Annotated in this window: 56 protein-coding genes and 1 pseudogene (2 of these 57 only partly in view); 43 read left to right on the plus strand and 14 right to left on the minus strand. The window is 70.5% G+C overall.

Annotated features, from left to right (window positions below; all coding sequences use genetic code 11):
* From ACZ7CF_RS15460 to ACZ7CF_RS15480, 5 genes are all read left to right on the plus strand, one after another.
* Positions 1–357 carry the 3' end of an adenylosuccinate synthase gene (locus ACZ7CF_RS15460; RefSeq protein ID WP_360394269.1) on the plus strand. It extends 933 nt beyond the left edge of the window, so only the last 357 of its 1,290 coding nucleotides appear in the window; its start codon lies beyond the left edge, outside the window; it ends in the stop codon at positions 355–357.
* Between the two features lie 83 nt (positions 358–440).
* On the plus strand, positions 441–1,208 hold the full coding sequence (locus ACZ7CF_RS15465; protein ID WP_470369825.1) for an ABC transporter permease: 768 nt from the start codon (positions 441–443) through the stop codon (positions 1,206–1,208).
* Positions 1,193–1,894 carry an ABC transporter ATP-binding protein gene (locus ACZ7CF_RS15470; protein WP_360394273.1) on the plus strand — a complete coding sequence of 234 codons (702 nt, stop codon included), beginning with the start codon at positions 1,193–1,195 and terminating at the stop codon, positions 1,892–1,894. The genes ACZ7CF_RS15465 and ACZ7CF_RS15470 overlap by 16 nt, the downstream gene beginning before the upstream one ends.
* Positions 1,878–2,843 carry an ABC transporter substrate-binding protein gene (locus ACZ7CF_RS15475; RefSeq protein WP_470369826.1) on the plus strand — a complete coding sequence of 322 codons (966 nt, stop codon included), beginning with the start codon at positions 1,878–1,880 and terminating at the stop codon, positions 2,841–2,843. The genes ACZ7CF_RS15470 and ACZ7CF_RS15475 overlap by 17 nt, the downstream gene beginning before the upstream one ends.
* Positions 2,840–3,964, plus strand: coding sequence for an LLM class flavin-dependent oxidoreductase (locus ACZ7CF_RS15480; RefSeq protein WP_360394278.1), 1,125 nt, complete (start codon positions 2,840–2,842; stop codon positions 3,962–3,964). Before ACZ7CF_RS15475 ends, ACZ7CF_RS15480 begins: the two co-directional genes overlap by 4 nt.
* Here the strand turns inward: ACZ7CF_RS15480 and ACZ7CF_RS15485 are convergent.
* Complete coding sequence (locus tag ACZ7CF_RS15485) at positions 3,954–5,051, minus strand: glycerophosphodiester phosphodiesterase (RefSeq protein WP_360394281.1); 1,098 nt, start codon at positions 5,049–5,051, stop codon at positions 3,954–3,956. The genes ACZ7CF_RS15480 and ACZ7CF_RS15485 overlap by 11 nt on opposite strands.
* A gap of 66 nt (positions 5,052–5,117) precedes the next feature.
* On the minus strand, positions 5,118–6,665 hold the full coding sequence (locus tag ACZ7CF_RS15490) for a Na+/H+ antiporter (RefSeq protein ID WP_470369827.1): 1,548 nt from the start codon (positions 6,663–6,665) through the stop codon (positions 5,118–5,120).
* Positions 6,666–6,840: 175 nt separating this feature from the next.
* Here ACZ7CF_RS15490 and ACZ7CF_RS15495 point away from each other — a divergent pair, with 175 nt between their 5' ends.
* From ACZ7CF_RS15495 to ACZ7CF_RS15510, 4 genes are read left to right on the plus strand one after another with little or no spacing between them, the layout of a single operon-like run.
* On the plus strand, positions 6,841–8,730 hold the full coding sequence (locus tag ACZ7CF_RS15495) for a TRAP transporter permease (RefSeq protein WP_470369994.1): 1,890 nt from the start codon (positions 6,841–6,843) through the stop codon (positions 8,728–8,730).
* Positions 8,720–9,697, plus strand: coding sequence for a TAXI family TRAP transporter solute-binding subunit (locus ACZ7CF_RS15500; protein ID WP_360394287.1), 978 nt, complete (start codon positions 8,720–8,722; stop codon positions 9,695–9,697). The genes ACZ7CF_RS15495 and ACZ7CF_RS15500 overlap by 11 nt, the downstream gene beginning before the upstream one ends.
* 16 nt (positions 9,698–9,713) lie before the next feature.
* Positions 9,714–10,970 carry a phosphoribosylamine--glycine ligase gene (purD, locus tag ACZ7CF_RS15505; protein ID WP_470369828.1) on the plus strand — a complete coding sequence of 419 codons (1,257 nt, stop codon included), beginning with the start codon at positions 9,714–9,716 and terminating at the stop codon, positions 10,968–10,970.
* Entirely contained in the window at positions 10,967–11,875 is a 909-nt protein-coding gene (locus ACZ7CF_RS15510; protein ID WP_470369829.1) for an ADP-ribosylglycohydrolase family protein, read from the plus strand. The genes purD and ACZ7CF_RS15510 overlap by 4 nt, the downstream gene beginning before the upstream one ends.
* On the opposite strand, the gene ACZ7CF_RS15515 is transcribed toward ACZ7CF_RS15510, so the two are convergent.
* Positions 11,865–12,713, minus strand: a complete 849-nt coding sequence (locus ACZ7CF_RS15515) for an AraC family transcriptional regulator (protein ID WP_470369830.1) — start codon at positions 12,711–12,713, stop codon at positions 11,865–11,867. The genes ACZ7CF_RS15510 and ACZ7CF_RS15515 overlap by 11 nt on opposite strands.
* A gap of 218 nt (positions 12,714–12,931) precedes the next feature.
* On the opposite strand from ACZ7CF_RS15515, the gene ACZ7CF_RS15520 reads away from it, so the two are divergent.
* From ACZ7CF_RS15520 to ACZ7CF_RS15565, 10 genes are all read left to right on the plus strand, one after another.
* Entirely contained in the window at positions 12,932–13,387 is a 456-nt protein-coding gene (locus tag ACZ7CF_RS15520) for a hypothetical protein (protein ID WP_360394298.1), read from the plus strand.
* Positions 13,384–13,977, plus strand: coding sequence for a DUF3558 domain-containing protein (locus ACZ7CF_RS15525; RefSeq protein ID WP_360394300.1), 594 nt, complete (start codon positions 13,384–13,386; stop codon positions 13,975–13,977). Before ACZ7CF_RS15520 ends, ACZ7CF_RS15525 begins: the two co-directional genes overlap by 4 nt.
* A 10-nt stretch (positions 13,978–13,987) precedes the next feature.
* Positions 13,988–15,295 (plus strand): WXG100 family type VII secretion target, encoded by a 1,308-nt coding sequence (locus ACZ7CF_RS15530; protein ID WP_360394301.1) that lies wholly within the window; start codon positions 13,988–13,990, stop codon positions 15,293–15,295.
* Positions 15,296–15,300: 5 nt separating this feature from the next.
* A complete protein-coding gene (locus ACZ7CF_RS15535; protein WP_470369831.1) occupies positions 15,301–16,056 on the plus strand; it encodes an ESX secretion-associated protein EspG in 756 nt (251 codons plus the stop codon).
* Between the two features lie 93 nt (positions 16,057–16,149).
* The gene (locus ACZ7CF_RS15540; RefSeq protein ID WP_470369832.1) at positions 16,150–16,611 is read left to right on the plus strand and encodes an ESX secretion-associated protein EspG; all 462 of its coding nucleotides are present in this window, start codon (positions 16,150–16,152) and stop codon (positions 16,609–16,611) included.
* A gap of 21 nt (positions 16,612–16,632) precedes the next feature.
* A complete protein-coding gene (locus tag ACZ7CF_RS15545; protein WP_360394308.1) occupies positions 16,633–16,938 on the plus strand; it encodes a hypothetical protein in 306 nt (101 codons plus the stop codon).
* 1 nt (position 16,939) lies between these two features.
* Positions 16,940–18,109 carry a transglycosylase SLT domain-containing protein gene (locus ACZ7CF_RS15550; RefSeq protein ID WP_470369833.1) on the plus strand — a complete coding sequence of 390 codons (1,170 nt, stop codon included), beginning with the start codon at positions 16,940–16,942 and terminating at the stop codon, positions 18,107–18,109.
* 365 nt (positions 18,110–18,474) lie between these two features.
* Positions 18,475–19,620, plus strand: a complete 1,146-nt coding sequence (locus tag ACZ7CF_RS15555) for a pyridoxal phosphate-dependent aminotransferase (protein WP_470369834.1) — start codon at positions 18,475–18,477, stop codon at positions 19,618–19,620.
* A 29-nt stretch (positions 19,621–19,649) separates the two neighbouring features.
* Positions 19,650–19,799: a hypothetical protein gene (locus tag ACZ7CF_RS15560; RefSeq protein ID WP_360394313.1), complete on the plus strand. Its 150-nt coding sequence runs from the start codon at positions 19,650–19,652 to the stop codon at positions 19,797–19,799.
* Between the two features lie 39 nt (positions 19,800–19,838).
* Complete coding sequence (locus ACZ7CF_RS15565) at positions 19,839–20,564, plus strand: potassium channel family protein (RefSeq protein ID WP_360394316.1); 726 nt, start codon at positions 19,839–19,841, stop codon at positions 20,562–20,564.
* On the opposite strand, the gene ACZ7CF_RS15570 is transcribed toward ACZ7CF_RS15565, so the two are convergent.
* Positions 20,508–21,095, minus strand: coding sequence for an HAD family hydrolase (locus ACZ7CF_RS15570; RefSeq protein ID WP_360394319.1), 588 nt, complete (start codon positions 21,093–21,095; stop codon positions 20,508–20,510). The two genes, ACZ7CF_RS15565 and ACZ7CF_RS15570, sit on opposite strands and share 57 nt — an antisense overlap.
* 1 nt (position 21,096) lies before the next feature.
* Positions 21,097–22,038, minus strand: coding sequence for a threonine aldolase family protein (locus tag ACZ7CF_RS15575; protein ID WP_470369995.1), 942 nt, complete (start codon positions 22,036–22,038; stop codon positions 21,097–21,099).
* Between the two features lie 183 nt (positions 22,039–22,221).
* Here ACZ7CF_RS15575 and ACZ7CF_RS15580 point away from each other — a divergent pair, with 183 nt between their 5' ends.
* The 7 genes from ACZ7CF_RS15580 to ACZ7CF_RS15610 are packed head-to-tail and all read left to right on the plus strand — an operon-like array spanning position 22,222 to position 27,699.
* Positions 22,222–22,740 carry a SigE family RNA polymerase sigma factor gene (locus ACZ7CF_RS15580; protein WP_458429971.1) on the plus strand — a complete coding sequence of 173 codons (519 nt, stop codon included), beginning with the start codon at positions 22,222–22,224 and terminating at the stop codon, positions 22,738–22,740.
* A gap of 26 nt (positions 22,741–22,766) precedes the next feature.
* Positions 22,767–23,453, plus strand: a complete 687-nt coding sequence (locus ACZ7CF_RS15585; RefSeq protein ID WP_470369835.1) for a hypothetical protein — start codon at positions 22,767–22,769, stop codon at positions 23,451–23,453.
* Positions 23,454–23,491: 38 nt separating this feature from the next.
* Positions 23,492–24,076, plus strand: a complete 585-nt coding sequence (locus tag ACZ7CF_RS15590; protein ID WP_360394327.1) for a TetR/AcrR family transcriptional regulator — start codon at positions 23,492–23,494, stop codon at positions 24,074–24,076.
* Positions 24,077–24,133: 57 nt separating this feature from the next.
* Positions 24,134–24,667: an RNA polymerase sigma factor gene (locus tag ACZ7CF_RS15595; protein ID WP_360394330.1), complete on the plus strand. Its 534-nt coding sequence runs from the start codon at positions 24,134–24,136 to the stop codon at positions 24,665–24,667.
* Positions 24,664–25,428 carry a hypothetical protein gene (locus tag ACZ7CF_RS15600; RefSeq protein WP_470369836.1) on the plus strand — a complete coding sequence of 255 codons (765 nt, stop codon included), beginning with the start codon at positions 24,664–24,666 and terminating at the stop codon, positions 25,426–25,428. Before ACZ7CF_RS15595 ends, ACZ7CF_RS15600 begins: the two co-directional genes overlap by 4 nt.
* Positions 25,429–25,453: 25 nt before the next feature.
* Positions 25,454–26,872, plus strand: coding sequence for an adenylosuccinate lyase (gene purB / locus ACZ7CF_RS15605; RefSeq protein ID WP_360394335.1), 1,419 nt, complete (start codon positions 25,454–25,456; stop codon positions 26,870–26,872).
* A gap of 2 nt (positions 26,873–26,874) precedes the next feature.
* Positions 26,875–27,699 carry an MOSC domain-containing protein gene (locus ACZ7CF_RS15610; protein ID WP_470369837.1) on the plus strand — a complete coding sequence of 275 codons (825 nt, stop codon included), beginning with the start codon at positions 26,875–26,877 and terminating at the stop codon, positions 27,697–27,699.
* Here the strand turns inward: ACZ7CF_RS15610 and ACZ7CF_RS15615 are convergent.
* A complete protein-coding gene (locus ACZ7CF_RS15615) occupies positions 27,696–28,133 on the minus strand; it encodes a hypothetical protein (protein ID WP_360394340.1) in 438 nt (145 codons plus the stop codon). The genes ACZ7CF_RS15610 and ACZ7CF_RS15615 overlap by 4 nt on opposite strands.
* Positions 28,134–28,219: 86 nt before the next feature.
* Between ACZ7CF_RS15615 and ACZ7CF_RS15620 the strand changes: the two genes are divergently transcribed.
* Complete coding sequence (locus tag ACZ7CF_RS15620) at positions 28,220–29,095, plus strand: phosphoribosylaminoimidazolesuccinocarboxamide synthase (protein ID WP_470369838.1); 876 nt, start codon at positions 28,220–28,222, stop codon at positions 29,093–29,095.
* Between the two features lie 65 nt (positions 29,096–29,160).
* A complete protein-coding gene (locus tag ACZ7CF_RS15625) occupies positions 29,161–29,796 on the plus strand; it encodes a DUF2334 domain-containing protein (protein WP_470369839.1) in 636 nt (211 codons plus the stop codon).
* On the opposite strand, the gene ACZ7CF_RS15630 is transcribed toward ACZ7CF_RS15625, so the two are convergent.
* Positions 29,759–30,382 (minus strand): MBL fold metallo-hydrolase, encoded by a 624-nt coding sequence (locus ACZ7CF_RS15630; RefSeq protein ID WP_470369840.1) that lies wholly within the window; start codon positions 30,380–30,382, stop codon positions 29,759–29,761. The two genes, ACZ7CF_RS15625 and ACZ7CF_RS15630, sit on opposite strands and share 38 nt — an antisense overlap.
* Before the next feature lie 267 nt (positions 30,383–30,649).
* Between ACZ7CF_RS15630 and ACZ7CF_RS15635 the strand changes: the two genes are divergently transcribed.
* Positions 30,650–31,576, plus strand: coding sequence for a trypsin-like serine peptidase (locus tag ACZ7CF_RS15635; RefSeq protein ID WP_360394351.1), 927 nt, complete (start codon positions 30,650–30,652; stop codon positions 31,574–31,576).
* Here ACZ7CF_RS15635 and ACZ7CF_RS15640 read toward each other — a convergent pair.
* Entirely contained in the window at positions 31,560–32,540 is a 981-nt protein-coding gene (locus ACZ7CF_RS15640) for an NAD-dependent epimerase/dehydratase family protein (RefSeq protein ID WP_470369841.1), read from the minus strand. The genes ACZ7CF_RS15635 and ACZ7CF_RS15640 overlap by 17 nt on opposite strands.
* 115 nt (positions 32,541–32,655) lie before the next feature.
* Here ACZ7CF_RS15640 and ACZ7CF_RS15645 point away from each other — a divergent pair, with 115 nt between their 5' ends.
* The 4 genes from ACZ7CF_RS15645 to purL all read left to right on the plus strand — a co-directional run bounded on the left by ACZ7CF_RS15645 (position 32,656) and on the right by purL (position 36,597).
* The gene (locus ACZ7CF_RS15645; protein WP_470369842.1) at positions 32,656–33,195 is read left to right on the plus strand and encodes a hypothetical protein; all 540 of its coding nucleotides are present in this window, start codon (positions 32,656–32,658) and stop codon (positions 33,193–33,195) included.
* Positions 33,196–33,428: 233 nt separating this feature from the next.
* Positions 33,429–33,668 (plus strand): phosphoribosylformylglycinamidine synthase subunit PurS, encoded by a 240-nt coding sequence (gene purS / locus ACZ7CF_RS15650; RefSeq protein WP_053739663.1) that lies wholly within the window; start codon positions 33,429–33,431, stop codon positions 33,666–33,668.
* Entirely contained in the window at positions 33,665–34,339 is a 675-nt protein-coding gene (purQ, locus tag ACZ7CF_RS15655) for a phosphoribosylformylglycinamidine synthase subunit PurQ (protein WP_458429982.1), read from the plus strand. The genes purS and purQ overlap by 4 nt, the downstream gene beginning before the upstream one ends.
* Positions 34,336–36,597, plus strand: a complete 2,262-nt coding sequence (gene purL / locus ACZ7CF_RS15660; RefSeq protein ID WP_470369843.1) for a phosphoribosylformylglycinamidine synthase subunit PurL — start codon at positions 34,336–34,338, stop codon at positions 36,595–36,597. The genes purQ and purL overlap by 4 nt, the downstream gene beginning before the upstream one ends.
* Positions 36,598–36,667: 70 nt before the next feature.
* Here purL and ACZ7CF_RS15665 read toward each other — a convergent pair whose 3' ends face one another.
* Both ACZ7CF_RS15665 and ACZ7CF_RS15670 read right to left on the minus strand, forming a co-directional pair.
* Complete coding sequence (locus tag ACZ7CF_RS15665) at positions 36,668–37,456, minus strand: lysozyme (protein ID WP_470369844.1); 789 nt, start codon at positions 37,454–37,456, stop codon at positions 36,668–36,670.
* A 42-nt stretch (positions 37,457–37,498) separates the two neighbouring features.
* Entirely contained in the window at positions 37,499–38,338 is an 840-nt protein-coding gene (locus tag ACZ7CF_RS15670) for an aldo/keto reductase (RefSeq protein WP_360394368.1), read from the minus strand.
* Between the two features lie 78 nt (positions 38,339–38,416).
* On the opposite strand from ACZ7CF_RS15670, the gene ACZ7CF_RS15675 reads away from it, so the two are divergent.
* Positions 38,417–39,310 carry a LysR family transcriptional regulator gene (locus ACZ7CF_RS15675; protein ID WP_360394371.1) on the plus strand — a complete coding sequence of 298 codons (894 nt, stop codon included), beginning with the start codon at positions 38,417–38,419 and terminating at the stop codon, positions 39,308–39,310.
* A 150-nt stretch (positions 39,311–39,460) separates the two neighbouring features.
* On the opposite strand, the pseudogene ACZ7CF_RS15680 reads toward ACZ7CF_RS15675, so the two are convergent.
* Positions 39,461–39,910: pseudogene (locus tag ACZ7CF_RS15680) on the minus strand (hypothetical protein); the annotation flags it as partial.
* A gap of 430 nt (positions 39,911–40,340) precedes the next feature.
* Between ACZ7CF_RS15680 and ACZ7CF_RS15685 the strand changes: the two are divergent.
* From ACZ7CF_RS15685 to ACZ7CF_RS15695, 3 genes are read left to right on the plus strand one after another with little or no spacing between them, the layout of a single operon-like run.
* The gene (locus ACZ7CF_RS15685) at positions 40,341–41,189 is read left to right on the plus strand and encodes an SAM-dependent methyltransferase (protein ID WP_470369845.1); all 849 of its coding nucleotides are present in this window, start codon (positions 40,341–40,343) and stop codon (positions 41,187–41,189) included.
* A 60-nt stretch (positions 41,190–41,249) separates the two neighbouring features.
* The gene (locus ACZ7CF_RS15690; RefSeq protein ID WP_360394376.1) at positions 41,250–43,415 is read left to right on the plus strand and encodes a putative bifunctional diguanylate cyclase/phosphodiesterase; all 2,166 of its coding nucleotides are present in this window, start codon (positions 41,250–41,252) and stop codon (positions 43,413–43,415) included.
* 20 nt (positions 43,416–43,435) lie between these two features.
* On the plus strand, positions 43,436–45,229 hold the full coding sequence (locus ACZ7CF_RS15695) for a glycoside hydrolase family 15 protein (RefSeq protein ID WP_470369846.1): 1,794 nt from the start codon (positions 43,436–43,438) through the stop codon (positions 45,227–45,229).
* Here ACZ7CF_RS15695 and ACZ7CF_RS15700 read toward each other — a convergent pair.
* A complete protein-coding gene (locus tag ACZ7CF_RS15700) occupies positions 45,222–47,864 on the minus strand; it encodes a glycoside hydrolase family 2 protein (RefSeq protein ID WP_470369847.1) in 2,643 nt (880 codons plus the stop codon). The genes ACZ7CF_RS15695 and ACZ7CF_RS15700 overlap by 8 nt on opposite strands.
* Before the next feature lie 151 nt (positions 47,865–48,015).
* Between ACZ7CF_RS15700 and ACZ7CF_RS15705 the strand changes: the two genes are divergently transcribed.
* The 5 genes from ACZ7CF_RS15705 to ACZ7CF_RS15725 all read left to right on the plus strand — a co-directional run bounded on the left by ACZ7CF_RS15705 (position 48,016) and on the right by ACZ7CF_RS15725 (position 52,882).
* The gene (locus ACZ7CF_RS15705; protein WP_470369848.1) at positions 48,016–48,609 is read left to right on the plus strand and encodes a DUF3558 domain-containing protein; all 594 of its coding nucleotides are present in this window, start codon (positions 48,016–48,018) and stop codon (positions 48,607–48,609) included.
* 178 nt (positions 48,610–48,787) lie between these two features.
* A complete protein-coding gene (locus ACZ7CF_RS15710; protein WP_360394387.1) occupies positions 48,788–49,087 on the plus strand; it encodes a transcriptional regulator in 300 nt (99 codons plus the stop codon).
* 17 nt (positions 49,088–49,104) lie between these two features.
* The gene (locus tag ACZ7CF_RS15715) at positions 49,105–50,379 is read left to right on the plus strand and encodes a PPE domain-containing protein (RefSeq protein WP_470369849.1); all 1,275 of its coding nucleotides are present in this window, start codon (positions 49,105–49,107) and stop codon (positions 50,377–50,379) included.
* Positions 50,376–51,182, plus strand: coding sequence for an ESX secretion-associated protein EspG (locus tag ACZ7CF_RS15720; protein WP_458429996.1), 807 nt, complete (start codon positions 50,376–50,378; stop codon positions 51,180–51,182). The genes ACZ7CF_RS15715 and ACZ7CF_RS15720 overlap by 4 nt, the downstream gene beginning before the upstream one ends.
* 56 nt (positions 51,183–51,238) lie before the next feature.
* Positions 51,239–52,882, plus strand: a complete 1,644-nt coding sequence (locus ACZ7CF_RS15725) for a glycosyl hydrolase family 28-related protein (RefSeq protein WP_470369850.1) — start codon at positions 51,239–51,241, stop codon at positions 52,880–52,882.
* Positions 52,883–53,027: 145 nt separating this feature from the next.
* On the opposite strand, the gene ACZ7CF_RS15730 is transcribed toward ACZ7CF_RS15725, so the two are convergent.
* Positions 53,028–54,581 (minus strand): hypothetical protein, encoded by a 1,554-nt coding sequence (locus ACZ7CF_RS15730; RefSeq protein ID WP_360394402.1) that lies wholly within the window; start codon positions 54,579–54,581, stop codon positions 53,028–53,030.
* A gap of 88 nt (positions 54,582–54,669) precedes the next feature.
* Between ACZ7CF_RS15730 and ACZ7CF_RS15735 the strand changes: the two genes are divergently transcribed.
* Positions 54,670–55,029, plus strand: coding sequence for a sterol carrier family protein (locus tag ACZ7CF_RS15735; RefSeq protein ID WP_458434289.1), 360 nt, complete (start codon positions 54,670–54,672; stop codon positions 55,027–55,029).
* Here the strand turns inward: ACZ7CF_RS15735 and ACZ7CF_RS15740 are convergent.
* Positions 55,026–56,058: the 3' portion of an alpha/beta hydrolase gene (locus tag ACZ7CF_RS15740; RefSeq protein ID WP_470369851.1), read on the minus strand. 953 nt of this gene lie beyond the right edge of the window; only the last 1,033 of its 1,986 coding nucleotides appear in the window; its start codon lies off the right edge, out of view — the gene reads right to left on this strand; the stop codon is at positions 55,026–55,028. The two genes, ACZ7CF_RS15735 and ACZ7CF_RS15740, sit on opposite strands and share 4 nt — an antisense overlap.

The raw sequence follows: 56,058 nt of genomic DNA on the forward strand, positions 1-56,058 counted from the left end.
GCCGTGATCGCCCGCTACGCCTCGCGCGTCAACGGCATCACCGACTACTTCCTCACCAAGCTGGACGTGTTGTCCGGCCTGGAGAAGGTGCCCGTCTGCGTGGCGTACGAAGTGGACGGTCGCCGGGTCGACGAGATGCCGATGACGCAGACCGACGTGCACCACGCCGTGCCGGTCTACGAGGAGCTGCCGGGCTGGTTCGAGGACATCTCGCACTGCCGCACGTTCGACGAGCTGCCGGCCAACGCCAAGGCGTACGTCGAGCACCTGGAGAGCATCATCGGCGCCCGCGTCTCTGCGATCGGCGTCGGTCCGGGCCGCGACCAGACGATCGTCCGCCACGACGTTCTCGGCTGACACCGACTATCTCGAAGTACGACGCGTTTTCACGATTTGGGCGTCGTTGACGAAGGGCCACGGCTCGCCTGTAATTCAGCGCCGTGGCCCTTTCCGTTGTTCGAAAACCGACGCTGCCGCTGCGCTGGATCAGCCCGGCGGCGCTGGTTCTGCTGTGGCAACTGGCCAGCTCAACGGGTGTGCTCTCGCCTGAGAAACTGGCGTCGCCGCTGACGGTGGCGGAGTCGGCCGGTGAGCTCATCGCCGACGGCCAATTGGTCGACGCATTTCTCGTTTCGCTGGGCCGCGTTTTCTTCGGATTTCTCATCGGCGGCGTGGTCGGTGTCGCGCTGGGGCTCGCGGCGGGTCTTTCCCGGTGGGGCGAGACGCTGGTGGACCCGCCCGTCCAGATGCTGCGAACGCTCCCGCACCTGGGCCTGATCCCGCTCTTCATCCTCTGGTTCGGCATCGGCGAGGAACCCAAGCTCGCGCTGGTCGCGGCCGGTGTCGCGTTCCCGCTGTACCTGAACCTGCACTCCGGCATCCGGCAGACCGACCCCGGTCTCGTCGAGGCCGCCCGCGTCCTGGGCTACACCCGGTTCGAACGCGTCGTGCACGTCGTCCTGCCCTCGGCCGTGCCGCAGACGCTGGTGGGGCTGCGGATCTCGCTCGGCACCGCCTGGCTGTCGCTGATCGTCGGCGAGCAGGTCAACGCCGACGCCGGCCTCGGCCACCTGATCAACAACGCCCGTGAGTTCCTCCGCACCGACGTCGTCGTGGTCGGCCTCGTGGTCTACGCGCTGCTCGGCCTGTCCACCGACGCCCTGGTGCGGTTGCTGGAGAGGAGAGTGCTGCTATGGCGAGCGCGGTGACGGTGCGCGGTCTGCGCAAGGCCTTCGGGCAGCGGACGGTGCTGGACGGGATCGACCTGGAGATCGCGCCGGGTGAGCTGGTGGCGCTGCTGGGCCGCAGCGGCTGCGGCAAGTCCACGCTGCTGCGCATCCTGGCCGGCCTGGACGACGACTTCTCCGGCACGGCCCAGGTGCCCGGCACGGTGTCGGTCGCCTTCCAGCAGCCGCGGCTGCTGCCGTGGCGCAAGGTCTGGCGCAACATCGCGCTCGGCCTGCACCGGCCGGATGGCCGCCCGGTGGCGCTGAAGGCGCTGGAGGAGGTGCGGCTGCCCGACCACGCCGACGCGTGGCCGTTGACGCTCTCCGGTGGTGAGGCGCAACGGGTGTCGCTCGCGCGGGCGCTGGTCCGCGAACCCGACGTGCTGCTGCTGGACGAACCGTTCGGCGCGCTGGACGCGTTGACCCGCCTGGCCATGCACCACCTGGTGGAGGACCTGTGGGCCCGCCACCGCCCCGCCGTGCTGCTCGTGACGCACGACGTCGACGAGGCGTTGCTGCTCGCCGACCGGGTCCTCGTGCTCGACGAGGGCCGGATCGTCGCCGAGCACCGCGTCACCGAGTCCCGCCCGCGCCGCCGGGCCTCCGTTGTGGAGCAACGCACCCGCGTGCTCGCCGACCTGGGAGTGGATGTTGAGACAGCTGCCTAGGAAGTTGCTCGGGCTGCTCGCCGCGATCCTGCTGACGACCGGGTGCGCCGCGACCGCGCAGGACACCCCGGCCGGTGAGGTCGTGCTGAAGGTCGGCGACCAGAAGGGCGGGGCGAAGGCGCTGCTGACGGCCGCCGGTCTGCTGAAGGACTTCCCGCACGAGCTGGAGTGGTCGACGTTCACGTCCGGTCCGCCGCTGCTCGAAGCCGCGTCGGCCGGTGCGATCGACATCGGCGGTGTCGGCAACACCCCGCCGATCTTCGCCGCCGCCGCGAACGCCAAGATCGCCGCCATCGGCGCGTCGAAGGGGCAGGTCGAGGCCGACGCCATCCTCGTGCCGGAGAGCTCGCCGCTGCGCAGCGTCAGCGAGCTGAAGGGCAGGAACATCGCGGTCGCCAAGGGCAGCTCCGCCCACGGCCAGGTGCTGCTCACGTTGCGCGCCAACGGGTTGACGACCAAGGACGTGACGCTGAACTTCCTGCAGCCCTCCGACGCCTACAGCGCGTTCACCCAGGGCAAGGTCGACGCGTGGGCGGTCTGGGACCCCTACACCGCGCAGGCGCAGCAGGAGGCCAAGGCCCGCGTGCTCATCACCGGTGAGGGCAGGTCCAACGGGTACGGGTTCCAGGTCGCGGGCCGGAAAGCCCTGGACGACAAGGGGAAGGCCCCGGCGCTCAAGGAGTACCTGATCCGCTACTACAAGGCCCAGAAGTGGGCCGACACGCACCGCGAGGAGTGGGCGAAGGCGTGGGCCGCGGAGACCGGGCTCAAGCACGAGGTCGCGCTCGCCGCGGTCAACCGCAACGGCGACCTGCCGGTGAAGATCGACGACACGCTCATCAGGTCGGAGCAGGAGCTCGCCGACGCGTTCACCGAGGACGGGACGCTGCCCGGCAAGGTCGACTTCGCGAAGTTCGTCGACACGAGGTTCCAGGGAGATCTCACATGAGCATCACGCTGCACTGGTTCCTGCCGACATCGGGCGACGGCCGCACCGTCGTGGAGCACTTCCACGCGCAGCGCGCCCCCGCCGCCGGCGCCCGCCGTGAACCGGACATCGACTACCTGGCGCAGATCGCGCGGACGGCCGAGCAGGTCGGGTTCACCGGGGTGCTCACGCCCACCGGCACGTGGTGCGAGGACGCGTGGCTGACCACGGCCGCGTTGATCAGCCAGACCTCGACGCTCAAGTTCCTGGTGGCGTTCCGGCCGGGCGTGCTGTCGCCGACGCTGGCCGCGCAGATGGCCGCGACCTACCAGCGGATCTCCCGCGGCCGGTTGCTGCTCAACGTCGTCACCGGCGGCGACTCCGTCGAGCAGCAGCGGTTCGGCGACTGGCTCGACCACGACGAGCGCTACTCGCGCACCGACGAGTTCCTGGAGGTCGTGCGCGGCGTGTGGAGCGGGCAGCCCTACTCGTTCCACGGCAGGCACTACCAGGTCGAGGGCGCGACCGTGCTGCGCGCACCGGACCCGGTGCCGCCGATCTACTTCGGCGGCTCCTCCGACGCCGCGCTGCCGGTGGCCGCCGCCAGGGCCGACGTGTACCTGACCTGGGGCGAGCCGCCCGCCGACGTCGCGGCGAAGATCGCACGGGTGCGGGCGCTGACGGACCGGCCGATCCGGTTCGGCATCCGGCTGCACACGATCAGCCGCGACACCTCGGCCGAGGCGTGGGCGGCCGCGGCGCGGTTGCTCGACGCGCTGGACCCGGCTGCCGTCGCACAGGCGCAGGCGCAGCTGGGCAAGTCGGAGTCCGTTGGCCAGCAACGGATGGTGGCCCTGCACGGCGGCGACCTCAGCCGCGGTGTGCGGGGTCTGGAGATCCACCCGAACCTGTGGGCCGGGGTCGGACTGGTGCGCGGCGGCGCAGGGACGGCGCTGGTGGGCTCGCACGCGGAGGTAGCGGATCTCGTGGAGGAGTACCACTCCATCGGGATCAGCGAGTTCATCCTCTCCGGCTACCCGCACCTGGAAGAGGCCTACTGGTTCGGGGAGGGCGTGCGGCCCCTGTTGGAGCAACGCGGGTTGCTCGACGGGGACCGCACGCTCTCACTCGCTAGCGCTTGACCTTGGCCTCGACGGCCGTGTCGGGGTTGTCCGCGAACACGCCGTCGATGCCCTGCTTGAAGAACAGGTCGTACTCCTCGAAGGCCCGGCCGTACGCGGCCGGGTCGGTCGAGGACCGGAAGTCCGCCGGCAGGAACGAGTTCTCGTTGCGGAACGTCCACGAGTGCACGGCCAGCCCGAGCCTGTGCGCGTCCTTGACGACGGTCGTCGGCGCCTTGAGGAACCCGTTGGCGTCCCTGGGGATGATGATGTCCTTGGTCAGGCCCACGCCGTCGGCGTACGAGCGGACCTCGCGCAGACCGGCCGGCGTGACCAGGTCGGCGTAGGTGCGCTTGTCCCCGGCCACGACGAAGTCGTACGGCGCGCCGGAACCGTTGACCAGCTGCACGATCGGCACGCGCAGCGACCGGTTGAGCTCCTTGAGGTTCGCCACCTCGAACGACTGGACGAACACCTTGGCGCCGCGGCGGTTGAGGCCGTTGCGGTTGAGCACGTCGACGAGCTTCGGCTCCAGCGCGAGCCCGATCGACTGGAAGTACGTCGGGTGCTTGGTCTCGGGGTAGATGCCGATCTCGCGGTGCAGCTCCCGGGACAGGCGCTGGGAGAGGTCGATGACCTCCTGCAGCGTCGGCACCTCGAAGCGGCCGTCGTAGAGCGTGTTGCGCGGGCGGATCGCGGGGATGCGTTCCTTGGCGCGCAACGTCTTCAGCTCGGCGAGCGTGAAGTCCTCGGTGAACCAGCCGGTGACCGCGACGCCGTCGATCGTCTTGGTCTTCCTGCGGTCGGCGAACTGCGGCTTGGCGGAGACGTCGGTGGTGCCGCCGATCTCGTTCTCGTGCCGCGCGACCAGCTTGCCGTCCTTGGTGGGCACCAGGTCCGGCTCGATGTAGTCGGCTCCCATGCGCGCGGCGAGCTCGTACGCCGCGAGCGTGTGCTCCGGCCGGTACGCCGACGCACCGCGGTGCCCGATGACGATCGGCCCCTTGTCGTCGTGTGCGGACGCGGAGGGCAGTGACGCCACCACCGCACCCGCGAACACGAGGACCACGGCGGCCAGGCCACGGCCGCGACCCCTCTTGGGATCCATCGTTCGACCTCCCATTTCGTGTTGAGAGCGCACTCAAGCATCGCAACACGAAAAGCAGGTGAACGGTTACTCACGGGACAGTGCCGCCTCCTCCAGGTCGAGCTCGCGCAGCACCCGGAACAGCACCTCGTCGTCGATCTCGCCGGAGTCCCTGGCCTTGATGAACTCGTCGCGCTCGGCCTTCAGCATCACCCGGCGCAACCGCCGGTACGCCGCGGCCGGGCTCTCCTCGTCCTGGCGCCCCAGGCGTTCCCACGCGGCGTTGCCCCGGTGCTCGGCGAGCGACCGCAGCTGGTCGCGCACGTGGTCGGGCACCTCGTCGACCTCCTGGTCCAGCCGGTCGACCGCGGCCCGCGCCGCCCGGTGCTGCACCTGGGCCTCCGCCAGCGCGTCCTGCCGCGCGTCGTCGCCCTCGAAGCCGATCTTGCCGATCAGCCACGGCAACGTCGTGCCCTGCAGCAGCAGCGTGGCGACCGTCACGACGAACGCGCAGAACACGATGATGTCGCGGCCCGGCACGTCCGGCGGGATCGCGGCCGCCGCGGCGAGCGTGACCACGCCGCGCATGCCGGCCCACGAGATCACCGTGAGCTGACCGGTGTGCGGCGGCCGTTCCCGTTCCCGCAGCTTCTTCGACAGCCGGTACGGGATCCACGCGGCCGGGTACATCCAGGCGAACCGGGCCAGCACCGTCGCCAGCAGCACCGCAGCGGCACCCAGCAGCAGGCTCGCGTTGAGGTCGGCGGCACCGATGATCGAGGACAGCTGCAGGCCGATCAGCGCGAAGACGAACGACTCCAGCAGCACGTCCAGGGCCCGCCACACCGCCGCGTCCTGCAACCGGGTGGTGTAGGTGCCGCGCGGCGAGTGGTGACCGACGTACAGGCCGGCCACGACGACCGCGAGCACACCGGAGACGTGCGCGACCTCCTCCGCGAGCAGGTAGGCGCCGAACGGCACCAGCAGGCCCAGCGCGCTCTCCAGCACACCCTCGCAGAGCCGCTTGCGCAGGAACCTGACCACCACGCCCACGGCCAGGCCGACCGCGATGCCGCCCGCCGTGACCAGCAGGAACAACCCGACGCCCTCGACCGGGTGCATGGCGGCGCCGGCCGCGGCGGCCACCGCCACCTTGAACGCGGTCAGCGCAGTGGCGTCGTTGATCAGGCTCTCGCCGACCAGCAACGTCATCGCGCGGCGCTGGAGGCCCAGCTTGCGCCCGATGGCGACCGCGGCGACGGCGTCCGGCGGTGCCACGACGGCACCGAGGACCAGCGCGGCGGCGAACGGCAGGTCGGGGAACACCAGCTTCGCCGTCACCCCCACCACGAGCGTCGTGAACAGCACCAGGCCGATCGCGAGCAGCCCGATCGGCCGCAGGTTCGCGCGGATGTTGAGGTAGGAGCTGTCCAGCGCGGCGCTGTAGAGCAGCGGCGGCAGCACGACCAGCAGGATCAGGTGCGGGTCGATCTCGAACTCCGGCACACCGGGTATGAACGACACCACGAGCCCGACGGCGACCAGCACCAGCGGTGCCGACCAGTTGAGCCGACGGGCGATGGACGTGACGACCAACGCCCCGAGCAGCAGCAGCAAGACTTCAGGCCCGACCATGCGCTCATTCTGCGCAATGGCGGGAGCGCTGTCCTGCGCGTGCCGTGTGGACGGTCGCGGTGACTCTTTGCAGTTCCTTTGGATTGATCCCCTGGGGCTGTGATCGGCCCCACAGTACGGTCGGTCCGTGGCCAACCCCGACCTCGCCCGCATCGTCGCGGAGCACGACGAGGAGATGCCGTCGCGCTCGCTCTCACCCCGGTGGGAGCGGGCGCTGTGGATCGCCGGCCTGCTGATCGCACTGCTGGTGCTCAAGCAGGTGTTCTTCCCGTTCGCCAAGGGAAGCCAGTACTACCTGATCATCTTCCTCGCGGTGACGCTGCCGCTGGTGTTCCTGTCCTACGGCCGCGGGCACCAGCCGCCGTGGTGGGACTGGGTGCTGGCGGCCCTGGCGTTCGTCGTCGGCGCCTACCCGCTGTTCGGGGGCTTCGACGCGTTCCTCGACCGGCAGGGGCAGCTCACCGCGCTCGACGTCGCCGCGGGCGCCGTGCTGCTCGTGCTGGTCCTGGAGGCCTGCCGGCGCACGACCGGCTGGGTGCTCCCCGTGGTGTGCCTGGCGTTCATCGCCTACGCCTACTACGGCGGGTTCCTGCCGCCGTCGTGGTCGATCGCGCACTCCGGCGTCGACTTCTCCCAGATCATCAACGGTTTCTTCAACGACGCCAGCGGGTTCTACGGCACACCGCTCGACGTCGCCGCGACCTACATCGTGCTGTTCACGATCTACGGCGCGGTGCTGAACGCGTCCGGCGCCGGCAGGTTCTTCGTCGACATCAGCTTCGCCGCGTTCCGCAAGTCCCGCACGGCACCGGGCCGCACCGCCGCGACCGCCGGGTTCCTGCTCGGAACGGTGTCCGGCTCGGGCACCGCGACGACGGTGTCGCTGGGCGCCGTCACGTGGCCGATGCTGCAGAAGGCCGGGTACCCCAGGGAGAACGCGGGCGGGCTGCTCGCGGCGTCCGGCATCGGCGCGATCCTGTCGCCGCCGACGCTGGGGGCGGCGGCGTTCATCATCGCCGAGTACCTCCAGGTGTCGTACCTGTCGGTGCTGATCTGGGCGATCATCCCGACCCTGCTGTACTACCTGGGCATCGCGCTGGCCGTCGAGGCCGACGCCCGCCGGTTCGGCGCGCGGCCGGTCGACGTGGACGCGCCGCGGTTCCTCGACGTGCTGAAGCTCGGCTGGTACCACTTCCTGTCGCTCGGGATCATCATCGTGTTCCTGGCGCTGGACATCCCCGTTTACAAGGCGGTCGTGTACGCGACGGGCGTGGCCGCGCTGTTCGCGCTGGTCAACCACCGGCGTGACTGGCTGAAGCTGATCGCCGACTCGCTGTCGGCCGGCGTGCGCTCGGCGTTCCCGGTGATCGCGGTCTGCGCCGCGGCCGGTGTGATCACCTCGACGATCACCAAGACCGGCCTGGGGCAAGCGCTTGCGGGCTCGCTGGTGGACCTGGCGTCGGCGCTGACCTCGGAACCCGCGGTCGTGCTGATGCTCACCGCGGTGCTCGCGGCCGTCGCCGTGTCCGTGCTCGGGCTCGCGGTGCCGGTCACGGCGTCGTTCATCATCTCGTGGGTCGTCATCGGGCCGGCGCTGATCACGCTGGGCGTGGAACCGGCCGAGACCGCGATGTTCATCTTCTACTACGCGGTGCTGTCGGAGGTGACGCCGCCGACCGCGCTCGCCGCCGTCGCCGCGGCCGCGCTGACCGGCGGTGACGTCATGAAGACGATGTGGCAGACGTGGAAGTACACGCTGCCCGCGTTCCTGGTGCCGCTCGCGTTCGTGCTGACCGACGAGGGCGCCGGGCTGCTGCTGCGCGGCTCGTTGCTGGACTCGGTGTGGACGTTCGCCGCGTCCGCGCTGGGGGTCGCCGCCCTCGCCGTGCTGACGGGCGGCTGGCTGTTCGGCCCGGCGCGCTGGCCGGAGCGCCTGCTGTGCGTGCCGGCCGCGTTGTTCCTGCTCTACCTGCAACCGCTGACGATCGCCATCGGGGCCGGGTTCCTCGTGGTGGCCGTGGCGGTCCACCTGGTCACTCGTAGGAGGGTTCCTGATGCTGCGTAGGTACGCGATCGGTGCGATCGCACTGGCGCTCGTGGTTTCCGGGTGCGGCGGCAAGCGCACGCCCACCACACCGGACGCGGGCAGCGGCTCGCAGGCGTCGTGTGAGGCGTCGGACGGGCGGATCACGATCGCGACCGGCAACTCCGGCGGCGTCTACTTCGTCGTCGGCGGCGGTCTCGCGAAGCTGATCAGCGACAACTCGAAGCTCAAGGCGTCGGCGGCCGAGACCGGCGCGTCCGTGCAGAACGTCCAGCAGCTCGTCGGCGGCACGTACGACATCGCGTTCTCGCTCGCCGACACCGCCGCGGACGCCGTCAACGGCACCGGCGCGTTCACGACCAAGCAGAAGGTCTCCGCGCTGGCCCGGATCTACCCGAACTACACGCAGGTGCTCGTCAGGGCCGACTCCGGGATCAACTCGATCGCGGACATGAAGGGCAAGCGGATCTCCACCGGCTCGCCCAAGTCGGGCACCGAGGTGATCGCGGGCCGGCTGCTGAAGTCCGCCGGGCTCAACATCGACTCCGACGTCTCCGCCCAGCGCCTCGACCTGACCAAGACCGCGGACGGGATGAAGGACGGCAGCATCGACGGCTTGATCTGGTCCGGCGGCCTGCCGACGCCGCAGATCACCGACATCACCACCTCCATGAAGGACCGGGTGAAGTTCATCGACATCACCCCGCTGCTGCCGGAGATGAAGAAGATCAGCCCCGTGTACGACACGGCCAAGATCCCCGCCGCGACCTACGGCGTGGCCGAGGTGTCCACGATCGTGGTGCCGAACCTGCTCCTCGTCCGGGACGACTTCGCCGCCAACAACGCGTGCGCCGTGACCAAGCTGATCTTCGACAAGAAGGCCGACCTGGAGAAGGTGCACCCGGCCGTGAAGGACGTCGACAGGGCCAAGGCGTCGGCGTCCGACCCGGTCCCGCTGCACCCTGGAGCGAAGCAGGCCCTCGGCTGAACTACGCTCAGGCACCGTGCGCGTCCTGGTCATCGGGTCTGGAGCCCGTGAGCATGCCCTTGTCCTCGCGTTGTCGCGCGACCCGCAGCTGACTGCCCTGGCGTGCGCGCCGGGCAACGCAGGCATCGCGGGACACGCCGAGATCTACGGCGTGGACGTCGCAGATGCCTCGGCGGTCGCCGGCCTCGCCCGTGAGTGGAAGGCCGACCTCGTCGTCATCGGCCCCGAACAACCGCTGGTCGCCGGGGCCGCCGACGCGGTCCGCGAGCTCGGCATCCCGTGCTTCGGGCCCTCGAAGGCGGCGGCCTGCATCGAAGGCTCGAAGGCGTTCGCCAAGGACGTCATGAACGCCGCGGGCGTGCCGACGGCCCACAGCGAGGTCGTGGACAACCCCGCCCGCCTCGACGCCGCCCTCGGGCGCTTCGGGCCGACGTGGGTCGTGAAGGACGACGGTCTCGCGGCCGGCAAGGGCGTGGTCGTCACGTCCGACCTGGCCGCGGCCCGCGCGCACGCGATGACGTTGCTCGACGGCGGCCACCCGGTGCTGCTGGAGTCCTTCCTGGACGGTCCGGAGGTGTCGCTGTTCTGCGTCACCGACGGCGTCTCGGTGGTGCCGCTGATCCCGGCGCAGGACTTCAAGCGCGTCGGCGACGGCGACGCCGGCCCCAACACCGGCGGCATGGGCGCCTACGCGCCGCTGCCGTGGGCCCCGGAGGGCCTGGTCGACGAGATCGTCGCCCGGTGCGTGCAGCCGGTGGTCGACGAGCTGCGCGCGCGGGAGACGCCGTTCGTCGGCCTGCTGTACGCGGGCCTGGCGCTGACGTCGAACGGCGTGCAGGTGATCGAGTTCAACTGCCGCTTCGGCGACCCGGAGACCCAGTCGGTGCTGGCGCTGCTGAAGTCGCCGATCTCCGCGCTGTTCCTGGCCGCGGCCACCGGCACCCTGGGGTCCCTGGAGCCGTTGGAGTGGGAGAACGGCTACGCCGTGACCGTCGTGGTCGCCGCGGAGGGCTACCCCGGCCGCCCGCGCACCGGTGACGTGATCACCGGCTCCGACGCCGACGGCGTGCTGCACGCGGGCACCCGCCGCCGCGAGGACGGCGCCGTGGTGTCCGCAGGCGGCCGCGTGCTGTCCGTCGTGGGCACCGGCAAGTCGTTGGCGAAGGCCCGTGAGCGCGCCTACAAGAGGGTGGCCGACATCCACCTGACCGGCTCGCACCACCGCACCGACATCGCGCTGAAGGCCGTCGATGACCAGATCACGGTGCCGTGAGCCTGCTCGGGTGCGTCCTGGGAGGCGCCGTCGGTGACGGCCTCGGTGCGCCGATCGAGTTCTCCTCGATCGACGTGATCCGCCGCCGGCACGGCCCGGTCGGCGTCGTCGACCTGCCGTCGCTGGAGATCACCGACGACACCCAGATGGTGCTGTTCACGCTGGAGGGCCTGCTGCTGGCCCGCCAGTACGGCGTGGACCCGCTGCTGACGGTGCGCGCCGCCTACGGCCGGTGGCTGCACACCCAGGGCGGCCCGCCGGTGGCCGACGACGGCTGGCTGATGTCCGACCGGCGCCTGCACTCACGCCGCGCACCCGGTCACACGTGCATCACCGCGTTGAAGCACGGCGAGAAGAACGACTCGAAGGGCTGCGGCGGCGTCATGCGCGCCGCCCCCGTCGCCGTGTGGTCCCCGGACGTGCGCGAGGTGTTCACCCTGGCGGTGGGGACGGCGCGGATGACCCACCACCACCCGAGCGGCTACCTGTCCGCGGGCGTGCTGGCGGCGGTCGTGCGTTCCCTGCTGGACGGCGCCGACCTCCTGTCGGCCGTGGCCGTGGCCCGCGCGGAACTGGTCCGCTGGGACGGCCACGAGGAGCAGACCACGTTGCTGGACAAGGTGGTCGGCCTCGGCCCCCTGACACCGGAGCAGGTCGAGTCCGAGCTCGGCGGCGGCTGGGTCGGCGAGGAGGCCTTCGCCATCGGCCTGCACGCGGCCCTCGTGGCCCCCGACTTCGCCACGGCCGTGCGCCTGGCCGTGAACCACTCCGGCGACAGCGACTCGACCGGTTCCATCTGCGGCAACCTCCTCGGCGCCCGCGACGGCGCCGAGGTGGTGCCCGACCAGTGGCTCGCCGTCCTGGAACTGCGGGACGTCATCGAACGCCTCTGCCTCAGCTGGTGACCGGAACCCACAGCTCGGCCTTCGCCGTGTCCCCGTGGATCTCGGTCCGCAGCATCGTCGGCCCCTCGGCGCTCTCGTAGCTGTTCGACGGGAACCACTGCGTGTAGACGTCCCGCCACATGTACTGGATGCTCTCCGGGTACGGCCCCTCGGTCGTGAACACCGCCCACGTGCCCTTCGGCACCGTGACGGTCTCCATGTCCTCCGGTGCCTCCGCGGTCGTCACCACACCGTGGAAGTAGTCGAGGTGGTCACCCTCCTCGTTGCCCTCCTGGTTGCTGGTCAACGCCACGAGCCCACGCGGTTCGCTGTCGCTGAGCTCCTTCATCCGCTCCAGCACCGGCATCCCGATGCCCTTGACGAACTCCACGATCGCCGGGTTCATCCCCAGGTGCACCAACGGCACCCGCGTCCCCCGCCCGACCACCCGGAACCCGTCCCTCTCGACAACCCGGTACTCCATGCTCGCACTCCCCTCCACGATCAACTTGAACGTCAGCACCTGCTGCGACTGCAACGGCTTCCTGGTGCTGCGCGCCTCCTGCGGCCCAACCCCGTGCATGGCCCTGAACGCCCGCGCAAAAGCCTCGTTGGACCCGTAACCCCACCTGACGGCCACGTCCAGCAACGAGCTCTGTCCACTGAGGACCTCACTCGCCGCCCTGGTGAGCCGCCTGCGCCTGATGTACTCGCTCAGCGGAATCCCGGCGAGCGCCGAGAACATCCGCCGGAAGTGGTACTCCGAACTGCCCGCGATCCGCGCGAGCTGCTTCACGTCCACCTCGCGGTCGAGGCTGTCCTCGATGTGGGCCATGGCCTGGTTGAGTCGTTCCAGCACGCGACCAACGCTATGGGCTCCCCCGCCGGCGCACCCGACTTCCTGTGCCCGGTTCGGTCGCCCCGGTTCTTGGCACGTTCTGCCAGCGCAAACGAACGCTGAGTGACGTGGAACCAACTGGGGGTGGTCTTCGTCGAACTACAGGTGCGTCTTACGCGGGCGTTGGTAGCCTGCGAAGCGAGACCGAACCGTCACCAACCGTACGGGGGTAGGACGTCGTGACACAGGAGAACGCGGGGGCGGATGCCGTTCTCGGTGCCGCTGCGGCAATGGGTGGCGCGATCGGGGCCGCGGTGGGCGCCTTCCAGGTCGCCTCTGCTGCGTTGGACAAGATGTCCGCAGGTCCCGCGACACAGCACTTCAAGGTCAACGAGAAGAACGTCCTGAAGGCCGGCGCGCTCATCCACGACCAGGCCAAGGTGCTCGAGACCAAGCTCGGGCTCGTGCAGAGCGATCTCAAGATCCCCGCCGACGCGGGCACCGGCGGGCGAGTGGGCGCTGACATCGCCAAGGCGTGGAACAGCCGGCTGGTCGGAGGCTCCGACACCTATGCGGGACGGGTCGAAGCATATGTGAAGAGCTTGAAAGCTCTGTCGGACCAGCTGCGAGACGCGGCCACGCAGTACAACATCAGCGAGGAAGACATCACCGCGACGTTCGGACCGAAGGCGTGAGCAAGAAGTACATCGGACCAGTCGTCGCGGCCCTGCTGCTGGTGACGGCTTCGGCGTGCACCGGCACCGGGGAAGCGGGCAAGCCCAACCCGGAGCCGCCCACGACGACGGCGACTTCGCAGGCGACGAAGAAGCTCCCCGCACGCCCCGCTGACCTCAAGGTGACCGGCGTCGAGCCCTGCAAGCTCCTGACCGCTGATCAGATGAAGCAGGTCAAGATCGCGGAGGGCTCCTCCCAGCAGTCGAAGATGGTCGACAGCACGCCCATGCCCGCCTGCTTCTTCAGCAACAACCTCACCTACTCGTACCTCGCCGTCCTCGCCACCAACAAGGGCGTCGACTACTGGCTGACCGAAGGTGGGAACGTGACCGCCGACGTGATCGACGTCGCCGGGTACGGCGCTGCTGAGATCAAGCTCGTCGGTGTCGACGCCGTGGACTGCGCGGTCGCCGTGGACGTGGCCGAGGGGCAGCAGCTCATCGTGGACTACAAGCCGGACAGCGCTGTCAAGGAGACCCAGCAGCAGCTGTGTGACAAGGCGAAGAAGGCCGCCGGCCTCGCGCTGGACACGCTCAAGACGCTGAAGTGAGGGGGAGGCAATGTCTGGATATCACGATCTGACCGACTGGAACTTCGACGGCTGGTCGAACGGTGAGCTGGCCGCAGAGGTCAACCGCCTCAACAACGGTGATCTCGGCCGGAAGTTCTCGACGGCCTCCGATGCGCTTCGCGACCTGGCCGGCACGCTGAAGTCGGTCGACGACGAGCTGCAGCTGCAGCTCAAGGAGCTCGGCATCAACTGGGACGGCGCGGCCGGCCAGCACGCCCAGGACAAGACCCAGGCCTCCACCAAGGTCGTCGCCGAGGCAGGTGAGGCGACGACGCAGAACTCCGACGCGATGGCGCGGCAGCAGGAGAGCACGAGCCAGGCCCGCTACCGGTCGCCGGAGGAGGAGAAGCTGCACGGTGACACCGAGCGGAACCTCGGCGACAAGCTCGGCGGTCTCGTCGGCTATGAAACCGACCACGCCGCCGAGGTGGCAGCGACCAACAAGGCGCGCCAGCAGGCCATCGACGCGCTGAACGGGTACGTCGGCGGCAGCCAGGGCTCCCTGAACGACTTCCGGCCGCCGCCTCAGGCACCGGAGATCGTGGTGAGCAGCGCCCCGTCCTCCACCTCCGTCGGCCACGCGGTCGGCATGCCCCACTCCACCCCGCCCGGCGTCACCGGCGGTCCCGGCTTCACCGGCACCCCCGGCTCACCGGGCTCCCCCGGCGTCCCCGTCGGCCCCACCCCGAACATCCCCGGCAGCACCACCGGCATCCTCCCCGGCACCTCCACGCCGGGCACGATCGCCGCAGGCCCCGGCCTCCCCAAGCCCTTCGGCTCCCCGCTCCCGGTCGCGGCCACCGCCGCCACCGCAGCGGCCGCCGGTCTGGCGGGTGCCGCGGGCAACGCGCGCGGGCCGCAGGTCGTCGGCGGTGGGCGCGGGCCCAGCCAGGCGCCCAAGACGCCGATCGCCTCGACCGGACCGAAGGGTGCTCCGAGCACCATCGGCGGCGGTGGCAAGGGTGGTCCCGGCGCGGGCGGCGGCCCCGGTGGCGCGGGTGCCGGCGCGAGCGGCACGGGTGCGGCCGGCAAGGGTGTGCCGGGCAGCATGACGCCGGGTGGCTCCACGGGTGTCGGCCCCGACGCGAACCGGCCCGGTGCGGCCGCCGGGAAGGGTGGCGCCGTCGCCGGCAAGGGGTCCGGCTCGCTCATGTCCCCCGCGGCCGGTGCCGCCAAGGGCGAGGGCGACGAGGACAGCGAGCACGTGCGCAAGTACGGCGTCGACTCCGACGACGTGTTCGGCGACGAGCGCATGGTGGTGCAGTCGGTGATCGGCGAAGAACCGAAGGACAAGTAGATCCCTTGAGCTCACCAGGTTCCGTGGTTCTGTCCACAGTGGAGTTCGCCGTGGTCTGGGAGGCGCAACGCCTCCCGGCCGCCCACGTCGCGCTCGACACGCGGATTCCCTCCATCACCCACACCGAGAAGGCCGAGGTGGTGAAACGGGCCTGGGAGTCGCTCGAAGCGCGCGGCCTGGCCGGCAACGGCCGGGTCGTGCCCGAGCTCGCCGACGGGTTCGCGTTGCTCGCGAACGCGCCGATGTCGATCGACCTGTGGGTCTGGGCCGACCGGCAGATCAGCGGACTCGCCGCTGCCGTGGGCGACGAGGCCATCCTCGCCGTGCAGGACCGCGACGAGATGTGGCTGATCGAGGCACGCGGCACGGCGCTGGCCGAGGCCGCCGTGTCCGTGGCCGGTGAGATGCCGGCCGGGTACGGGCGTTCGATCAGCCTGCCGTACGACGACCTCGTGGCCGCGGCCAAGGACGTCGGGCAGGACGCCCAGCGCATGATCACCACGTTGGAACGCCAGGGCATGCGCCTCGGCGACGCGCAGGAGCTCGCCGCCATGCTCGACGGCACCTCCACCCGCGGGCAGTTCGGTGCGCAGCGCAACGGACAGCGCGCGGGACGCGTGGTCTCGTTCCACGACACGCACAACGGCCGCTACCTGCGGCAGCTCAAGCCCAGCAGCGACGGCCGCAAGTGGTGCACCATCACGCCGGTCGACAACCACCGGCTCGCCGCCGCCGTTTGGGAGCTCCTCCAGGAAGTGTGACCACGGAACCCCCGCGCTCGCCCGTGCGTCGTAACGCACGCGGGCCTGGGGGGCCAGGGGACGTCGCCCGCGACATGCCGGGAGAGTTCCGCCGTGAGAGCAGCACTCACCCCGTCCGCGTTCCGCGCGGCGTGGGACCACCTCGACCTGGGCGCGATGCCGATCGTGCTGCACGCGCCAGAGTCCACTGTGGAGTCTGACGAGCTGGACCCGTGGCTCGCCAAGGCCTTCCACCAGCTCGCGACCCCCGCACTCGCCCTCGACCTCCGCCTCGGCATCGGCAGCACGTCGACGCGCGCCATGGTCGTCGCCGGCGGGGTCAGGGCCGTGCTCACCCGCGACGAGGTCGTGGTCGACGAGGTGGCCGACATGGCGGCCGCACTCGCCGAACTCGTGCCGGAGCAAGGTGTTCGCGCCTGGATCGGTGCCATCGCCACACATGGCGGGCGCCGGTGCCGGCTCGACGTGATCGTGGACGAGGACATCACCCGACCGGCGTTGAAAGGGCGAATCGACGCCCTGCTCGACTCAATTCGTTCTAAGGTCTCCGAGTAGACATCGAGGGGGTACGTGCGCATGGCTGTGGCGAAGTTCAACAGCGAAGCCATGGAACAGTGCCGGACAACCGTGAGCAGTCAGGCCGGACAATTCGGCGCGATCGGTGACGGCTTTTCCAATCAACACGGCAATTCGGACATCTTCGGAAAGTTCGGCGCCTCCGCGGCGATCTTCAGCGCGGTCAGTGCAATGGAGCAGGCGGGCGCGCAGGAGTTCGAGGCGGCGGAGAAGGTGCTGCGCAAGGTGGAGAGCACACTCGACGCAATCCAGTCCAACGTGGCCGCCGTCGAGGACGCCAACCGGAACTCCTTCAGGGCGGTGTGACGTGAGCGCGATGGACGAGGTCGCGGGCCTGCCCGGCGGCGCACCGCTGGCCGAGCTCGCCGACAAGGTCGAGAACGCCCAACCGCAAGCCGTGCGCGACATCGCCACCCGCTGGAAGCAGGCGGCCGGCAAGTGCGGCGACCAGTCGAACGTGCTGCAGCGGTCCGTCTCCCAGCTCGACGGCGCCTGGGAGGGCACGTCGGCCGACGGTTTCGTGGCCTACATGGGCAACATCACCAGGTGCGGCACCGCGATGACGGACGCGCTCAACGGCGCCGCGGCCGACCTGGAGGCGGCCGCGAACGCGTTGGAAACGGCGAAGAGCACCATGAGCCGCATCTGCGAGAACCTGCTGAGCCGTGCCCGCCAGGTCCGCCGGCAACTGCACGGCCAGCCGCAGGAAGACGTCGACAGCATCATCCGCAGCTACTGCGCCGAAGCCGTCGCCGACGCACAACCCGTTGTCGCGCAAGCAGAAAACTCCTTGAACTCAGCCGCCGGCGCCCTCAAGGGCCGCCCCGGCGCGCTGGCACCGAAGTTCTCGGCCGTCGAGGACCCGAACACCCAGACCTTCACGCCCGCGCCCGGCAAGCCCGTGGAGTGGACCGCGACCCCGCCGCCGGACGACAGCACGACCACGTCCAGCTCGGACGCGAAACCGGCGCCCGTCGAGGACCGCGGCGGTGGCGGGGGTGGTGCTTCCGGTGCTTCCGGTGGAGGTGGCGGTGGTGCTTCCGGAGGCGGCGGTGGTGGCGGCGGAGGTGTTGGTGGCATGGGTCCCAGCGGTGGTCCGCCGTCGGGCAGCCCGCCGCCCGGCAACGTCGAGGAGTGGATCCGCGAGGCCATCAAGATCCTGCAGGCCAACGGCATCCCCGTCACCGAGGACAACATCGACGAGATCTGGAAGATCATCGAGAAGGAGTCCAGCGGCAACCCGCACGCCATCAACCTCTGGGACTCGAACGCGCAGAAGGGCACCCCGTCCAAGGGCCTCATGCAGTGCATCGACTCGACGTTCAACGCCCACAAGCTGCCCGGCCACGACGACATCTGGAACCCGGTCGACAACATCATCGCCGGCGTCCGCTACACGTTCTCGCGCTACGGCGGCTTCGAAGGCCACCCCGGCCTGAAGGCGATGTCCCAGGGCGGCGGGTACCAGGGCTACTGATTCGTCACTCGACCGGATGAGCTTTGTCCGGAACCCGGCGCATCTCCGTCTGTGTTGCATGACGGAAATGCGCCGGGTTTCGTTCGTGCTCACCCGATCGAGTGGGCTTTGTCCTGATTCGTCCGCTCGCTCGCCCGCAAAGGGGAAACGCGGGGAGGGCGGCCGGGAGGTGAACGGAGGAATGGTCGACCGGGTGCGGCTCGCGGCGAGGTTGATGGGGACCATCGGAGGGGGCAGCCGGTGAGGCCTGGCTAGCGCAGGTGGTGGTGTTTGGACCCGGTGGTGGATGTGCGTGTGTGCAGATGTGTGGGTGTGCGCCCGAGGTCTCAGGCCCCACCGGCCCCCAGGCGAGTTAGCCTGGCGCCATGCTGACCGTGGCTGCTCGCGCTGACGTCCCGCCGTTCCACGTCATGGACGTGCTGTCCGCCGCCGCGCAACGGCAGCGCACCCACGGGGACGTGGTGTCGCTGGCCGCCGGGCAGCCGTCGAGTCCGGCGCCGCGGCCGGTGCGGGATGCCGCGGTGCGTGTGCTGGGAGAGCAGGCGCTGGGGTACACCGAGCAGCTGGGGGTGCTGGAGTTGCGGGCCGCCATCGCCGGGCACTACCGGCGGCAGTACGACTTGGCGGTCGGGGCTGAGGACGTGGTGGTGACGACCGGGTCGTCGGGGGCGTTCACGTTGGCGTTCCTGGCGGCGTTCGACGTCGGGGACCGGGTGGCGTTGGCGCGGCCGGGGTACCCGGCTTACCGGAACATCCTGAGGGCGTTGGGGTGTTCGGTGGTGGAGTTGGCGTGCGGGCCGGCGACGCGGTTCCAGCCGACGGTGGAGATGCTTGCCGCGGAGCACGCTGTTGCGGCGCTCAAGGGGGTCATCGTCGCCAGCCCCGCGAATCCCACCGGGACGGTGGCCGACATCGCGCCGATCGCGCGGTGGTGTGCGGACAACGGCGTGCAGTTGATCAGTGACGAGATCTACCACGGGATCAGCTACGGGGAGCCGTTGGCGTGTGCGTGGGAGACGTCGCGGGACGCGGTGGTCGTGAACTCGTTCTCGAAGGCCTTCGCGATGACCGGGTGGCGGCTGGGGTGGATGTTGCTGCCGGAGCGGCTCAGGCGGGCGGTGGACTGCCTGACCGGCAACTTCACGCTGTGTCCGCCCGCTTTGTCGCAGTTTGCGGCGATTGAGGCGTTTCACCCGGATTCGTACGCGGAGACCGCGGGGCACCTGGAGCGGTACCGGGTCAACCGGGACCTGCTGGTCGACGGGCTCACCAGCCTCGGGATCGGGGAGCTCGCGCCGGCCGACGGGGCGTTCTACGTGTACGCGGACGTGCGGCACCTGACCGACGACTCGATGGGGTTCTGCCGCAGGCTGCTGGACGACACGGGGGTCGCGATCGTGCCGGGCATCGACTTCGACCCGGTCGACGGGCACCACTTCGTGCGGATGTCGTTCGCGGGTTCAACGAACGAAGTCGAGGAAGCGTTGAGGCGGTTGAAGGCCTGGCTGTAGAGCAACCAGAAGAACAGGGGAGACACCACATGTGGGCGATCATCGGCTGGCTCGTCGCGATCTGGGTCGTCCTCGCCGTCGTCGGCGCCGTCGTGAAGGGCCTTTTCTGGCTCGCCGTGATCGGAGTGCTACTCCTCGTGGGCACGGTGGCTTATGGCGCGGTGAAATCGCGGCGCTAGCCCCTGGAACAATGCCGCCGCAACATTCACCATGGAGCGGTGTTGCAGTCCAGCGAGGCCCGCCTGGAACGGTGGGAGCGCAAGGCGGAGTGGCCGTTGACGGCGCTCGCCGTGCTGTTCCTCGTCGTTTACGCGTTCCAGGTGCTCGACGACCACGTGTTCCTGCACGTTCCGGTCGAGGTCGTGTTGTGGCTGATCTGGGCGGTGTTCGCGGTCGAGTTCGCGGTCAGGTTCACGCTCGCCGTCGACAAACCGCGGTTCCTGAAAACGCACCTGTTCGACCTCGCCGCGGTGTTGCTGCCGATGATCAGGCAGTTGCGCGTGCTGCGGTTGATCACCGTCATCACGCTGTTGAACAAGAAGTTCCAGCACAAGATCCGCCGGCGCGTCAGCATTTACGTCGCGGGGGTCACGGCCATCGTCGCTTTCTGCGCGAGCCTTGCCGTGCTCGACGCGGAAAGGCACGCCGAGAACGCGAGCATCACGACGTTCGGTGACGCGTTGTGGTGGACGCTCACCACGATGTCGACGGTCGGGTATGGCGACCGCTACCCGGTCACGACCGAGGGGCGGCTCGTCGCCGGGCTGCTCATGATCGGCGGCATCGCGTTGCTCGGTGTCATCACCGGGACGATCGCCAGCTGGCTGGTCGAGAAGCTGCGCGGCGTCGAGGAGGCGGAGCTGGAGACGGTGCGGGAGCTCAGGAACCTACGCGCCGAGATCGCCGAGCTCCGCGCGGAGCTCAACGCGCGCAGCGGCGGCTGACGTCCACAGCCGCGCGTCGATGCCCGCGGCCAGGGCGCCGTCGACGTTGACCTGGCGGTCGTCGTAGAACACCAGGTCCGAGCTGCCCACGACGTCCTTCAGCCGCTGCCAGATCACCGCGTCCGGCTTGGCGCAGCCGAGGTCACCGGAGAAGACCAGGTGCCGGAAGTGCTCGGTCCACGGCTCCTCCTCCGCGAGGCGCGCGAACGTCACCGGCGCGTTCGACAGCAACGCGAGCGGCACCCCCGCGGCGGCCAGGTCCGCGATCAGGGCGACGGTGTCCGGCACCGGGTCGGCCAGCCAGCCCGCGTTGTCGAGGGCCGTCAGCTCCTCCACGTCCACCGGCACGCCCAGCCGCGACCCGATCCGGCCCCAGTAGTCCGCGTCGGAGCCGCCGCGGTCGTAGGCGTCGCGGTCCCAGTACACGGCCTCGAACGCCTCCACGGACACCCCGAGCCGCGCGGCCATGCCGGGAATCCCGGGGTTGCGCTGGCTGATGACCTCACCGAAGTCGAACACGACCCAGCGCATCTCAGGCACCTTCCCGAACCCGGCGGAGCACCTCGGTGATGTCCGCTGCGGTCACGTCGCCGTGCGTCACGAACCGCACCTTGCCCGACATCGGGCTCGCGAGCACACCGGCCTCCCGCAACGACAGCAGCGTCTTGTCCAGGTCCGGCACCGCCGCCAGCACGATGTTCGTCGCGGGTTCCGCGACCTCCCAGCCGATCGACCGCAGCCCGGAGGCCAGCGCAGCGGCGTTCGCGTGGTCGTCGGCCAGCCGGGCGATCCGGTCCAGCGCCACCAGCCCGGCCGCGGCCAGCACACCGCCCTGCCGGACCCCGCCGCCGAGCATCTTCCGCACCCGCCGCGCCTCGACGACGAACGACGCCGACCCGGCCACGACCGACCCGACCGGCGCGCCCAGCCCCTTCGACAGGCACACCTGCACCGTGTCCACCCCGGCGGTCAGCGCCGTCAACGGCACCCCGAGCGCCACCGACGCGTTCCACAGCCGCGCCCCGTCCAGGTGCACGGCCAGCCCGACCGACCGCGCCGCCGCCACCAGGGCGGCATGACCGGCGACCGGGGTCAGCGCGCCACCGGCGGCGTTGTGGGTGTTCTCCAGGCACAGCAGGGTCGACCGCAGCCCGTAGTACGGCGACTCGCCGCCGCCCGCCGCGACCACGGCCTCCGGGGTCATCGAGTGCAACGCGTGCGGCATGCCGCCGGCCAGCCACGCCGCCGTGCCCAGCTCCGCGTCCAGCACGTGCGCGCCGAGCGGGGCCAGGAACCGGTCACCGCGGTCCAGGTGCAGGAACAACGCGATCAGGTTGCCCATCGAGCCCGACGGCACCCACAGCGCGGCCTCGACGCCGAGCAGCCCGGCGACGCGCTCCTCCAGTGCGGCCATCGTCGGGTCGTGGTCGAGCACGTCGTCGCCGACCTCGGCCGCGGCCATCGCGCGGCGCATCTCCTCGTCCGGGCGGGTGACGGTGTCCGAGCGCAGGTCAATGGGTGTCACGACCCCGATCACATCACATCCGGCTCACGACCGAGGGGGTGATGTGGCTCTCCCCCTGGGTTCGTGCAACCGTGGGGCCCCCGGATTCCGTCCGGTCAGTGCAACTCGAGGAACGAGCGGAGAGCAGTCCGCGTGGATCAGCGCGACGAGCAGGAGTTCGCGGAGTACTTCGTGGCTCGCCGTGAGGCCGTGCGCCGAACGGCATACCTGCTGTGCGGCGACTGGCACCGCGCTGACGACTTCGCCCAGACCGCGTTCGTGGCACTGCACAGGAGGTGGCGGAAGATCCGGGACAAGCAGGCCCTCGACGCCTACGTCCGGCGCAGCGTAGTGCGCGCGGTGATCGACGAGTCACGGCGTCCGTGGCGGCGCGAGAAGTTCACCGACGAGCTGCCGGAGACGCCGGCCCTCGACCACGAGGTCGGCGACACGGTCGCGACGCGCGAGGCGCTGATGAAGGGCCTGCGCAGGGTTCCGCCGCGGCAACGGGCGGTGCTCGTGCTGCGGTTCCTCGAAGGGCTCGACGTGACGGCCACCGCCGAGGTGCTGAAGTGCTCGGAAGGAACTGTGAAGAGTCAGACCGCCCGCGGGCTGACCGCACTGCGGGAAGCGCTCGGCAGCGCGATCGACGACCTGCGACCGGCGTCATGACGGCGACCAGCGGAAGGAGGCTGTAGGTGGACGAGAACAAGCTCGCGGACCTGTTCCGCGACGCCGCGCACGACGCACCACCGGCGGCCTTCGACGTGTCGGACGTCCGCACCGCGTCGCGCAGGGCCACCCAGCGCAGGCGCAGCGCGATCGCCGGCGGGACCGCGCTGGTCGTGGTGCTCGGCTTCGGCGGCGTCCTGGCCGGGACGAACTGGGTGAACCAGGACAAAGGCGCCGAGTCCGTCGCCGGTGCTGGCCAGGCGGGGGACAACTCGGCACAATCGCCGCTGTCCGCTCCGGTCGACCCGCCGAACATGCAGACGAAGAACTTCCCTGGTGACGTGTCCACGCAGGGGGACACGGCCACGCCGGGAAGCGCCGACCCCAGTGTCGGCGAACGCGCGGTGCAGGGCTGCGCGGAGGTGGACCGGGAGCTCGCCGTCGCCCTCGCCGGAGAGCTTTCGGTCCCACCCGCTGACGCCGTCCCGCCGACCGTCAGCTGCGCGCCGTCGTCGCGCTCGGCCGCGTTCAAGGTCGACGGGCTGACGATCACGGCCATCGTCACCCCGAGCGAGTTCACGGCACCCGACCGCGCCGACACCGCGGTGGTCAAGACCGGCAAGGGCCAGGACCTCTACGTCTTCACGCAGGGCGACGGCGAGCTGAAGGGGCAGGCAGCGCGGGTCGCGGACGCACTCGCGTCCCGGTTCTGACCAGGCCGCGCCCGCTCGCCCAGTACTCTGGCCCGACTATGACCGCAGCAACTCCCAAGGGGGAGCGCCGCAGGCAGGCGCTCGTGGAGGCCGCGGCCGAACTGCTCGTGGAGGGCGGGTTCGACGCGGTCCGGCACCGCGCGGTCGCCGAACGCGCAGGTCTGCCGCTCGCGTCCACCACGTACTACTTCGACTCGCTCGACGAGCTCGTGACCGCGGCGGTCGAGCTGCACGGCCGCGCCGAGCTCGCGAGCAGCAGGGAGAAGCTGGCCGCGCTGCCGCACGGGACCGTCGACGACGACGCGTTGATCCAGCTGGTCCTCGACCTGCTGGTCGGCCCGGACGTCACCGACACCGAGACGATGCTGCTGCGCTACGAACGCCTCGTCGCGACCGGCCGCCGCCCCTACCTGCGGCCGTTGATGCGGGTCATGGGCTCCGAGCTGCAGGACCTGATCTCCGCGATCTTCGCCCGCTCCGGCCGCGCACTGCCCGCCGACCGGGTCGAGGAGCTGATCGCGCTCGTGGACGGCACGATGGTGAACGCGTTCATCGAGCTGAAGTCCGATCCACGCGGTGTTGCGGCGAGAATGCTCCGAAAGGCCCTTTCGCGTCACGAGTGATGCAACCCCGCGTTCCCCCGGTGCGTTCCCCTGGATGAGGACGCGAGAGGGGATCGCATGCGCAAGGCCGATGAACAGGGCTTCCGCGAGTTCGCGGCAGCCAATGCCGCGAGCTTGCGCCGCACCGCGTACCTGTTCTGCGGGGACTGGCACACCGCAGAGGACCTCATGCAGTCCAGCCTCATGAAGATGTACCTGGCCTGGAAGCGCATCAAGGGCCTGGACAACCTGATCGCCTACGCCCGCAAGGTGCTGCTGCGCACCTGGCTGGACGAGAAGCGCAGGCCGTGGCGCAGGGCCGAGCAGCGCGACGGGGAGCTGCCCGACGCCGCCGACGAGCGGGTCGACCCCGACCACACCAGCGCGAAGCTGTGGGCGCGTGAGCTGGTGCACACCGCGTTGCTCCAGGTCCCGCCACGGCAACGGGCGGTGCTCGTGCTGCGTTACTTCGAGGACCTCTCGGTCGCCGAGGTGGCGGTGGCCATGGGGTGCTCGGAGGGAACGGTCAAGAGCCAGACGGCGCGTGGCCTCGCGACGCTGCGCACCATCGTGGAGAAGCTCGACAGCAGTTCGGGGAGGGTCGCGTCGTGAGTGAGCAGGAGATCCGCGAGGGGATGCTGCTGGCCGTCTGGGACGAGCCGCCCCTCGACTTCGACCCGGACGCCCTGATGAGGCGGGCCGAGCAGAAAAAAAGTCGCAGGCGAGCACTGGTCAGCGTGGGAGTGGCCACCGCCCTGATCGTCGTGTCCGCCTTCGCACTGCCGGGGCTGCTGCCCAAGACCGGTGACGACGACCAGATCGCGGCGCGGCGCACCGAGAGCAGCGCGCCCACGTCGACCGAGTCGCCGAACGCCCGCAGCGTGCGCATCGGCGACGCCCTCGCGGCGAAGCTGCAGACCGTGCGCCGGGAGCTGCGCGACGTCTCCGCCTACGTCCAGCCGGGCATGCAGGTGGTCCAGGGCACCTCGACGACGAAGCCGCCCTCGCCCGGCTCCGCGCCGGACCCGTCCCTGAGCGGTTACGTGTACCTGACCGACGACATCGGGCCGACCGCGTTGCTGCTCACGACCACGAGCACCCCGAAGAGCTCGCGGCTGGAGTGCATCGGCGCGGTCACGTGCAAGGAGATGCCCGTCGACGACGGGTCGACGATCCTCGAGGCCGAGTACCTCGACGGGACCTCGACGGTCGTCAGGGCCGTGTCCACCCGCGTCTTCGAGAGCGGTTACACCGTGAAGCTGTCGGCGTTCACCACTAACCCGGCGACGGGCAGCGGTCTGCGGGCGCAGCTGCCGGTGTCTGTGGACGTGCTCACAACGATGCTCACCGACGGCCGCATCCGCTGGGAGTGAGTCCGACGTGCACTAACCTGGCGGCGTGACCAAGCCGCGCATCGCCAACGTCCTCGCAGGTCGCTACGCCTCCACGTCGCTCGCGACGCTCTGGTCGGCCGAGCACAAGATCGTGCTGGAGCGCCAGCTGTGGCTCGCGGTCCTGCGCGCGCAGGCGGCCGCCGGCATCGACGTGCCGGACGGCGCGGTGGCCGACTACGAACGCGTGCTGGAGCAGGTCGACCTGGAGTCGATCGCGGCCCGCGAGCGGGTGACGCGGCACGACGTGAAGGCGCGCATCGAGGAGTTCAACGCCCTCGCCGGTCACGAGCACGTGCACAAGGGCATGACCTCGCGCGACCTCACCGAGAACGTCGAGCAGCTGCAGGTGCTGCGGTCGCTGGAGCTCGTCCGCGGCAAGACCGCGGCGGTGCTGGGCCGGCTGGCGCGCCTGGCCGCTGAGCACACCGACCTGGTGATGGCCGGCCGTTCGCACAACGTCGCCGCGCAGGCCACGACGCTGGGCAAGCGGTTCGCCACGGCCGCCGACGAGCTGCTGGTGGCGTTCTCCCGGCTCGACGAGCTGATCTCGCGGTACCCGTTGCGCGGCATCAAGGGCCCGGTCGGCACCGCGCAGGACATGCTCGACCTGCTCGGCTCCGGTGAGAAGCTGGCCGAGCTGGAACGCACGATCGCGGGCCACCTCGGCTTCGAGCGCGTGCTGACCTCGGTCGGCCAGGTGTACCCGCGCTCCCTGGACTTCGACGTGGTGTCGACGCTGGTGCAGCTCGCGGCGGCGCCGTCGTCGCTCGCGAAGACCATCCGGCTGATGGCGGGCCACGAGCTGGTGACCGAGGGCTTCAAGCCCGGCCAGGTCGGGTCCAGCGCCATGCCGCACAAGATGAACACCCGGTCGTGCGAACGCGTGAACGGCTTCGCGGTGATCCTGCGCGGCTACCTGTCGATGGTCGGCGAGCTCGCGGGCGACCAGTGGAACGAGGGCGACGTGTCCTGCTCGGTCGTGCGCAGGGTGGCGCTGCCCGACGCGTTCTTCGCGTTCGACGGGCTGCTGGAGACGTTCCTGACCGTGCTGGACGAGTTCGGCGCGTACCCGGCCGTCGTCGCCCGTGAGCTGGACCGCTACCTGCCGTTCCTCGGCACGACGAAGGTGCTGATGGCGGCCGTGCGCGCGGGTGTCGGCCGGGAGACCGCGCACGAGGCCATCAAGGAGAACGCCGTCGCCGTGGCGCTCGCGATGCGCGAGGAGGGCCTGGCGCAGAACGACCTGCTGGACCGCCTCGCCGCCGACGAGCGCCTGCCGCTCGACCGCGCGGCCCTGGACGCGCTGCTCGCGGACCGGCTGTCGTTCACCGGCGTGGCGTCGGCGCAGGTCGCCGCGGTCGTCGAGCAGGTGGCCGCGGTCGTCGAGAAGTACCCGGCGTACGAGCCGGAGCCGATCCTGTGATCGTGTCCGGGCTGTTCGCCTACCCGGTCAAGGGGTGCGGCGGCGTCGCCGTCACGTCGTCCGCCGTGGACCTCACCGGGCTGCGCGACGACCGGATGATGATGCTGGTGTCGGCCGAGGACGGCGTGTTCCTGTCGCAGCGGAACACGCCCGCGCTCGCCGCACTGCGACCGTCCCTCGTGGACTCGGCGCTGCGGGTCGGCGGTGAGTCGTTCCCGGTGGTCGCCGACGGGCCGCGCATCCCGGTCGTGGTGCACAAGTGGGACGGCTTCGGCGTCGACCAGGGCGACGACGCCGCCGCGTACTTCTCCGACGTGCTCGGTCAGGCGGTCCGGCTGGTGCGGATGCCGCAGGACGTGCGCAGGGAGTCGGGCGGGCAGACCGAGGGCCTGGTGGGCTACGCGGACGCGCACCCGCTGCTGGTGCTGTCGCTGTCCTCTTTGGACGGCCTGAACGAACGCGTCCTGGACCGCGGCGGCGAACCGGTGCCGATGGACCGCTTCCGCCCCAACGTGGTGATCTCCGGCTGGCCGGAGCCGCACACCGAGGACCGGGTGCGGCGCGCGGTCATCGGCGACGTGGAGCTGGGCTACGCCAAGGACTGCGTGCGCTGCTCGGTGCCGCTGGTCGACCAGGACACCGGTCTGCGCGCGGGCCCGGAGCCGATCCGCACGCTCGCCTCCTACCGGCGCGACCCGGACGGCGGCGTGACCTTCGGGATGAAGGCGGCCGTCGTCCGCGCGGGATCGCTCGCCGTCGGCGACGAGGTCGACGTCCTGGAGTGGGCCCCTCCGGCCCCTCCGGCCCCTCCGGCTTCCCCGGCCTAGGCCTGCTGCCAGCGGAGGCGGTCGGCCCGCCGGTCGTCCTTGCGGCACACGAGCGCCTGCCCGCGCAGGTCGACACCGCCGGCACCCTCGGGAGCACAGCGCGCGCCTTCGTTCACGAGGAGACCCCGCTGCGGCGGCTCCGTCGTGGTGACCACCGGCGCGGGTGGCGGCGGCTGCACGGGCGGCGGCGCCGGCCTGCGCGTGGTGGTCGTGGTCGTCGTGGTGGTGGTCGTCGTGGTCGTGGTCTTGACCGTGATCTCGGCGAGCTCGGGCGTCGGCACGAGGCTGACCTGCTGGGTCGTGCTCGCGCCCAGACCGGGGGCCGGTGCGGACGACTGCGGACCGGAGTCGCCGCCCCACCCCGCGACGGCGAGCACGACGAGCAGTCCCGCACTGGCGGTTGCCGGGATCAACAGGGCCTTTCGGGTGAGCACGGGGTGCACCTTAAATGGCCGGACGCCCGATCTGTAGTGGTGCGGTGGCCGGAAGCCGGCCGACCCGCCCGGCTAGGCTGACCGGCGTGCCAACGCTCGCTGACTACCAGCACGTCGCCAGGGGCAAGGTCCGCGACCTGTACGACGTCGACGACGAGCTGCTGCTGTTCGTCGCGTCCGACCGGATCTCGGCCTACGACCACGTCCTGAGCACCGCGATCCCGGACAAGGGCCGCGTGCTCACCGCGATGAGCGTGTTCTGGTTCGAGCGGCTCGGCCCGAACCACCTGGTCGCCGCCGACGACCCGCGGATTCCCGCCGAGGTGCGCGGACGGGCGTTGCTGGTGCGCAAGCTGGCCATGGTCGACGTCGAGTGCGTGGCGCGCGGGTACCTCACCGGCTCCGGCATGGCCGACTACCGGCAGACCGGCGCGGTGTGCGGGATCGAGCTGCCGGAGGGCCTGGTCGAGGCCGACGAGCTGGACCCGCCGATCTTCACGCCGGCGTCCAAGGCGGAGATCGGGCAGCACGACGAGAACGTGTCGTTCGACGTCATCGCCGCCAAGCACGGTGTCGAGCTGGCCACGAAGCTGCGTGACCGCACCATCGAGCTGTACAGCGAAGCGCGCGCGTACGCCAAGACGCGCGGCCTGATCCTCGCCGACACCAAGTTCGAGTTCGGGCTGGACAAGCAGGGCGAGCTGATCCTCGCCGACGAGGTCTTCACGCCCGACTCGTCGCGCTACTGGCCCGCCGAGGGCTACGCGCCGGGCCGGGTGCAGCCGTCGTTCGACAAGCAGTACGTGCGCGACTGGCTGACCTCGGACGCGTCCGGCTGGGACCGGCACTCGGACACCCCGCCGCCCCCGCTGCCCGACGAGGTCGTCGAGGCCACCCGCGAGCGCTACGTCGAGGCCTACGAGCTGCTGACCGGCCGGTCCTTCGCCGACTGGCTCGCGTGAGTTAGCTCCGGTTTCACGCGGACGTCACCACGGCATGGCGCACTCGTCGGGTGCACTCACAGCTCGTGGTCTCACTGTCCGGCATCGGTCCGCAGACCCTCGACCGGTGCGCTGATCTGGCCGCGGCCCTCCAGCCGCGGCGGGTGCCGTTGTCGCTGCTCGTGGTCCCCCGCGAGCTCGCCTCGGCGCAGGACTGGGTGCGGCAGCGCGCCGCGCTCGGCGACGCCGTCGTGCTGCACGGCCTCGGTCAACGCAGGCTCCCCGCGTACGAGGCGGGGCTTCTGCTGACGGGCGCCCGTGTGCAGATGGACGCCATCGGGTTGAACGTCGACACGTTCGCGCCACGGCGTTGTGTGGCGTCGCCCGGGACGTTGATCGCGCTGGCCAAGCACAAGTTCAAGCTCTGCGCCGACGCCCACGCCGTGCGGGACGTCGGCACCGGGCTCGCGACGCTCGGGCGGCTGCACGCGCTGACCGAGCGCAGCAACTTCGGTGAGCTGCGGTCGCTGGCGCTGGTCTACGCGGCGGCCAGGTCCGCGCGGCGCGGTGGGCTCACGCGGATCACCGTGGACGCGCGCGACCTGCACCGTGCGGGGGCGCGGCAGGCCGTGCTCGACGCCGTGGACGTGGCCCTCGCCCACGACGCCGTGCCGACCACCTACGTCAGACTTCCGTCTCCTCGCCCCGCTGCAGTGGCCTGACCTCGGTTCCGGCCGGCTTGAGGTTCTCGAAGTGGTGGTAGGCCATCTGCGGCATGGCCAGCACCGCCTCGTGGATCGGCACGGCCACGCGCGGCTTCACGGCGCGCATGAAGTCGATGGCCTCACCGGTGCGCATCCAGGGCGCGCCGGAGGGGAGGCCGAGCACGTCGACGTCCTCGTCGGGCACGAACAGGGCGTCGCCGGGGTGGTAGAACGCACCGTCGCCGACGACGTAGCCGGTGTTCGGGACGACCGGGATGTCCTGGTGGATGACCGCGTGCTGACCGCCGACGGCCTTGACGGTCGTGTCGCCGACCTTCAGCACATCACCCGGCCGTGCGACGGTCGGGTGCTCGACGCTCGGCGCGGTGCCCTCGTCCACCACCAGCAACGCCCGCGGGTTCGACCTGAGCAGCGCGGGCAGCTTCTCGGCGTCGACGTGGTCGGCGTGCTGGTGCGTGATCATGATCGCGTCCAGGTCCACCAGGTCCTCGAACCCGGACGAGAAGGTGCCGGGGTCGATCAGGATGCGGGTGCTGCCGGTGTCGAGCAGCACACAGGCATGACCGAAATGGACAACTTGCATGGATTCCTCCATTACCGACGTTCGGCGGGCTGACACGGTCAGGTGACGTCGGAAGTATCAAAGGGCATGAGGAAAACCCTGCAACTCCTCACGGCACTGGCGCTGGCCCTGCCGATGACGACCGTTGTCCCTGCTACCACCACCACGTCTACACCTGCTCAGGCGCAATCGCCGCAGTCACAGGAAATCGGCACCGAGGAATCCGTCTCGGTCCGCGTGGGCGGCCTCAGCCGTTCGACGACCGTCGAACGGCCCGGATCGGGATACGTGAAGCTGCATTTCACGGATCTGCGCATTCTGCCGGGTGACGTGCTCACGGTGTCGAACCCTGACGGCACCGAGAAGTACACCTACACCCGCGACCTGAAGTCCTCGCTGACCGCCACCGTCGACGCGACCGGCTTCTGGGCCATGTCGATCACCGGCGACAGGGCGGTGGTGTCGGTGAGCAGCCCGCTCAGCCGCGCCCGCGTCGACAAGCTCACCCGCGGCTACACCGAGGCGGAGATGTCCGCGCAGCCGTCCGTGCAGAGCATCTGCGGCACGAACGACTACAAGGACGCCGTCTGCTACCAGTCCAGCAACCCGACCGAGTGGGGCAAGACGCCGGCCGTGGCGAAGCTGCTGCGCAACGGCAGCTCGCTGTGCACCGCGTGGCGGGTCGGCCCCAACAACCGCATGCTGACCAACGAGCACTGCTTCACCAGCACCACCGGCATCGAGGTGTGGTTCAACTACCAGTGCCCCACCTGCGGCGGCACGGCCACGGCCACCGTCACGAAGGTGCTGGCGGCCCAGGTCCTGAAGTACAGCGCCGCGCTGGACTACACCCTCTTCACCGTGAACAACTTCGCGGCCATCAGCTCGTTCGGCTACCTCGAACTGGACGCGCGCGTTCCGGCCGTGGGTGAGGAGATGTACATCGTCGGCCACCCGGCCGGGAAGCTGAAGAAGCTGTCGTTGCGCGACGACAGCAACGGCGGCGGCTACTGCGCCGTGCGGGCCGTACGGGTCAACGGCAGCTCGTCGCAGTCCGACATCAGCTACATGTGCGACACCGAGGGCGGTTCGTCCGGTTCGCCGGTGCTGTCGAGGCGCACGCACAAGGTGATCGGGCTGCACCACTTCGGCGGCTGCCCGAACCAGGGCGTGCGCATCGACCTCGTCGCCGCGCAGGTCAACCCGCTGCTGTAAGGACCTCCGCCTCCTCGTCGGGCGTCAGTCCCGCCTTGCGGGGCCTGTCCACGCCGAGGCCGCGCTCGTACTCCAGCGAGTCGAGCGCGGTCTCGGCCAGCGGCCTGGTCCGCAACCCGTTCGCCAGCGCGGCGCTGACGTCGCGGCCGACCATCTTCGCCCACTCCCGCGGCAACCACAGCGGCAACGACCGCGGCCCGGCCCACGGGTTGACCCCGAGCTGTTCAAGCACGCTCTCCGCCACCGGCACGAGCTGCGTCCCCGGCGCCGCCGTGGCCCCGGCGATCTCCCCGATGGCCATCTGGAACGGCATGACCGGCCCGGTCGAGTCGAACGTGCCGGTCACCCGCTCCTCGGCCGCGAACACGACCCACCGCGCCAGGTCCCGCACGTCGATGTGCTGGAACCCCAGCTCAGGGCTGTCCGGCACCACCACCCGGCCACCTCTGCTGAGCCTGGCGGGCCAGTACCCGAACCGGTCGCTCGGGTCGTCCGGCCCGGTGATCAGCCCGGCCCTGACGATGAACTCCTTGCCCTGCACGGCCTCCCTGACCGCGTTCTCGCTCGCGACCTTGACGCTGCCGTACCGCTCCGACGTGAACTCCTGCGCCGGATCGTCCTCCAGCGGCGGCAACAGCTCGTCGCTGCCCGACGCGTGGTCGGCGTAGACCGAGATGCTGCTGACGAACGTCCAGTGCGGCGTGGTCGCCCCGAACGCCTCCAACGCGTCCCGCACCCAGGTCACCGAGTACTTCGACACGTCGATGACGGCGTCGAACCGCTCCCCGGCGAGCTGGTCGAACGCGCCGGGCCGGTTCCTGTCCATCGCGACCAGGCGCGCACCTTCGGGTACTTCGCCCGAGGCGCCGCGAGCACCGCACACCACGTCGTGGCCCCGGCGGACCGCCTCCGCCGTGACGGCCTTGCTGAGGAACACGGTTCCGCCGAGCACCAGGATCTTCATGATCCCAGCATCCGTCCGGAACACCGCGGACGCCAGCGCGCTCCGCTGACGGCGAAACGCGCTCGATCGGCTGGACTTCCTGCAGTGTCGTTCGGCCCCGGCCGATGAACGTTCCGTGAGTCTGCACGCCTTCGTCGACGAGTCGCGGCGAAACAACACCTACCTGCTGGCCGTCGCACTGGTCTCGCCCGGCCAACTGACCAAATTGCGCAAGCTGCTCATGGGCCTGCGCATGCCGGACCAGCGCGAGCTGCACTTCAAGAAGGAGACACCGGCTCGGCGCAAGCAGATCCTGTCCGCTCTGGGACCGGCCTTGGTCCAGGTCGACATCTACCTCGCCTGCTGCCGGAAGGGTGAGGAGCGGGCGCGGCAGACGTGCGTCTCCCGCCTGACGGACGACGTGCTGAAAGCCGGCGTGACGCGGTTGGTGTTCGACAGCCGTGAGATCCGCGACGACCACGACCTGCTGACCATCCGAACGACGCTCGGCAAGTCCGCGTGGGGCACGGGGTTGTTCTACGAGCACCTGCCCAGCGAGAACGACCCGTTGCTGTGGATCGCGGACATCGTGGCTTGGTGTTACGGCGCGGGCGGTGACTGGCTACGCCGGTCACGACCGCTGATCGGGACCGTCATCGACACGCGAAGGCCCTAGAAAGCGCGAAGCACGGCGGCCGACCGTCCGGACGGGCACCGTGCTCACTTCTCCGGCTTACGGGCCGAAGCTGAGTCAAGAATAGCAGGACCCGTGGCCCGGACAAGCTGCTTCACCCGATGGTGGAACCCGGTGAAGATGTGCCCCCGAACACCTGTCGAGTTGATGAACACCCAGGTCAGGTAGGCTCTCCGGGTACCGCCAGCCCCCTCGAATCCCGGGAGCAGTCTGTCGTGGCCCGAGTCGTCGTCGACGTCATGCCGAAGCCCGAAATTCTCGACCCGCAAGGCCAGGCGGTGGCGAACGCGCTGCCGCGCCTCGGTTTTGACGGCATCACCGCTGTCCGCCAGGGCAAGCACTTCGAGCTGGAGGTCGCCGACGACGTCGACGACGCCACGCTCGCCAAGATCGCTGAGACCTTCCTCGCGAACCCCGTGATCGAGGACTGGACCGTGCGCAGGGTCGACGCATGAGGGTCGGGGTCATCACCTTCCCCGGCACCCTCGACGACGTCGACGCACAGCGAGCCGTCAGGTACGCGGACGGGGAGGCCGTGCCGCTCTGGCACGGCGACCACGACCTGAAGGGCGTCGACGCGGTCATCGTCCCCGGCGGGTTCTCCTACGGCGACTACCTGCGCTGCGGCGCCATCGCCCGGTTCGCGCCGGTCATGCAGGAGGTGGTCGAGGCCGCGAACAGGGGGATGCCCGTGCTGGGCATCTGCAACGGCTTCCAGATCCTCGCCGAGGCCCACCTGCTGCCGGGTGCGCTGGTCCGCAACCACAAGCTGCACTTCGTGTGCCGCGACCAGTGGTTGAAGGTCGAGAACAACAGCACCGCGTGGACCACCCGTTACGACGCCGGCGCCGAGGTCCTCGTGCCGCTGAAGTCGGGTGAGGGCGGCTACCAGGCCGACGACCGGACCCTCGACGAGCTCGAAGGTGAAGGCCGCGTCGTCTTCCGGTACGTCGGCGAGAACCCCAACGGCAGCCGCAACAACATCGCGGGCATCACGAACGCCAGGGGCAACGTCGTCGGCCTCATGCCGCACCCCGAGCACGCGATCGACGCGCTCACCGGCCCGACGGACGACGGACTGGGGATGTTCCTGTCCCTCCTCGACGCAGTGCAGGTGAAGGCATGACCGTGGACACCGTCAAGAACGCCGAGAGCACCCCCGACCAGGAGCAGCCCTACAAAGAGCTGGGCCTGAAGGACGACGAGTACGCGCGCATCAAGGAGATCCTCGGCCGCAGGCCGACGGACGCCGAGCTCGCCATGTACTCGGTCATGTGGAGCGAGCACTGCTCCTACAAGTCGTCCAAGGTGCACCTGAAGTACTTCGGCGAGACCACGACCGACGAGATGAAGTCGAAGATGCTCGCGGGCATCGGCGAGAACGCCGGTGTGGTCGACATCGGTGACGGCTGGGCGGTCACGTTCAAGGCCGAGAGCCACAACCACCCGTCCTACGTCGAGCCCTACCAGGGTGCGGCGACGGGGGTCGGTGGCATCGTGCGCGACATCCTCGCGATGGGTGCCCGGCCGCTCGCGGTCATGGACCCGCTGCGCTTCGGCGCGCCGGACGCGCCCGACACCAGGCGCGTGCTGCCCGGCATCGTCGCGGGCGTCGGAGGCTACGGCAACTGCCTCGGCCTGCCGAACATCGGCGGCGAGGTCGTGTTCGACGAGACCTACCAGGGCAACCCGCTGGTCAACGCGCTGTGCGTCGGCGCGATGAAGGTCGAGGACCTGCACCTGGCGCACGCGTCCGGTGCCGGCAACAAGGTCATCCTCTACGGCGCGCGCACCGGCCTCGACGGCATCGGTGGCGTGTCCGTGCTCGCGAGCGAGACGTTCGACGACACGGCCGGCAAGCGCAAGAAGCTGCCGAGCGTGCAGGTCGGCGACCCGTTCACCGAGAAGGTGCTGATCGAGTGCTCCCTGGAGCTCTTCGAGAAGGGCATCGTCGTCGGCATCCAGGACCTCGGCGGCGCAGGCCTGTCCTGCGCCACGAGCGAGCTGGCGTCCGCGGGTGACGGTGGCATGCACGTGTGGCTCGACCGGGTTCCGCTGCGGGCCACGGGCATGACGCCGGCGGAGATCCTGTCCAGCGAGTCCCAGGAACGCATGTGCGCGGTCGTCGAGCCGCACAACGTCGACGCGTTCATGGAGGTCTGCCGCAAGTGGGACGTCATCGCCACCGAGATCGGTGAGGTGACGGAAGGCGACCGCCTGGTCATCACGTACCACGACGAGGTCGTCGTGGACGTGCCGCCGCGGACCGTCGCCCACGAGGGCCCGGTCTACAACCGGCCGATCCAGCGGCCCGCCGACCAGGACGAGCTGCAGGCGAACACGCCGGACGCCCTCGCGAAGCCCGCGAAGGACGAGCTGCTGGAGCTGATCAAGTCCCAGGCGGCCAGCCCCAACCTGGCCTCCAAGCGGTGGGTCACCCAGCAGTACGACCGGTACGTGCGCGGTGGCACGGTCCTGGCGCAGCCCAGCGACGGCGGCATGATCCGCATCGGCGAGGACACGCACCGCGGTGTGGCGCTCTCGACCGACTGCAACGGCCGCTACACCAAGCTCGACCCGTACGCGGGTGCGCAGCTGGCGCTGGCCGAGGCCTACCGCAACGTCGCCGCCACCGGTGCCACGCCGGTCGCGGTCACGAACTGCCTCAACTTCGGCTCGCCGGAGGACCCCGGTGTCATGTGGCAGTTCGAGCAGGCCGTGAAGGGCCTCGCGGACGGCTGCGTGGAGCTGGGCATCCCGGTGACCGGCGGCAACGTCAGCTTCTACAACCAGACCGGTTCCACGGCGATCCTGCCGACGCCGGTCGTGGGCGTGCTCGGCGTGATCGACGACGTGCGGCGCCGCATCCCCACCGGGATCGGGGCCGAGGCCGGCGAGACGCTGCTGCTGCTCGGTGAGACGCGCGCCGAGTTCGGCGGGTCGGAGTGGGCGCACGTCGTCCACCGCCACCTCGGCGGTCTGCCGCCGAAGGTCGACCTGCAGCGCGAGAAGCTGCTCGGCGAGGTCCTCGTCGCGGGCTCCCGCGACGGCATGGTCTCCGCCGCGCACGACCTGTCCGAGGGCGGTCTGGCCCAGGCCCTGGTCGAGACGTGCCTCATCGGTGAGACGGGTGCGCGGGTCTTCCTGGAGGGTGACCTGTTCACCGAGCTCTTCAGCGAGTCGGCCGGCCGTGTGCTCGTGGCCGTTCCTCGCACCGAGGAGCAGCGCTTCACCGACATGTGCACCGCGCGCGCTCTGCCGTGGCGCAAGGTCGGCGTCGTCGACCCGGAGTCGGGCGCCCTGGAGATCCAGGACCTCGGCTCGCTGCCCCTGACCGAGCTCCGCGAGGCCTGGGAAGCCACCCTCCCAGCCCTGTTCGACTGACGCTTCAACCGCACGCGGGGAGCTTTCGTACTCTCGGAGAGTACGAAAGCTCCCCGCGTGCGTTGAGCGGTCAACGGGCGGCCAGGCGGGCCAGTTGGTCGTACTTGCCGTTGAAGAGGTTCTGGTCGCCGGGGAAGAAGCCGGCGGCCTGCCACTGCCAGATGGTGTGGAAGGTGAAGCCGGCCGGGAGCGGTCCGAGCTCGTCGGCGTAGCGCGCGATCCACAACGGGTGGTGCTCGCCGAAGTTGTACGAGCCGCCGACGCACTTGTTCCACCAGTTCGTGGACGTGTAGATCGCCGGATACCGTTTCGTGCGCGCGTAGACCGTGTCGCTGAACGAGCGCACCCACGTCGTCAGCTCCGCCGGGGACATGTCGTAACAGGTGTCGCCGTACGGGTTGTACTCCATGTCCAGCGCGGGTGGCAGGGTCTTGCTGTTCGGCGTCCAGCCCCCGCCGTTGTCGACGAAGAAGTTCGCCTGCTCGGCGCCGTCGGAGCGGTCGGGCAGCGCGAAGTGGTACGCGCCGCGGATCATGCCGACGCCGAGCGAGCCGTTGTACTGCTGGGCGTAGTCCGGGTTCTTGTAGTCGGTGCCCTCGGTCGCCTTGACGTAGGCGAACCGCGCACCCTTGGCCCACGAGTCCGCCCAGTCGACGTCACCCTGGTGGCTGCTGACGTCCATGCCGGGCACCTTGCCGTCTGCCGGTGGTGCTGCGGCCGTCCGGGTCCCCACCCCCTCGTGCCGGAGGATCTGTGAACCCGCGAAGTGGTCCGCGGAGCCCTCGGGCAAGGGCACCGCGGACGCGGGGGCCGGGGTCATCCCGGCGACGATCGCCGCAATGCTGATCAAGGTCCGCATGCACTAGATCGTGCGACCATTCGGCTCAGTCGGCCACCGGCTTCACCCGTCCAGGCGGGTCAGCTCCTCCGCGGTCAGCTCCAGGTGGGTCGCCGCTGCCGAGTCCGTGGTGCTCGCCGGCCGGGAAGCACCCGGGATGGGGATGACGACCTCGGACTTGGCCAGCATCCACGCCAGGCAGGCCTGGTGCGGGCTGACCCCGTGCGCGTCGCCGACCTCCTTGAACGGCCCGCTCAGCGCGCCCGCCTTGCCGATGCCGCCGAACGGGCTCCACGGCAGGAACGCGATGCCGAGCTTGTCGCACAGCTCCAGCTCCGGCTCGCTCGACCGGAACGACGGCGAGAACTGGTTCTGCACGGCGGCCAGCCGACCGCCCAGGACCTCGTTGGCCTGCACGATCTCCTCGGGGTTGAAGTTCGACACGCCCGCGTAGCGGATCTTGCCGTTGTCCAGCAGCTCGGCGAGCGCCCCGACCGACTCGGTGATCGGCGTCTTCGGGTCCGGCCGGTGGAACTGGTAGAGGAAGATCTGGTCTACACCCAGCCGCCGCAACGACCCGTCGACCGCCTTGCGCAGGTACTCGGGCCGTCCGTCGAGCGCCCAGCCGCCACCCTCGACGCGCGTGTGACCGCCCTTCGTCGCGACGAACACCTCCTCGGAACGACCGCGCAACCCCTCGGCGATCAGCTCCTCGTTGTGCCCGAAGTCGCTGTCGTCGAGCGAGTAGGCGTCGGCGGTGTCGATGAACGTCACGCCCGCGTCGAGCGCGGCGTGGATGGTCTCGATGGCCTGTGCGCGGTCCGGCCGGCCCTGGACCGACATGGGCATGCCGCCCAGTCCGATGGCGCTGACCTCGACTTCTCCGATTCGGCGCTTCTGCATGCCCTCCACTCTGCTCCACCTGCATTAAGCTGTCCAACGCAGAGAAGTGATCTCATTGAGCACCGCAGGTGATGAATCGTGGAACTCCGGCAGCTGGAGCACTTCGTCGCGGTCGCCGAGGAATCCCATTTCACCAGGGCCGCGCGGCGCCTGCACATCGCCCAGTCGGGGCTGTCGGCGTCGATCCGCGCGCTGGAGGTCGAGCTCGGCGCGCCGCTGTTCCTGCGCACCACCCGCCAGGTCGAGCTGACCGAGGCGGGCCGCGCGCTGCTCCCGGAGGCACGGCGCGCGCTGGGCACCGTCGAGTCGGCGCGCGACGCCGTGGCCGCCGTGCAGGGGCTGCTGCGCGGCACGTTGTCCGTCGGCAGCCTGCAGTGCCTGCACGTGGTGCACCTGCCGGCCGTGCTGGCGCGGTTCCACGAGCTGCACCCCGGCGTGGAGATCCGGATGCGCCAGTCCGGCAACGCCGAGCTGGTCGAGGACGTCCGCGCCGGGCGGCTCGACCTCGCCTTCGTGACGCGCCGGCCGAGGATGCCCGACGACCTCCGGGTGTCCACTTTGGCCAGTGAACCGCTCGTGCTCGCGTGTGCGCCGGAAAGTTCGTTCGCCGGTGAAGAAAGCGTCGAGCTGACCGAGCTGAGGGGGCAGGCGTTCGTCGACTTCAACGCCGACTGGGGCACGCGCGACGAGGTCGACCGCACCCTCACCGCGGCCGGGGTCGAGCGGCACGTCGCCGTCGAGGTCAACGACGTGCACTCACTTCTGGACTTCGTCGGGTTCGGTCTCGGGGTTGCGCTCGTCCCGCAGTCCTTCGCGGTCAAGCCCACCAGGGCGCACTTCGTCGGCCTGCGCGGGGACGTGCCCGTTGCCGAGACCGCGGTCGTCACCGGCCACGCGGTCAGCGCCGCCGCGCGCGTCCTGCTGGACGTGGTCGCCGAGGCGCGGGCGGGGCGCCTGCGCGCCGCCGGATAGCGACCAGCCCTCCACCGGCGTGCGCAGAGCGGTGCCGGGCAACAACCTCAGCTCGCCCACCTGCTCCGGCGGTGGCGGGTCGACGAGCGCCAGGAACGTGCCGACGGTGGCACCGCGGAAGTCCACCCTGCCGTGGAACGTGCACTCGGTGAACGCGAGCCCGCCCTCGAACCGCGCCTCCGGCACCGAGAGCCGGCCGTGGAAGGTCGAACCGGAGAACAACGCCCGGCTGCGCACGTGCAGTTCGCGGAACTCGGTGATGCCGTAGAACTGCGCGCGGCGGCAGACGAACCGGTGCACCCGCCGCCCGTCGAGCTGGAAGTACTCCAGCGCGGCACCGGTCAGGTCGAGGTCGTAGAAGTCCTTCCTGTTCCTGTCCCCCCACGACAGCAGGTCGCGGATCAGCCGTTGCGCGGTGCGGCGGACCTGCTGCTCGCGCTGGACCTCCGGGTCGACCGTGACGAACACCGTGTCCGGGTCCGCGCGGTCGTGCTCCCACGACGGGTGCTTGAACGGGCGGCGCAGGTACGCGCACAGCACGTCGAGCACGGTCTGCGTGTAGCGCGGCGTCGAGTTCGCGAGCCACACCAGCGCGTGCATCGCGCCCACGCGCACCTGGTCGGCCTCGTTGCCGAGCAGCTCGACCGAGCGCGCGAACCGCTCGTCGGCGACCTTGTCGCTCTCCAGCAGGTGCTTGCGGTCGTTGAGCCACAACGCGTAGACCGCGATGACGGCACCACCGGCGACACCGGCGGTCTTCACGACCTCCACCGCGGGTGCCTTGAGCCACCACAGCGCCACGGCGGTGCCTGCGGTGACGAGAGCGGCCGAGATGACGGCGAAGAGCCACTTCACGTCAGTTCCTCCACGTCAGCGGCAGGTCGGGCTCGTGGGAACGCCACGAGGGAGGCGGGAGAGTGGGGAGCAGCACGGTCTTCTGGTGGTGCTTGCGCCGATCGGCAAGCCGCAGGAACCTCACGAGGTCCGCATTCTGCCAACGGCGCGATGTGCAACGCTGGCGGATCGGCCCATGACGTGGGTGCGCGGATCCGACGTGGAGGTAGCGGTGGAGCGGCCGAACTGGGCACCGGGGGACATCGACCTGGAACGGCCGAGCGTCGCACGGGTCTACGACTACTGGTTGGGCGGCGCGCACAACTTCGCGGCCGACCGCGCGGTCGGGCAGCGGGCCCTGGAGGTCATGCCCGAGCTGCGCGACGTCATCCTCAACCACCGCGCGTTCCTGCGCCGGGTCGTGCGCCACCTGCTCGGCGCGGGCGTCCGGCAGTTCCTCGACCTGGGCTCGGGCATCCCGACCGTGGGCAACGTCCACGAGATCGCGCAGGGCACCGACCCGGCCGCGAAGGTCGTCTACGTCGACGTCGACCCGGTCGCCGTGGCCCACAGCCGGTCGCTGCTGAACGGCAACGGACGGGTGGCCGTGCTGCAGGCCGACGTGCGCGACCCGGCGGCCGTGCTGGGCTCGCCCGAGGTCGGCGACCTGCTGGACTTCGACCAGCCGATCGCCGTGCTGATGATCGCGCTGCTGCACTTCGTGTCCGACGAGGAGGACCCGCTGGGCATCATCGGCGGGTACCGCGACCGGCTCGCACCGGGCAGCCACCTCGCCATCTCCCACGCCGGGTACGAGGCGGACGAGGAGACCGGCTCGTACCGGGCCGTGCGCAGCGTGTACGACCGCGACGTCACCCCGATGACGTACCGCAACGAGGCTGAGTTCACCCGTTTGTTCGACGGGTTCGACCTGGTGGAGCCGGGTGTGGTGCGGTTGCCGGCCTGGCGGCCCGAGTCGCCGGACGACCTGAACGGCTCGCGAACGCCCTTCCCGGCGTTCGGCGCGCTGGGCCGGAAGGCGTAAAGGTGACTGCGCACGGCAACCGCCCGTATGCTGCGCGTTCGTGGCGTTAGGGCCGAGACGATGACCGAACGGGTTGACCACCGGGTGCGCGACGACCGCTCTCCCTCGGACCCGGCCGTGTTGGCCGGTGCCGAGTCGTTCGCGCGCAGCTGGGCGACGGCCGTCATCGGGTCCAGCTACGTCCCCATGACCAGGGCCGAGGTCGCCCAGCACCTGCAGGACCTGACCGTGCTGCTGGTCGAGGCGCTCTACGCGAGCCCGTTCCGCACCGAGCCCGGCTACGAGATCGGCTCCCGGCTGGTCGACGCGCACTTCACCGGCACCGACACCCTCGGCCGCACGGTCCAGCTGCTCGGTGACGACCTGCTGGCCGAGCTGGGCGCGGCCGGGGACACGCGGTTGCGGTCCCGGCTGGCCGCGCTGCAGGGCGCCCTGTCCGCCGGGTACGCCCGCGCGCTGCGGGAACGCACGCTCGCCGAGCAGGAGGCGATCAGGGCGGCCGTGCTGGACGCCCGCGACCAGGCCGAGGCGGCGCTGCGGGCCTCGGAGGCCCGGTTCCGCGCCATGTTCACCGAGGCCGCGATCGGCATCGGCATCGCCGCCATCGACGGCCGGATACTGGACGTCAACCAGGCGTTGCAGGACATGCTCGGCTTCAGCGTCGAGGAGATGCGCCAGTACAACGTGCGCGACCTCATGCACCCCGAGGACGCGGGCAGCGTGTGGCGGCTCTACGACCAGCTCATCGCGGGCGAGTGCGACCACTACCGGGCCGAGAAGCGCTTCCACCGCGCCGACGGCGAGCAGGTGTGGACGCACCTGACGCTGTCGCTGGTCCGCGACGACCACGGCGAGCCGCAGTACCAGGTGGCGATGATCGAGGACGTCACCGACCGGCACCTGCTGCAGAACCGGCTGCGCTACCAGGCGCTGCACGACCCGCTGACCGGGCTGCCGAACCGGGCGCTGTTCCTGGAACGCCTCGGCCGGGTGTTCAACAACCGCGGCAAGCACCAGCGGGCCGGCCTCTGCTACCTGGACCTCGACGGTTTCAAGGTCATCAACGACTCGCTCGGCCACGACGTCGGCGATCAGCTGCTGGTCGAGGTCGGGCGCAGGCTCGACCACTCGGTGTCCGGCGAGGGCAAGCTGGTCGCCCGCATGGGCGGCGACGAGTTCGTGATCCTGGTCGAGGGCTCGTCCGGTGAACAGGACATCGTCGACGTGGCCGGCCGGGTGCTGACCGAGCTGGAGGCACCGATCCGCATCGCCGGCCACGAGCTGTCGGTGTCGGCCTCGATCGGCATCGTCGAACGGCAGCTGTCCGGCACCACGGCCGCCGACCTGATGCGCGACGCGGACATCACGCTGTACTGGGCGAAGGCCGACGGCAAGGCGCGCTGGGCGTTGTACGACCCGGAGCGCAACGCCCGCGAGGTTGCCCGCTTCACGTTGTCCGCCACGATGCCGCGCGCGTTGGAACGCGACGAGTTCTACGTCGAGTACCAGCCGCTGGTGCGGCTGGAGGACTCCACGGTCGTCGGCGTCGAGGCGCTGGTGCGCTGGCAGCACCCGGAGTTCGGGCGGCTCGCGCCGGACCGGTTCATCGAGCTGGCCGAGGAGACCGGGCTGATCGTCCCCTTGGGACGGTGGGTGCTGCGCAAGGCCTGCGAGGAGGCGCGGCGCTGGCTGGTCGAGTTCGGTGACGCGGCACCGTTCGTGTCGGTGAACCTCGCCGTGCGCCAGTCCCGCGACCCCGAGCTGGTGCGGGACGTGAAGCGCATCCTCGACGAGTGCGCGCTGCCGCCGCACCACCTGCAGCTGGAGCTGACCGAGTCGGCGATCATGGGCACCGCCGACGAGCCGTTGGAGGCGCTGCGAGCGTTGTGCGACATGGGTGTGCGCATCGCGATCGACGACTTCGGCACCGGCTACTCCAACCTGGCGTACCTCAAGCACCTGCCCGTGCACGAGCTGAAGATCGCCGGTTCGTTCATGGAGGGCCTGCGCGCCGAGAACGAGGAGGACCCGGTCGACGCGCAGATCGTGGCCACGCTGGTGCAGCTGGCGCACGCGCTGTCGTTGGGCGTCACCGCCGAGGGCGTCGAAACGCCTGCTCAGGCCGCACGGCTGCTGCGGCTGGGCTGCGACACCGGCCAGGGCTGGTTCTTCGCGCGGCCCGGTCCGCCCGAGGACATCGACAGCCTGCTGCGTGGTGATCTCTAGGTCGGGGAACTCCGAGTGCCATGAAGATCCTGGCGCTCGTCGTGCTCCTTCTCGTGGCGGTGACACCGGTCGTGCACGCCGCTGAGGTCGTCCCCCTCCCCGCGGACAAACAGGGGTTCGGCACGGCCAGAGGTGGCAGCCCGGTGTGGTTCACCCTCGGCCACCAGGGCCTGTCCGAGGTCTTCCACCCCGACCTGAGCACCCCGGCGACCCGCGAGACCCGGCTGCTGGTCGACGGCAGGCCCGGTCAGGCGCGGACCGAACCCGCCGACGACCGGTCGTTGACGTTCCGGCAGCGCTTGCACGGTGAGGGCTGGCACGCCGTGCTCACCTACGTCACCGATCCGCAGCGTGCGGCCGTGCTGGCGGACGTGGAGTTCTGGGCCAAGCGGCCGATGAAGCTGACGATCGACCACGTGCCGATGAAGGGCGCGAGCACCGTCGAGAGCACGCTGCCCGCCGAACCCGTGCGGCACGCTCGTGGCACGTTCGCCGTCGGGTTCGGCGACGGCGTCGCACGGGCGGCGCTGAACCGTGATTTCCGTGTGGTGGCACGGGAGTACGCACGCGGCTGGCACCAGTACCTGGACGGGTTGAAGCGGCCGAAGTCGGCGGACCGGCGGCTCTACGACATGTCCGTGATGGTGCTGGCGGCGACCGAGGACAAGACGCACCCCGGTGCGTCCATCGCGTCGCCGAGCTTCCCGTGGGCCTTCGGGTCCGATCGGGAGCTGGCACCGGAGCTCGGCCCGTACGCGCTCGTGTGGCCGCGCGACCTCTACCACGTGTCCACCGCCATGATCGCCGCCGGCGACCGCGGGTTCGCCGAGCGCTCGCTGGACTTCATGCTGCGCGAACAGCAGGAGCCGGACGGCCACCTGCCGCAGAACACGCGGGTCGACGGCACCCCGGTGTGGCTGAAGGTCCAGCTCGACCAGACCGCGGCACCGCTGCTGCTGGCGTGGCGCCTGGACCGGCGCGACAGGTCCACAGTGGACGCTCTGCGCCGTTCGGCCGACTACCTGCTGAGCTACCCGGACGCGCCGTTCAGCGAGCAGGAGCGGTGGGAGAACCAGAGCGGGTACTCGCCGGCGACGATCGCGTCCGCGGTCGCGGGCCTGGTGTGCTTCGCGGACCTCCTGCGGCGCAACGGGGAGAACGCCGACCGCTACCTCGCCGCGGCCGACGCGTGGCAGCGGCAGGTCGAGGGCTGGACCGCGACGAGCACCGGCCCGTACGCGCCCAAGCCGTACTACCTGCGCGTCACCAAGGACGGGAAGCCCGACCAGGGTACGAAGTACAACCTCGGTGACAACAACCCGACCGACATCGACCAGCGGGCCGTCGTCGACCCGAGCTTCCTCGAACTGGTGCGGCTCGGCGTGAAGCGCGCCGACGACCCGGTCATCCGCAACACGGTCGCCGTGGTCGACGCGCAGCTGAAGGAACAGGGCTACTGGCACCGGTTCACGCAGGACGGCTACGGCGAGACCGCGGACGGCCGGCCGTGGGGCATCAACTGGCCGGAGCCGACCCGCACGTACGGGCGGCTGTGGCCGTTGCTCAGCGGTGAACGCGGCGAGTACGAGCTGCTCGCGGGCGACAAGGCGAGTGCAGCCAAGCGGTTGCGGGAGGTCGCGGCGACGGCGAACAGCGGCCTGATGCTGCCCGAACAGGTGTGGGACGGCCGGGGCACGCAGTCGGCGACCCCGCTGGCCTGGACGCACGCCCAGTACGTGCGGCTGGCGTGGTCGCTCGACCGGGGCGAACCGGTCGAGCGACCTGCCGTGGTGGTCGAGCGGTACCTCAGCTGACCGACTTCTTCGCCACGTTGTGGCCGGAGACCTCCACGACGGGCCGGGCGGACCCGAGCGACGAGGACCGGTACTCGGCCTTCAGCGCCAGGGTCTCGCCCGGCCACAACGTCACGTAGTTGTCGCTCCACCGCGTCGGCAGCACCTCGGCACCGCCGGTGCCCTTGCGCAGCGACGCCCGCACGAAGAACGCCACGGTGCTGCCGGTGTTCTTCAGCGTCACGGTGGTGACCTGCCGGTCGTCACCGGCGGGTGCGGTCGACACGGTCGAGGTGACCGTGCCCGGCTTCAACGCGTTGAGGCCTTTGAGGTCCGCGTACCCGGACTGCGGCGTGTGGTACCAGGTGGAACCGCCGTAGTTCAGCGTGTCGGGCTTGGTGGAGAGCCAGTAGACGTTGCGGTCCACCACCTGGCCGGCCGCGTCCTTGAGCAGCAGGCGCACGAAGTACGTGGTGGACAGCCCGGACGGCTGCGGCAGCGGGCCGGCCTTGGTGGGACCGTTGGCCGCCGCGGTCACGGCCCGGGTCTCGTCGGCCTTCTGCGTGCCGTCGAGGTTGAACAGGGTGATCTGCAGCCGGTGGCCGGTGGCCGGGTGCAGGCTCGTGTTCATGACGGACAGCGACTTGTCGTCGTAGGAGTACTGGGCGTGCAACGGCCGCAGTCCCGCCTTGGCGCCGAAGTACGACCCCGCGGTGGCGAGGTAGTAGTCGTACAGGTGCCAGTAGAGCGTCGGCCAGGCGTTGTTGAGCATCCAGTAGATGACACCGGTCGACGGGTTGGTCGCGTCGCTGAAGTTGTCGCCGAACGCCTCGAACTGCGCGCGGTTCGTCTCGTAGTTCGCGAGCTGCGCCTTGCGGACCAGGTCCTCGGCGTTCGCCGGCTTGCCGTAGCGGTTGTCGAGCGCGGTGCCCCAGAACGTCAGCTTGTCGAACGTGGCCGACGGCGACAGGTGGTACTGCGTCGCGTTGTAGTCGGTGAGCCTGGTGATCTCGGCGGCGGACAGGAACTTCTTCAGCTCGTCCATCTCGGGGATGGTCGCGCCGGGGCCGATCTCGGAGGCGAACCCGGCCGCGCCGCCGAGCTGCTTGGTGTGCCAGTAGACCGGCGGCTCCCACCAGTACGGGCCGTCCATCTTCATGCCGGGCTCGCCCAGCTGCGGCGAGCCGATGTTCTTGGCCGACGAGATGACCGGCAGGTTCCACTCGGCCCGCTGCAACGCGTCGAGGTAGGTCTTCTCCAGGCCGGCGCCGGGTGCGGCGTCGGAGCCGATCATGAACCCGATCATGCTCGGGTGGTTGCGGATGCGCCGCGCCTCGCTCTCCGCGGACTCGCCGGCGACCCGGTCGTCCTCGGCGTCGAACGAGTCGTACCGCTCCCACTTCGAGCAGCACTCCCAGCCGGTGAGGATCATGATGCCGCGCTGGTCGGCCAGGTCGTAGAGCTCGTCGTTCTCCGGCTTGCCCTCCAGCCGGAGGGTGTTCATGCCCATGGCCTTCACGAGGTCGAGCTGGTCCTCGACGTAGCGCACGTCCGTGCGCAGGAACAGGTCCGAGGCCCAGCCACCGCCGCGCACCAGGAACGGCTTGCCGTTGACGGTGAACTGCCGTCCGGTGCCGCGGAGGCTCGACGACACCTCGCGGATGCCGAAGGTGGTCTTCGCGCTGTCGGACGCGGTGGTGCCGACGTTCGCGGTGAGCACGGCCTCGTAGAGCGGCTGCGCGCCCATCTGGAACGGCCACCACACCCGCGGGTCCCGCAGGTCCTGGGTGAACGTCACGGTCCTGGTCTGGTTGGCCGCGAGCTGCACCCGCTGCTTGAGGACCTGACCGGCGACCGCGGCGGTGACCTCGGTGGTGACCGGCTGGCCGGTGTTGTTGCGCGCGTCGACCTTCGTGGTGATCTTCGCGCTGGTCAGGGCCGGCAGCGGCAGGTCGGTGTCGACGCGCGGGTTGCGCAGCGAGACCGGGCCGCTCGGCTCGAACGTGACGTCGCGGAAGATCCCCTGGTTGCGGTCGGGCGGCAGCTGCGCCCAGTCGATGAAGTGGATCAGCAGTTCGTTCTGCGGGTCGGCTGGCGTCGCCTTGATCGCGAGCGCGTTGTCGCCCTTGCGCAGCAACGGCGTCACGTCGAACTCGTGCGTCGGGTACGCGCCGACGACCTGGTCGGTGCCGGCGACCTTGCTGCCGTTCAACCAGATCTCGCCGCGGGCGATGATGCCGCCCTTGAGCCGGAGGAACGTGTGCACGCCCGGCTGCGGGTCGGCGCTGAACACCTTGCGGTACCACCAGGCGACCTTGAAGTCGCCGGCGTCGACCTGCTTCATGTTCTCGGAGAACCGGACGTCCGGGTACCGGCCGTTGGCCACCAGGCCGGCCATGACGGTGGACCGCGCGGGCACCGTCAGCCACCCGGTGTCCGAATAGGCCGGTCCGGAGATCACGTCACCGGCCTGCGCGGCCCTGGCGCTGCTCTGCATGCGCCAGTCGGGGACGGTGGAGGCGGTACCGGGCCGTGCGGTCACGGTCAGCGCCGCTCCCGTGCCGGGCACCGGACCCGCGGCCGCCGTGGTGGGCACCAGCAGTGCCAGCCCCAGGGCCGCCACGGCCAGTGCCGGTAGTGGTCGGTTGCGCAGCATGTCGCTCCTCGACGCATCGGGGCGGCGGCGCTCCGGGTTATCGTAAAGAAGGTTTCCTTTCAGTGGGGGTCACCGGCAATGGGCCGTGCGGGTGACTCGGCTCACCGCAATCGCGACCCTCCGCGTTCGGCGATCCGATACGTTGACGGTCATGCGTCGCGTGGTGGTCCCGTTCCTGCTGGCAGCGGTCCTGACCGGGTGTTCTTCCACCGAGCCCGGCACCCCCTCCGCGGGCGGGCAGACCTCAACCGGTACGCAGACCGGGACGTCTGCGAAGAGCGCACCGGTGAACCGCCCCAGAGCCGTCGACCTGCTGGCGCTCGACCCGTGCACGCTGGTGACCCCCGAGACCAGGACCGCGCTCGGCATCCGCAGCGTGCAGCCCGGCACGCCCGACGCCGACTACGGCGAAGGCAGCAGGGGGTGCGGCACGAGCTACGAGGACCGCAAGTTCCTCTGGAGCATCGACACCGTGGTCAACGGTGGCGCCGACCGGCTGAAGAGGACGGTCGGCCAGGCGACCAGGCTGACCGAGTTGGAGGTCGCCGGGTACCCCGCCTACCTCGCCACCGGCCGGTCCGGGAACAGGACGGCCCAGTGCGAGGTCTTCCTCGACGCCAACGAAGGGCAGCTGTTGAGGGTTGCGGTGACCGCCGGTCTGGGTAATGACTCCACGGCGGACAGCGCGTGTGAGAGGGCCAAGCCGCTCGCGGAGGCAGCGGGGTCGGCGCTCCGGGCGAAGTGAGCAGAACTACTCGCTTTTACCGGGAACCGGTCACCCGCGTCATGCATCAGAGCTAAAGTCGTTCCAAATGCACACGCGGCCCCGATCCTGAGGGCCGTACTGAGGAGGGTGTGCCGTGCATCTCGCGGATGGTGGGGGTACTTCGTCGCCTCCGGAGTTCGGTCAACGCAGGCTGAAGGTGGACCCGTCCGCCATTCCCCAGGCGAGGGCGGCGTTCGAGCGCGCGTTGGACGAGTTCGAGGCCAAGATCGAACGTTCGTCGGACGCGCTGCCCACCAGGCCCTGGGCCGGTGACCCGATCAGCAGCGAGACCTCCAAGGCGTTCAACGAGCAGACCAGCGAGAAGGCACTGGCCGCGCTGGTGTTCTACAAGAAGCAGCTCATCGGGGTCATCGACCAGCTCCGCGCGATCGAGGAGCAGTACCGCATGGTCGAGGGCGACAACACCGCCCTCTGGGGAAAGCACCTGCAGGGCTGAGAGGAGGGGACTGACCGATGAGCGACCACCGCTTCCAGGGGTACGCACACCCCGAGCTGTACAAGATGATCAACTCCGGCCCCGGCGTCTCCGCCTCCATCCCGGTCGAGGGCGGCTGGAAGACGATCGCCGCCTCGCTCGCGGAGATCAACGAGAACCTGCACGCCGCGCTGGCGAAGATGGGCGCGGACTGGGAGTCCGACGCCGCCGACGCCGCGAACGCCGCGCTGTCGCCGCTGGCGGAGTGGGCCGGGTTCGCGAACCAGGGCGCCACGACCATGGAGAGCTCGGCACGCCTGCAGGGCGAGTTCATCGCCGAGGCGCGCAAGAAGATGCCCGAGGTCGTCCCGATCACCGCCGAGAAGCCCGGCTTCCTCGACTTCGCCGGTGGCGCGCTGACCGGTCCGGCCGGCATCGCGCACGTCATCGGCCAGCAGCGCGACCACGAGCGCCAGGAGGCGGCCGCCGACAACGCCGCCGCCCAGGCCGTGAAGGTCATGGAGGACTACCAGGCCGACAGCCGGTGGAACTCCTCCACGCTGGGCGAGTTCCCGGACCCGCCGCAGATCGTCATCGACACGCCGCCGCCCGGCCAGACGGGCACGCACAACCAGCACGTCGGCTACACCCCGACGGGCGTGAGCTCGCCGACGGGCACCGGCACGAACACGGGCACGACCACGCCGTCGTGGACCGCGCCGCCCACCGGCACGGTCTCCCCGACGCCGACGTGGACGCCGCCCGGTGACACCACGCACACGTCGTGGACGACGCCGTCGACGACCACGACGCCCCCCACGACCCACCTCCCGCCGACGACCCTGCCGACGCCCGAGCCGAAGCCGACCCCGACGCCGGGGCCCGGTCCGGTCTTCACCCGCCCGGCCACGGGCGTGCCCGGTGGCGGCCGCAGCGGTCCCGGTGGCACCGGTGGCGTGCGCGGTGGTCAGCTCGGTGGCGGCAAGGCGTTCGGCCCGATGTCCGGGTCGCTCGGTGCCTCCGGCCAGGGCGTCGGCGCCGGTCAGGGCGGCCTGAAGGCCGGCGTGCCCGGCATGGGCCCCGACGCGCTGCGCCCCGGCGGCATGGGCGCTGCCGGTGGACCCGGCGGTGCCGCGGGCAAGGTCGGTGCCGCCGGTGGAGCCGGCATGGGCGCCGGTGGCGCGCACGGTGCCAAGGGCGAGGGCGAGGACGACATCGAGCACAAGGTGGCCGACTACCTGGTCGAGACCGACGACGTGTTCGGCGACGACCGCATGATCGCGCCCCCGGTCATCGGAGGCCTGTCGGAGTGAGCCTGTTCGGCGGCCCGGCGGAGAGGGAGCCGATCACCCTGTCCGCCGAGGAGTTCGACGTGGTGTGGGAGCGGCTGAACGTCGGTCCCATGCCGCTCGTGCTCAAGGTCCCCTCACCTGGCCGGACGCGGGACGAGCGCATCGCGCTGGAGAACCGCGTCCACCAGCAGCTGGACCACCGCCGGCTCGGCAACTCCCGCGGCCTGTCGGCCGAGCTGGACGGTCTGCTGCGGATGTTCTCCAAGCCCGAGCGGGAGGCGGACGGCCGCCTCTGGCTCGGCCACGGCCTGCGCGTCCTCGCCGTGGCGAACGGCGACCACGGCGCGCTCGCGACGTTGCGGGACGACCAGCTGACGTTCCAGCCGTGGGCGGGCTCCGGCCTGGCCGCCGCGGTCCTGTCGGTGCTGCCCCAGCACCCCGCCGGCACCGGCCTCTCGGTCACGCTGCCGAGTGCGGACATCGAGAAGGCGGCCGCGCGGACCGATGGTTCACCGAAGTCGATGGAGGCCGCGTTCCGCGGCATCGGCCTGCGCGAGGACGACGCGAAGGCGCTCGTCACGATGTTCACCGGCGTCGTGCGGACCGGGAACTTCGGCGCGGCGGCCCGCGACAGGTACGGCAAGCGCTGCCGGCCCGACCGCGTGATCTCGTTCTTCGACACCGAAGAGGGCCGCTACCTGCAGCAACGCCGTTCCACCAACGGCCAGCCGCCGTGGAGCACCTTCACGCCGACCGACGCCCGCCGGTTGATGCACCAGGTGGACGAGCTGGTCGCGGAAGCAGTGCGTTCCGCAGCGGACTGATCTCTGGTTTGATCTGACCACCGCCGCCGTGGCCAAGACCCCTTGGAGACGGCGAAATGAACATCGACAGACGGCAGTTCCTGGTGGCTGCGGGGATTGCGGTGGCAGGGACACCGGCGTTGACGGGGACGGCGTCCGCCGAGTCCTCCGCCTCGCTGTGGCAGGAGTTCGTCGCCAACCCGTACGACCACCCGCAGCTCCCCAACGTCGCCTACGCGGGCCACCGCACCGGTGAACGCCCGCCCCGCCGCCCGGTGCTGGCGAACGTCCTGTTCTTCGGCGCACGCCGCGACGGTTCCGCCGACGCCGCGCCCGCGATCAACAGGGCGGTCGAGTTCGTGGGCCGGTTGGGCGGCGGCACCGTCCTCGTCCCGCCGGGCCGCTACCGCATCGACGACATCATCCGCATCGGCTACGACAACGTCGTGCTGCGCGGCGCGGGCAGTGCGAAGACGACGTTCTACGCGACCCGGTCGCTGGAGCAGATCATCGGCATCAACCGCAGCCGTTACGGCTCGGAGAACTCGGCGTGGAGCTGGGCGGGCGGCCTGGTGTGGGTCTGCCACCGCGACCGCTACCGGCCGCTGGTCGAGGCGATCCAGGCGAAGAGGTGGCCGTTCGAGGGCTGGACCGGCAACGAGCTGGAGCAGGGCTCGGTGCTGACCGGGATCACCGGCTCCGCACCGCGCGGTGCGTTCGTCGTGACCGTCACGGATGGACGGTCGATCCACGCGGGACAGCGGGTGCTGTTGCGGCTGGACGACTCCGACTACTCGCTGCCCAGGCACATGTGCGGCGACGTGCCCGGCACGACGTCCTACCGCTGGGACGACAAGACGAAGCTGTTGTCCTACTTCCCCTTCCTGTGGCCGGTGCGGGTGGAGTGGGTGCGCGGCAACAGGGTCAAGCTCGCGCAGCCGTTGCCGCTGGAGCTCCGGCCCGAGTGGAAGCCGCGGCTCACCACCATGGCACCCGTCGTCACCGGCGCGGGCGTCGAGGGCATCAAGATCGAGATGTTCCGGGTGCCGACCCCGAAGCACCTGCAGGACAAGGGCTACAACGGGGTGGCGTTCCAGTGCGCCTGGGACTGCTGGGCCGACGACGTGCACGTCCACGACGTCGACAACGGCTTCCTCCTGGTGTCCGCCAAGGGCATCTCGCTGCTGAACACCCGTGTCTCCGGTCGCGGCCACCACCACGCCTACGCCACCCGCGAGCAGTCCCACGACAACCTCACCGACGGCTTCGTGATCGAGGCCCCGTCCGAACCGTCCCAGGCGGGAGCGGGCAACCACGGTCTCAACGTCGAGGGCCTGTCCTGCGGCAACGTCTGGACCCGCGGCAGGATGGACCACGACGTGTTCGACACGCACCGCGGTCTGCCGTTCGGCAACGTCCGCACCGAGATCACCATCAACAACGTCGGCGCCCACGGCGGCAGCGCGGACGCGGGCCCGTTGTACGGCGCCCGGTTCGCGCACTGGAACGTCACCGTGACCAACCAGCGCGCCGGCAACGTCCGCATCGACCAGGTCGCCCCGTGCAGCGCGACGGTGGCGATCTCCGAGGTCCGCGACTTCGGCCAGGTCGACAAACCGGACTTCACCGGGTCGCTGAACTCGCGGCTGGAGCTGTACGGCACGACGGACGTGGTGCCGCGCAACCTCTACGACGCGCAGCGGCGCCTGCGCGGCCGCTGAGCCCGAGCCGGACCGGTCGGGCGGTGCCGCGTCACGACCGGTCCGCTGCCGCAGCTCGGTGCACTCGGGTCCGTCCTCCGCCACCCGCCGTCGGCGAGCGCTCGTGGTCCGGTCAGGTGGGGCGGGCCGATGAGGGCGCGGTGGGTCACGGCAGCGCGATCTGCACGTGCAGCCGGTCGGGCACGGACAGGCCGAAGCCCGGCCGGTCCGGCACCCGGCCGGCCTCGCGCGCCCCGACCAGTGACGTGGCCGGGTCGTCGAGGCGGAGCTCGACGCCGAACGCGAGGCTGTCGAGGACGAACTGCGGCACCTGGTCCCAGGTCCGGGCCGTCACGACGACGTGGCGGTCCGGGTCGAGGGGTTCGCCGGGGCCGTCGAGCAGCTGGAAGCCGGTGAGGTCGCCGAGCACCGTCGCGAGGGTGCGCAGCGTGGTGGTCTTGCCGGTGCCGGGTCCGCCGACGATCGCGCCGTGCCGCAGCTCGTCGGTGAAGGACGGGACGAGCACGCCGCGGCGTTGTTCGTAGGGCAGGTCGAGCACGCCGATCGCGCCCGGCGGCAGCATGCCCAGGGTGGGCGTGTCGCCGGTGGTGTGCAGCGGCGCCAGGACGATCTCGTGCGCGGGCGGGCCGCCCACCAGCACGTGCGGCAGTGCCGCGGCCATCTCGTCGAGGTCGAACGCGGGGGTCGCGTGCGGCCACTCGGGGAGCTGGAGCGCCAGCTGCGGCGGGAAGGCGTCGCCGGAGAACAGCATCCGGATGCCGAGGGTGCGCCCGGCCCTGACCAGCGGTTCCAGCACGTTGCGGTAGCCGCGTTCGATCAGGATCTCCGCGGTGTCGACGCAGATCAGCAGGTCCGGCAGCGGTTCGAGGCCGGCACCCGCCGCGCGTGCGGCCCGGTAGTCGAGGCTGTTGCGGCACCGGGCAACCCGGTGGATCAGCTCCTGGCGGCGGTTGAGCTCGCCGTGCAGACCTGCGGTGAAGCGGTCGAACCACTCGTCGTCGTCCTGGCCGGTCAGCTCGAACGTCGTGTGGCCCGCGTTCGGCAGCTCGCCGAACACGTCGTTGTCCTGCATGTCGAGGAACGCGATGTTCAGGTCTGCCGGCGAATGCGTGACCATCAGGCCGAGGAGCGCGCTCTGCAACCATTGCGAGCGCTGCTCGAACGGGCCGAGGTACGTGCCGCTGTAGCCGTGTCCGTCCACGCTGATGTCGAGGTACACGGGCCAGCCGTGCTCATCCGTGCCGAGAGCGGTCTTGAAGTCACTGCGCTGCCACTTGTCGTGCAGGTCGGCCGAAACCCCGTGCAGCGCCAGGAAGTCCGTCGCCTCGCCGTGCAGGTGCCTGCGCAGCCGCCGGGGCAGCGTGTCCCAGTCCCGCGCCGTCACCACGGTCTGCACGCCCCGCCCTGGACCGAAGGCCGCGACCCACTCCACCGTCCGGTCGAGCTCCGGGTCCATCTCCGCGCACAGCGCCCAGTCGTCGACCAGCAGCACCGCACCCGACGGCGCGCCCCGCTCGAACCAGTCGAGCAGGCTGCGGCACCCCGACTGGTCGGCCGGGTCGAAGCTCGCCGAGACCGGTAACGGGTCGGCGCCCCGGCCGATCCGGTAGACGGACAGGTTCGGCGCGGCCGCCAGCGCCGCCGCCAGCCGCTCCCTCGTCGCCGGCCTGGGGCCCACGACGGCGAAGTTCCTGATCACCGCCCAGATATACCAACAGCACCAAATCGGCTGCTCGCACTTCGCTAATCTGGCCCGCGTGCCAGCCAAACCCGTCGACCCCGCGCAGATGCGCGCCGCGGTCGAAGCCGTCCTGCCCTGGCTGCACGGCACCGCCGACCAGCCGGAACGCCCCGTGCTCGCCGCCGCCGTGCGCCTGAGCCTGCGCACCCTCGAACAGGTGGCACCCGGCCGCAGCGTCGAGGTCCGCGTCCCGCCGTTCGCCGCCGTGCAGTGCGTCGAGGGCCCCCGCCACACCCGCGGCACGCCCCCGAACGTCGTCGAGACCGACGCCCGCACCTGGCTCGAACTGGCCACCGGCGCCCTGACCTGGCCCGACGCGGTGGACACCGCCCGGGTCACCGCGTCCGGCACCCGAGCCGACCTGTCCGCACTGCTCCCGGTCGTGAGGTTCCAGGACCCGGTCTAGAACCACGATCCGATCGTGTTGCCGATGCCCTTCACGATCCCGACGCCGCCCTCGACGACGTCGCGGCCCAGCTCCACCGCGTTGCCCACGGTGTCCGCCACGACGTCGACGGCGTCGCTGCCGACCTCCTTGGCGGTGTCCCAGGCGTGCCCGGCGGCACCGCCCCAGTTGCCGTTCGACACGTCCTCGACGACCCGGCCGCCGCCGTTCCAGAGGTCCTCGCCCATGTCGGCGACCTCCTTGCCGGTGTTGACGCCCCAGTCGATGATCGGACCGGCGACCGGCAGGTCGGAGCCGGGCACCTCGACCGGGGTCGGCGAGTCCTGCCAGCGTTGCGAGCTGATCTCGTCGCCGCGACCGGTGGCGATCTTCGCGAGGTTGTCGAGCGACTCGGAGTTCTTGTCGAAGTAGGCCGAGTGCGCGTAGTCGACCTTCGCGTCCGTGGCGGTGCCGAACGTCTGGGCGCCGAACGACGAGTCGTAGGGGCCCGTGGACGAGCCGTCCTTGGTGAACCAGTCACCGCTGGTGGCCTGCACGACCGGGTCGTGCTCGGTGCCGCCGACGTACACGTGGCCGCGGCCGGCGGAGAGCTGGTCGACGGTGGAGGCGCCGACGCCCGGCGAGCCGACGAACGCGATGTCGTCGGCCCTGAGCCCGTTGTCCATGGCCGAGTAGCCGACGACGGTGCTGCCGTAGCTGTGGCCGATCACCGTGACGTGGGCGCCGGGGTTCGTGGTGCGGTAGCCCTCGACGTCCTTCGCGAGGATCGCCGCGCCCTCCTGGGCCTGCGCCGGGTCGTTGACCTGGCCGATCGCGAACTCCGGCGCGTCGTAGCCGAGCCACTGGATCGCGGCGCCGTCCGGTCCCATCGCCGCGCTGAGCTGCGCGGCCTGGTGCTGGCTGAAGGACGTGAGCGTCGACGTCGTGCCGGGCACGCACACCGCGAGGTTCTTCGCGGTGTCCGGGTTGCCGTAGGACACCGCGAGGGCGCCTTCCTTGGCACCGGCGCCGTCCGGGCTCCAGTAGAGG

It is taken from the genome of Lentzea sp. NPDC036955 (assembly GCF_055608005.1).

What these genes read in the sequence shown, in the direction of transcription:
- ACZ7CF_RS15705 (WP_470369848.1), top strand. Translation starts at nt 48,016, where the DNA reads ATGCGTCGCGTGGTGGTCCCGTTCCTGCTGGCAGCGGTCCTGACCGGG.
- ACZ7CF_RS15695 (WP_470369846.1), top strand. Translation starts at nt 43,436, where the DNA reads ATGAAGATCCTGGCGCTCGTCGTGCTCCTTCTCGTGGCGGTGACACCG.
- ACZ7CF_RS15495 (WP_470369994.1), top strand. Translation starts at nt 6,841, where the DNA reads ATGCCGTCGCGCTCGCTCTCACCCCGGTGGGAGCGGGCGCTGTGGATC.
- ACZ7CF_RS15500 (WP_360394287.1), top strand. Translation starts at nt 8,720, where the DNA reads ATGCTGCGTAGGTACGCGATCGGTGCGATCGCACTGGCGCTCGTGGTT.
- ACZ7CF_RS15560 (WP_360394313.1), top strand. Translation starts at nt 19,650, where the DNA reads ATGTGGGCGATCATCGGCTGGCTCGTCGCGATCTGGGTCGTCCTCGCC.
- ACZ7CF_RS15640 (WP_470369841.1), bottom strand. Translation starts at nt 32,540, where the DNA reads ATGAAGATCCTGGTGCTCGGCGGAACCGTGTTCCTCAGCAAGGCCGTC.
- ACZ7CF_RS15630 (WP_470369840.1), bottom strand. Translation starts at nt 30,382, where the DNA reads ATGCAAGTTGTCCATTTCGGTCATGCCTGTGTGCTGCTCGACACCGGC.
- ACZ7CF_RS15595 (WP_360394330.1), top strand. Translation starts at nt 24,134, where the DNA reads ATGCGCAAGGCCGATGAACAGGGCTTCCGCGAGTTCGCGGCAGCCAAT.
- ACZ7CF_RS15590 (WP_360394327.1), top strand. Translation starts at nt 23,492, where the DNA reads ATGACCGCAGCAACTCCCAAGGGGGAGCGCCGCAGGCAGGCGCTCGTG.
- ACZ7CF_RS15530 (WP_360394301.1), top strand. Translation starts at nt 13,988, where the DNA reads ATGTCTGGATATCACGATCTGACCGACTGGAACTTCGACGGCTGGTCG.
- ACZ7CF_RS15685 (WP_470369845.1), top strand. Translation starts at nt 40,341, where the DNA reads ATGACGTGGGTGCGCGGATCCGACGTGGAGGTAGCGGTGGAGCGGCCG.
- ACZ7CF_RS15665 (WP_470369844.1), bottom strand. Translation starts at nt 37,456, where the DNA reads ATGCGGACCTTGATCAGCATTGCGGCGATCGTCGCCGGGATGACCCCG.
- ACZ7CF_RS15570 (WP_360394319.1), bottom strand. Translation starts at nt 21,095, where the DNA reads ATGCGCTGGGTCGTGTTCGACTTCGGTGAGGTCATCAGCCAGCGCAAC.
- ACZ7CF_RS15725 (WP_470369850.1), top strand. Translation starts at nt 51,239, where the DNA reads ATGAACATCGACAGACGGCAGTTCCTGGTGGCTGCGGGGATTGCGGTG.
- purL (WP_470369843.1), top strand. Translation starts at nt 34,336, where the DNA reads ATGACCGTGGACACCGTCAAGAACGCCGAGAGCACCCCCGACCAGGAG.
- ACZ7CF_RS15545 (WP_360394308.1), top strand. Translation starts at nt 16,633, where the DNA reads ATGGCTGTGGCGAAGTTCAACAGCGAAGCCATGGAACAGTGCCGGACA.
- ACZ7CF_RS15715 (WP_470369849.1), top strand. Translation starts at nt 49,105, where the DNA reads ATGAGCGACCACCGCTTCCAGGGGTACGCACACCCCGAGCTGTACAAG.
- ACZ7CF_RS15555 (WP_470369834.1), top strand. Translation starts at nt 18,475, where the DNA reads ATGCTGACCGTGGCTGCTCGCGCTGACGTCCCGCCGTTCCACGTCATG.
- ACZ7CF_RS15575 (WP_470369995.1), bottom strand. Translation starts at nt 22,038, where the DNA reads ATGCGCCGCGCGATGGCCGCGGCCGAGGTCGGCGACGACGTGCTCGAC.
- ACZ7CF_RS15490 (WP_470369827.1), bottom strand. Translation starts at nt 6,665, where the DNA reads ATGGTCGGGCCTGAAGTCTTGCTGCTGCTGCTCGGGGCGTTGGTCGTC.
- purQ (WP_458429982.1), top strand. Translation starts at nt 33,665, where the DNA reads ATGAGGGTCGGGGTCATCACCTTCCCCGGCACCCTCGACGACGTCGAC.
- ACZ7CF_RS15670 (WP_360394368.1), bottom strand. Translation starts at nt 38,338, where the DNA reads ATGCAGAAGCGCCGAATCGGAGAAGTCGAGGTCAGCGCCATCGGACTG.
- ACZ7CF_RS15735 (WP_458434289.1), top strand. Translation starts at nt 54,670, where the DNA reads ATGCGCGCCGCGGTCGAAGCCGTCCTGCCCTGGCTGCACGGCACCGCC.
- ACZ7CF_RS15470 (WP_360394273.1), top strand. Translation starts at nt 1,193, where the DNA reads ATGGCGAGCGCGGTGACGGTGCGCGGTCTGCGCAAGGCCTTCGGGCAG.
- ACZ7CF_RS15480 (WP_360394278.1), top strand. Translation starts at nt 2,840, where the DNA reads ATGAGCATCACGCTGCACTGGTTCCTGCCGACATCGGGCGACGGCCGC.
- ACZ7CF_RS15700 (WP_470369847.1), bottom strand. Translation starts at nt 47,864, where the DNA reads ATGCTGCGCAACCGACCACTACCGGCACTGGCCGTGGCGGCCCTGGGG.
- ACZ7CF_RS15485 (WP_360394281.1), bottom strand. Translation starts at nt 5,051, where the DNA reads ATGGATCCCAAGAGGGGTCGCGGCCGTGGCCTGGCCGCCGTGGTCCTC.
- ACZ7CF_RS15690 (WP_360394376.1), top strand. Translation starts at nt 41,250, where the DNA reads ATGACCGAACGGGTTGACCACCGGGTGCGCGACGACCGCTCTCCCTCG.